At 70.3% G+C, this 57,532-nt stretch carries 49 protein-coding genes, 2 pseudogenes and 1 riboswitch; of the genes and pseudogenes, 40 read left to right on the top strand and 11 right to left on the bottom strand.

Annotated features, from left to right (window positions below; translation table 11 throughout):
• Positions 1–223 precede the first annotated feature (223 nt).
• Both ACIOEW_RS25780 and ACIOEW_RS25775 read left to right on the top strand, forming a co-directional pair.
• Positions 224–1,996 carry a tannase/feruloyl esterase family alpha/beta hydrolase gene (locus tag ACIOEW_RS25780; RefSeq protein ID WP_401966264.1) on the top strand — a complete coding sequence of 591 codons (1,773 nt, stop codon included), beginning with the start codon at positions 224–226 and terminating at the stop codon, positions 1,994–1,996.
• A 179-nt stretch (positions 1,997–2,175) separates the two neighbouring features.
• Positions 2,176–2,598: a hypothetical protein gene (locus ACIOEW_RS25775; protein ID WP_401966261.1), complete on the top strand. Its 423-nt coding sequence runs from the start codon at positions 2,176–2,178 to the stop codon at positions 2,596–2,598.
• Here the strand turns inward: ACIOEW_RS25775 and ACIOEW_RS25770 are convergent.
• Positions 2,577–3,362 carry a helix-turn-helix domain-containing protein gene (locus ACIOEW_RS25770; RefSeq protein WP_401966259.1) on the bottom strand — a complete coding sequence of 262 codons (786 nt, stop codon included), beginning with the start codon at positions 3,360–3,362 and terminating at the stop codon, positions 2,577–2,579. The genes ACIOEW_RS25775 and ACIOEW_RS25770 overlap by 22 nt on opposite strands.
• 264 nt (positions 3,363–3,626) lie before the next feature.
• Here ACIOEW_RS25770 and ACIOEW_RS25765 point away from each other — a divergent pair, with 264 nt between their 5' ends.
• Positions 3,627–4,511 (top strand): DUF4157 domain-containing protein, encoded by an 885-nt coding sequence (locus tag ACIOEW_RS25765; RefSeq protein WP_401966258.1) that lies wholly within the window; start codon positions 3,627–3,629, stop codon positions 4,509–4,511.
• Positions 4,512–4,575: 64 nt separating this feature from the next.
• On the opposite strand, the gene ACIOEW_RS25760 is transcribed toward ACIOEW_RS25765, so the two are convergent.
• On the bottom strand, positions 4,576–5,922 hold the full coding sequence (locus ACIOEW_RS25760) for a hypothetical protein (protein WP_401966256.1): 1,347 nt from the start codon (positions 5,920–5,922) through the stop codon (positions 4,576–4,578).
• A 219-nt stretch (positions 5,923–6,141) separates the two neighbouring features.
• On the opposite strand from ACIOEW_RS25760, the gene ACIOEW_RS25755 reads away from it, so the two are divergent.
• The 6 genes from ACIOEW_RS25755 (at position 6,142) to ACIOEW_RS25730 (ending at position 14,208) form a co-directional block, all read left to right on the top strand.
• Positions 6,142–6,768 carry a response regulator transcription factor gene (locus tag ACIOEW_RS25755; protein ID WP_362544877.1) on the top strand — a complete coding sequence of 209 codons (627 nt, stop codon included), beginning with the start codon at positions 6,142–6,144 and terminating at the stop codon, positions 6,766–6,768.
• Between the two features lie 282 nt (positions 6,769–7,050).
• Positions 7,051–9,129 (top strand): HYR domain-containing protein, encoded by a 2,079-nt coding sequence (locus ACIOEW_RS25750; protein ID WP_401966255.1) that lies wholly within the window; start codon positions 7,051–7,053, stop codon positions 9,127–9,129.
• Positions 9,130–9,175: 46 nt separating this feature from the next.
• A complete protein-coding gene (locus ACIOEW_RS25745; RefSeq protein ID WP_401966253.1) occupies positions 9,176–9,937 on the top strand; it encodes a Pvc16 family protein in 762 nt (253 codons plus the stop codon).
• Positions 9,934–12,000: an ATP-binding protein gene (locus ACIOEW_RS25740; protein ID WP_401966250.1), complete on the top strand. Its 2,067-nt coding sequence runs from the start codon at positions 9,934–9,936 to the stop codon at positions 11,998–12,000. The genes ACIOEW_RS25745 and ACIOEW_RS25740 overlap by 4 nt, the downstream gene beginning before the upstream one ends.
• A gap of 139 nt (positions 12,001–12,139) precedes the next feature.
• Positions 12,140–12,934 (top strand): alpha/beta fold hydrolase, encoded by a 795-nt coding sequence (locus tag ACIOEW_RS25735; RefSeq protein WP_401966247.1) that lies wholly within the window; start codon positions 12,140–12,142, stop codon positions 12,932–12,934.
• Positions 12,931–14,208 (top strand): cytochrome P450, encoded by a 1,278-nt coding sequence (locus ACIOEW_RS25730; protein WP_401966244.1) that lies wholly within the window; start codon positions 12,931–12,933, stop codon positions 14,206–14,208. Before ACIOEW_RS25735 ends, ACIOEW_RS25730 begins: the two co-directional genes overlap by 4 nt.
• A gap of 104 nt (positions 14,209–14,312) precedes the next feature.
• Here ACIOEW_RS25730 and ACIOEW_RS25725 read toward each other — a convergent pair whose 3' ends face one another.
• Both ACIOEW_RS25725 and ACIOEW_RS25720 read right to left on the bottom strand, forming a co-directional pair.
• Positions 14,313–14,867 (bottom strand): M23 family metallopeptidase, encoded by a 555-nt coding sequence (locus tag ACIOEW_RS25725; RefSeq protein WP_362544481.1) that lies wholly within the window; start codon positions 14,865–14,867, stop codon positions 14,313–14,315.
• 157 nt (positions 14,868–15,024) lie between these two features.
• Positions 15,025–15,225 (bottom strand): annotated as a pseudogene (locus tag ACIOEW_RS25720) (hypothetical protein); the annotation flags it as partial.
• A gap of 16 nt (positions 15,226–15,241) precedes the next feature.
• Here ACIOEW_RS25720 and ACIOEW_RS25715 point away from each other — a divergent pair.
• The gene (locus tag ACIOEW_RS25715; protein WP_401966241.1) at positions 15,242–15,682 is read left to right on the top strand and encodes a transposase; all 441 of its coding nucleotides are present in this window, start codon (positions 15,242–15,244) and stop codon (positions 15,680–15,682) included.
• On the opposite strand, the gene ACIOEW_RS25710 is transcribed toward ACIOEW_RS25715, so the two are convergent.
• Together ACIOEW_RS25710 and ACIOEW_RS25705 are read right to left on the bottom strand one after the other, a co-directional pair.
• Positions 15,642–16,991 (bottom strand): HEAT repeat domain-containing protein, encoded by a 1,350-nt coding sequence (locus ACIOEW_RS25710; protein WP_401966238.1) that lies wholly within the window; start codon positions 16,989–16,991, stop codon positions 15,642–15,644. The genes ACIOEW_RS25715 and ACIOEW_RS25710 overlap by 41 nt on opposite strands.
• 218 nt (positions 16,992–17,209) lie before the next feature.
• Positions 17,210–20,599, bottom strand: coding sequence for a hypothetical protein (locus ACIOEW_RS25705; RefSeq protein WP_401966235.1), 3,390 nt, complete (start codon positions 20,597–20,599; stop codon positions 17,210–17,212).
• 276 nt (positions 20,600–20,875) lie between these two features.
• Between ACIOEW_RS25705 and ACIOEW_RS25700 the strand changes: the two genes are divergently transcribed.
• The 13 genes from ACIOEW_RS25700 to ACIOEW_RS25640 all read left to right on the top strand — a co-directional run bounded on the left by ACIOEW_RS25700 (position 20,876) and on the right by ACIOEW_RS25640 (position 33,135).
• Positions 20,876–22,402, top strand: a complete 1,527-nt coding sequence (locus tag ACIOEW_RS25700) for a phage tail sheath family protein (protein WP_401966233.1) — start codon at positions 20,876–20,878, stop codon at positions 22,400–22,402.
• Positions 22,403–22,474: 72 nt separating this feature from the next.
• A complete protein-coding gene (locus ACIOEW_RS25695; RefSeq protein WP_148016754.1) occupies positions 22,475–22,918 on the top strand; it encodes a phage tail protein in 444 nt (147 codons plus the stop codon).
• Positions 22,918–23,361, top strand: a complete 444-nt coding sequence (locus ACIOEW_RS25690; protein ID WP_362544493.1) for a hypothetical protein — start codon at positions 22,918–22,920, stop codon at positions 23,359–23,361. Before ACIOEW_RS25695 ends, ACIOEW_RS25690 begins: the two co-directional genes overlap by 1 nt.
• The gene (locus tag ACIOEW_RS25685) at positions 23,358–23,501 is read left to right on the top strand and encodes a DUF6760 family protein (RefSeq protein ID WP_187284983.1); all 144 of its coding nucleotides are present in this window, start codon (positions 23,358–23,360) and stop codon (positions 23,499–23,501) included. Before ACIOEW_RS25690 ends, ACIOEW_RS25685 begins: the two co-directional genes overlap by 4 nt.
• 28 nt (positions 23,502–23,529) lie before the next feature.
• Entirely contained in the window at positions 23,530–25,275 is a 1,746-nt protein-coding gene (locus tag ACIOEW_RS25680) for a hypothetical protein (protein WP_401966228.1), read from the top strand.
• A gap of 43 nt (positions 25,276–25,318) precedes the next feature.
• On the top strand, positions 25,319–25,756 hold the full coding sequence (locus tag ACIOEW_RS25675) for a phage tail protein (RefSeq protein ID WP_351002529.1): 438 nt from the start codon (positions 25,319–25,321) through the stop codon (positions 25,754–25,756).
• Between the two features lie 5 nt (positions 25,757–25,761).
• Positions 25,762–26,565: a peptidase M23 gene (locus ACIOEW_RS25670; RefSeq protein ID WP_362544499.1), complete on the top strand. Its 804-nt coding sequence runs from the start codon at positions 25,762–25,764 to the stop codon at positions 26,563–26,565.
• Entirely contained in the window at positions 26,562–28,463 is a 1,902-nt protein-coding gene (locus ACIOEW_RS25665; protein ID WP_401966225.1) for a VgrG-related protein, read from the top strand. Before ACIOEW_RS25670 ends, ACIOEW_RS25665 begins: the two co-directional genes overlap by 4 nt.
• A gap of 33 nt (positions 28,464–28,496) precedes the next feature.
• Positions 28,497–28,778, top strand: a complete 282-nt coding sequence (locus tag ACIOEW_RS25660) for a PAAR domain-containing protein (protein ID WP_362544506.1) — start codon at positions 28,497–28,499, stop codon at positions 28,776–28,778.
• Between the two features lie 6 nt (positions 28,779–28,784).
• Positions 28,785–29,219 (top strand): GPW/gp25 family protein, encoded by a 435-nt coding sequence (locus tag ACIOEW_RS25655; protein WP_351002525.1) that lies wholly within the window; start codon positions 28,785–28,787, stop codon positions 29,217–29,219.
• On the top strand, positions 29,216–31,198 hold the full coding sequence (locus tag ACIOEW_RS25650; protein ID WP_362544509.1) for a putative baseplate assembly protein: 1,983 nt from the start codon (positions 29,216–29,218) through the stop codon (positions 31,196–31,198). The genes ACIOEW_RS25655 and ACIOEW_RS25650 overlap by 4 nt, the downstream gene beginning before the upstream one ends.
• 198 nt (positions 31,199–31,396) lie before the next feature.
• On the top strand, positions 31,397–31,963 hold the full coding sequence (locus ACIOEW_RS25645) for a phage tail protein (RefSeq protein ID WP_401966221.1): 567 nt from the start codon (positions 31,397–31,399) through the stop codon (positions 31,961–31,963).
• Between the two features lie 647 nt (positions 31,964–32,610).
• Positions 32,611–33,135, top strand: coding sequence for an NADase-type glycan-binding domain-containing protein (locus ACIOEW_RS25640; RefSeq protein ID WP_362544514.1), 525 nt, complete (start codon positions 32,611–32,613; stop codon positions 33,133–33,135).
• Between the two features lie 137 nt (positions 33,136–33,272).
• Here ACIOEW_RS25640 and ACIOEW_RS25635 read toward each other — a convergent pair whose 3' ends face one another.
• Positions 33,273–33,503 carry a hypothetical protein gene (locus ACIOEW_RS25635; RefSeq protein WP_362544516.1) on the bottom strand — a complete coding sequence of 77 codons (231 nt, stop codon included), beginning with the start codon at positions 33,501–33,503 and terminating at the stop codon, positions 33,273–33,275.
• Complete coding sequence (locus ACIOEW_RS25630) at positions 33,500–34,708, bottom strand: four-carbon acid sugar kinase family protein (RefSeq protein WP_401966217.1); 1,209 nt, start codon at positions 34,706–34,708, stop codon at positions 33,500–33,502. Before ACIOEW_RS25630 ends, ACIOEW_RS25635 begins: the two co-directional genes overlap by 4 nt.
• Positions 34,709–35,064: 356 nt before the next feature.
• On the opposite strand from ACIOEW_RS25630, the gene ACIOEW_RS25625 reads away from it, so the two are divergent.
• The 4 genes from ACIOEW_RS25625 (at position 35,065) to ACIOEW_RS25610 (ending at position 38,980) form a co-directional block, all read left to right on the top strand.
• On the top strand, positions 35,065–35,517 hold the full coding sequence (locus ACIOEW_RS25625) for an NAD(P)H-dependent oxidoreductase (RefSeq protein WP_362544522.1): 453 nt from the start codon (positions 35,065–35,067) through the stop codon (positions 35,515–35,517).
• 202 nt (positions 35,518–35,719) lie between these two features.
• Positions 35,720–36,808 carry a sugar ABC transporter substrate-binding protein gene (locus ACIOEW_RS25620; protein ID WP_401966215.1) on the top strand — a complete coding sequence of 363 codons (1,089 nt, stop codon included), beginning with the start codon at positions 35,720–35,722 and terminating at the stop codon, positions 36,806–36,808.
• 100 nt (positions 36,809–36,908) lie between these two features.
• A complete protein-coding gene (locus ACIOEW_RS25615) occupies positions 36,909–37,688 on the top strand; it encodes an ATP-binding cassette domain-containing protein (RefSeq protein WP_362544528.1) in 780 nt (259 codons plus the stop codon).
• Positions 37,685–38,980 carry an ABC transporter permease subunit gene (locus ACIOEW_RS25610; protein WP_362544531.1) on the top strand — a complete coding sequence of 432 codons (1,296 nt, stop codon included), beginning with the start codon at positions 37,685–37,687 and terminating at the stop codon, positions 38,978–38,980. The genes ACIOEW_RS25615 and ACIOEW_RS25610 overlap by 4 nt, the downstream gene beginning before the upstream one ends.
• Before the next feature lie 55 nt (positions 38,981–39,035).
• Here ACIOEW_RS25610 and ACIOEW_RS25605 read toward each other — a convergent pair whose 3' ends face one another.
• Positions 39,036–39,161, bottom strand: a complete 126-nt coding sequence (locus tag ACIOEW_RS25605; protein WP_401966212.1) for a hypothetical protein — start codon at positions 39,159–39,161, stop codon at positions 39,036–39,038.
• Between the two features lie 226 nt (positions 39,162–39,387).
• Positions 39,388–39,500, top strand: a riboswitch (SAM riboswitch).
• Between the two features lie 39 nt (positions 39,501–39,539).
• Between ACIOEW_RS25605 and ACIOEW_RS25600 the strand changes: the two genes are divergently transcribed.
• From ACIOEW_RS25600 to ACIOEW_RS25575, 6 genes are all read left to right on the top strand, one after another.
• Entirely contained in the window at positions 39,540–39,656 is a 117-nt protein-coding gene (locus tag ACIOEW_RS25600; protein ID WP_326740437.1) for a putative leader peptide, read from the top strand.
• Between the two features lie 73 nt (positions 39,657–39,729).
• Positions 39,730–40,959: an LLM class flavin-dependent oxidoreductase gene (locus ACIOEW_RS25595; protein ID WP_401966208.1), complete on the top strand. Its 1,230-nt coding sequence runs from the start codon at positions 39,730–39,732 to the stop codon at positions 40,957–40,959.
• Between the two features lie 18 nt (positions 40,960–40,977).
• Entirely contained in the window at positions 40,978–42,381 is a 1,404-nt protein-coding gene (locus tag ACIOEW_RS25590) for an NtaA/DmoA family FMN-dependent monooxygenase (protein ID WP_401966206.1), read from the top strand.
• The gene (locus ACIOEW_RS25585) at positions 42,378–43,481 is read left to right on the top strand and encodes an LLM class flavin-dependent oxidoreductase (protein WP_362544540.1); all 1,104 of its coding nucleotides are present in this window, start codon (positions 42,378–42,380) and stop codon (positions 43,479–43,481) included. The genes ACIOEW_RS25590 and ACIOEW_RS25585 overlap by 4 nt, the downstream gene beginning before the upstream one ends.
• Before the next feature lie 14 nt (positions 43,482–43,495).
• Complete coding sequence (locus ACIOEW_RS25580; RefSeq protein WP_401966204.1) at positions 43,496–44,623, top strand: LLM class flavin-dependent oxidoreductase; 1,128 nt, start codon at positions 43,496–43,498, stop codon at positions 44,621–44,623.
• Between the two features lie 174 nt (positions 44,624–44,797).
• Positions 44,798–46,249, top strand: a complete 1,452-nt coding sequence (locus ACIOEW_RS25575) for a hypothetical protein (protein ID WP_401966202.1) — start codon at positions 44,798–44,800, stop codon at positions 46,247–46,249.
• Between the two features lie 45 nt (positions 46,250–46,294).
• Here the strand turns inward: ACIOEW_RS25575 and ACIOEW_RS25570 are convergent, their stop codons facing one another.
• Positions 46,295–47,236 (bottom strand): LysR family transcriptional regulator, encoded by a 942-nt coding sequence (locus ACIOEW_RS25570; RefSeq protein WP_362544549.1) that lies wholly within the window; start codon positions 47,234–47,236, stop codon positions 46,295–46,297.
• A 96-nt stretch (positions 47,237–47,332) separates the two neighbouring features.
• On the opposite strand from ACIOEW_RS25570, the gene mdlC reads away from it, so the two are divergent.
• From mdlC to ACIOEW_RS25555, 3 genes are read left to right on the top strand one after another with little or no spacing between them, the layout of a single operon-like run.
• Positions 47,333–48,913 (top strand): benzoylformate decarboxylase, encoded by a 1,581-nt coding sequence (gene mdlC, locus ACIOEW_RS25565; RefSeq protein ID WP_401966200.1) that lies wholly within the window; start codon positions 47,333–47,335, stop codon positions 48,911–48,913.
• A gap of 42 nt (positions 48,914–48,955) precedes the next feature.
• On the top strand, positions 48,956–50,410 hold the full coding sequence (locus ACIOEW_RS25560; RefSeq protein ID WP_401966198.1) for a benzaldehyde dehydrogenase: 1,455 nt from the start codon (positions 48,956–48,958) through the stop codon (positions 50,408–50,410).
• A 34-nt stretch (positions 50,411–50,444) separates the two neighbouring features.
• Positions 50,445–51,689 (top strand): aromatic acid/H+ symport family MFS transporter, encoded by a 1,245-nt coding sequence (locus ACIOEW_RS25555; protein ID WP_362544557.1) that lies wholly within the window; start codon positions 50,445–50,447, stop codon positions 51,687–51,689.
• 121 nt (positions 51,690–51,810) lie between these two features.
• On the opposite strand, the gene ACIOEW_RS25550 is transcribed toward ACIOEW_RS25555, so the two are convergent.
• Positions 51,811–52,743: an aminoglycoside phosphotransferase family protein gene (locus tag ACIOEW_RS25550; RefSeq protein ID WP_401966197.1), complete on the bottom strand. Its 933-nt coding sequence runs from the start codon at positions 52,741–52,743 to the stop codon at positions 51,811–51,813.
• Positions 52,744–52,912: 169 nt separating this feature from the next.
• Here ACIOEW_RS25550 and ACIOEW_RS25545 point away from each other — a divergent pair, with 169 nt between their 5' ends.
• The 4 genes and pseudogenes from ACIOEW_RS25545 to ACIOEW_RS25530 form a co-directional block, all read left to right on the top strand.
• Positions 52,913–54,310, top strand: a complete 1,398-nt coding sequence (locus tag ACIOEW_RS25545) for a hypothetical protein (protein ID WP_401966194.1) — start codon at positions 52,913–52,915, stop codon at positions 54,308–54,310.
• 141 nt (positions 54,311–54,451) lie between these two features.
• Positions 54,452–55,705, top strand: a complete 1,254-nt coding sequence (locus ACIOEW_RS25540; protein ID WP_401966193.1) for an AAA family ATPase — start codon at positions 54,452–54,454, stop codon at positions 55,703–55,705.
• A complete protein-coding gene (locus ACIOEW_RS25535; RefSeq protein WP_401966192.1) occupies positions 55,702–56,943 on the top strand; it encodes a VWA-like domain-containing protein in 1,242 nt (413 codons plus the stop codon). Before ACIOEW_RS25540 ends, ACIOEW_RS25535 begins: the two co-directional genes overlap by 4 nt.
• A 123-nt stretch (positions 56,944–57,066) precedes the next feature.
• Positions 57,067–57,168, top strand: a pseudogene (locus ACIOEW_RS25530) (IS481 family transposase); the annotation flags it as partial.
• Between the last annotated feature and the right edge of the window lie 364 nt (positions 57,169–57,532).

The following is a 57,532-nucleotide window of genomic DNA, read 5'->3' as shown; positions in this document are numbered from 1 at the left end:
ACGTAAACTTACGCCAACAGGATTGTCAACAATCTCGTTGCCAAGCCTTGCGCCGAGATCCACACCGGGCTACGTTCCTCGCCGTAGAGCCGCTTCGGAGCCGTACGGCGGCGGCGCCCCACGCATCGAGGCGCGTCCGCCCCTCCCTCCGCCCCTCCTGTACGCACCCACAAGACCGGCTGACGGGCACGAGTCCCGGGCCGCGATCGAACGGAGTCCGGGTATGCCCATACCCTCACGCTGGTTCCGACGGAAACCGGCTGCCGTACTGGCCACCCTCGCCGCCGTCCTCGCACTTGCCGGCGGGACGGGCATGGCGCTCGCCGACAGCACGACCGACAACGGTTCGGACACCGCCCCGGCCTCGGCCGCTGCCCTGGCGACGACCGCCGCATCCTCCGGCACCGCACCCGCCCTGCCCTGTTCCGGCATCGCCGCACTCGATCTGGCAGCCGACGTACCCGGCGTGCCCTTCGAGATCAGCTCGGCGACGGAGCTGGCCGCAGGCAGCAGCACGCTCGGGAACTGGGCAGCCTGCTACGTCAAGGGTGTGATCGCCCCGCAGATCCACTTCGAACTCCGACTGCCCGAGAGCGGCTGGCAGTCCGACTACCTTCAGGTCGGCTGCGGCGGCCTCTGCGGAAACGTGAGCACGGGCAGCGCCCCTGCCTCCAGCGGCTGTGTTCCGCTGACCACCGGAGCCTTCGCCGTCGCCTCCAGCGACGAGGGGCACTCCCAGGGCGGCGGCCTGTTCTCCACCGACCCCACCCTGCGCGCCGACTTCGGATACAAGTCCGACCACCAGCTCGCGCAGGCGGCCAAGGCGATCATCAAGAAGTACTACGGGCAGGCTGCCACCCACTCCTACTTCGACGGCTGCTCGCAGGGCGGCCACCAGGCGCTGACCGAGGCGCAGCGCTACCCGGACGACTTCGACGGGATCATCGCCGGAGCCCCCGCCAACAACTTCACCGCCCTCAACACCTTCTCGCACGCGTGGACGGCCCAGTCCGTGTACCTCGACGGCGGCCCCGCCACGCTCACCATCGCAGACCTGGCACCGCTGCACGAGGCGGTCCTCAAGGGCTGCGCCGCCACCGACGGAACCATCGCGGACCCGCTGGGCTGCACCTGGGATCCGGCCGCCCTCGCATGCCGGTCCGGACAGACCTCCAGGGCCGCGGACTTCTGCCTGACCGCTGACCAGGTCACCACACTCCACCGGATCTACTCCGGCCCCACCGACAAGCACGGCAAGCTGCTCTACCCCGGCTACCAGCTCCGCGGTTCCGAACTCAACTGGGCCGGGGTCATCGTGCCGGCCCAGGCCACCGGCACCAGCGGAGACATCAACTTCGTCAGGGAGACCCTGCGCTACCAGGTCTTCGACAGCCCGCAACCCACTCTGACCTACCGGGACATCGAGTTCACCGAGGCCTACTACAGGAAGATCGTCCGGCCCAACGAGGGCATGTACGACGCCACCGACCCGGACCTCAAGGCGTTCAAGGCAGCCGGCGGCAAGCTGATCCTCTGGCACGGGCTGGGTGACCAGCACATCCCCGCCGTCGGCACCATGGCGTACTACAAGGCCGTGCAGAAGGTCATGGGCGGCACAGCGGCGACGGCGAGCTTCGCCCGGCTGTTCCTCCTCCCGGGTGTCGCGCACTGCGGCGGCGGACAGGGCCCGAGCGACTTCGACGCGCTGACCGCCGTCGTCGACTGGGTCACGAAGGGCGACGCCCCCGACAGTCTGACGACCACGTCGACGGACGGTGCCGGCAAGGTCACGGCCACCCGCCCCGTCTACCCCTTCCCGTACGTCGCCGAGAACACCACCGGGGGCCCGGACGACGAGGCCGGCAGCTACACCCCCGTCCGGTCCGCCGCTGAGGCGGGCCTGACGCTGAACTGGCTCGGTTCCTTCCGCTCCGGCTACGAGACCGTAGGCAACTGGGTCAACGGCAAGTGGGTCGTCACCAGGGGCAAGGCCTGACCGGGTGACGTGATCACGGCCGACGAGTGACGTCGGACGGTGCGGCCCCTGCTCCCGCCCGGGGGCGCACCGTACGCCCGGCTGCCCCACCACCGCCCATTCCCGGCAGGGAATTGCCGGTACGCCGTGCCGGGCGCAGGATCTCGTCCGAAGCGATCCACCGGGCAAGGAGTTCACACGTGACCGAGACCGACCCTCAGGACCTGGCCAACCGCTACATCGCCCAGTGGGTGGTGCCGGATGCCGCCCAACGCCGTGCGGCCATCGAGCAGCTGTGGGCCGAGGACGGTACCCACTTCCTCCAACCACCCTTGGAGATACGGGAGATCGCCACAGGACTCGGATTCGGCCGATCGACCCTGCAGGCCCGGGGTTTCGACGCCTTCGAGGCCCGGGTGGCGCGCAGTCACGAGGAGTTCGTCAAGGAAGCGGGGCTCACCTTCCGCTCCCGCGCCGATGCCGTACGTCTGCACGACATGGTCAAGTTCTCCTGGGAGACGGTGTCCGCCGGCACCGGCGAGGTGGTCGGTGGCGGACTGGAGATCCTGGTGCTCGACGAGGACGGGCGGATCAAGTCCGACTACATGTTCCCGGGGGCCTGACCCGGCGGCGGCCCGGCCGGGACCTTCGGCCGGGCCGCCGCCGAGAGGGCCTCGGCCGTCTCCTGGTCGGCGGGCAGGAACGCCTCCAGTTTCAGCTCGGCGAGCGTCACGTCGACGGCGGTGGCGAAGGTCGTCACCGTCGTCATCAGGCGCAAATCCCCGAACGACGAACACAGTTGGAGTGGGACCGCGAATCCGAGCTGCCCGGCGGACGGCTCCAGGCCGGGCACGTACCCGGTGAGTTCGTCCCGCAGTTCCTCCAGGTGACCGAGGCCGGCGAGGATGTGGCGCGCCCATTCGGAGAGGTTGCGGATGCGAGGGGCCAGCCCGTCGGGGTGGAGCGCGAGACGGTAGACGTTCCTGCCGGGGCCGACCAGTTCAGGAGCCGCGCCCTCGGTGATCAGGTCGAAGGCTGAGTTCGCTGCGATCAGGTCACCGGCCCGGTCCACGACGAGGGCGGGGTAGGGCAGATGGCCGCGCAGAATGCGGTCGATCGCCGCCCTCACCGGGGCCAGTTCCGGATCGTCGAGCGAACTCTCCGGGTATGCGGGCGCGTACCCGGCCGCCAGCAGCAGCTCGTTGCGCTCGCGCAGCGGCAGCTCCAGTGACTCCGCCAGCCGTACGACCATGGGCCGGCCAGGGGCGGACCTGCCGGATTCGATGAAGCTGAGGTGGCGCTGGGTGGTTCCCGCCCGGAGCGCCAGGTCGAGCTGGCTGAGACGGAGGCGGGTTCGGCGGTCGCGTAACGCGCGGGGGAAGTCCACGGGCCCGTTGTACCGGTGCCGGAGGATTCAGGTCCATTCCCCCGAGGGAATGATCCTGGCGCCTGCCCTGTGCCTCGGCTACGCGGACGGCGGCCGTTCGTACTGTCCGGCTGCCCCAAAAGGCAGCTCCGGATGCCCCGGGCCCGCCGGGGGCGGGCTGGACGAGGCAGGGAATCCGGCGTGAAGGTGGAGAACCGGTAGGAGGGCAGGGCGCTGCGGTTGTGCGCGGTACGCGCCCACGACGGTGCGGTCAGGGAGACGGTGATGAACGCACAGGACCACGGCCACGAGCACGAACACGACCCCGAAAGGGACCACCACCCCACGCCGCGCGAGAGCGAGCACGACCACGAGCGGAGGCAGGGGGAGCACCTGCACGGTGAGGTCTCCGTGGCGCAGCGTTCCCCGGACGCCCGCGACGATCGGGGAGCTGACACCCACCACCTCTTCCGGGCAGCGGCCACGGGCCGGGCGGACGTGGTCGGAACGGCCGGAATGGGCGTGCTCCAGCGGAGCATCGGCAACGCAGCCCTCGGCCCGATGATCCAGCGCGCCAGGGCCGGTACGCCGGAACAGTCCGAGGACGAGCCCCGCTCGCCGGTCCACGACGTCATCTCCTCCGGCGGAGGCACCCCGCTGGACACCGAGACCCGCACGGATCTCGAGGGCCGGATGGGCGCGGACTTCTCCGACGTGCGCATCCACAACGACTCCTCCGCGCACGAGTCGGCCAAGGGCGTCGGCGCACACGCGTACACCGTGGGGAACAACGTGGTCTTCCAGCGTGACGCGTACGACCCGTCGTCACCCCAGGGCCGCACGACACTGGCCCATGAGCTGACCCATGTGATCCAGCAGCGCAGCGGACCGGTGGAGGGCACGGAGGCCCCCGGAGGCATCCGGGTCAGCGACCCCTCGGACCGCTTCGAACGGGAAGCCGTGACGAACGCGGACCGGGTGCTTTCGGACCCGGCGCCCGCCCCGGCCGCCGCCTCGGCCTCGCCGTCGGCCGCCACCGCCGCCCCCGCCGCCGTCCAGCGGGCGGCGACGGAGGACGAGGACGAGCAGCCGGCCGATGTGCAGGGATCGTTCGTCCAACGGGCGCAGGAGAAGAGCCCCGAGGAGGAGGAAGAGGCTCCACCGGCCTGAGACGCTTCCTCCGTCGCGTGCGTGCCGGTCCGGCCGATGGCCCGGCACGCACCCCTGGTTCTGGTCAGCCCGCGGAGTCGGGGCGCATCGTGCCGCCGAGGAACAGCGACTCGGAGCATCGCGAGGGTGTGCGGGCGCCCACCGGCTTGCCGACCTTCCGGCAGTCGATGGTCATGGTGACCTTCCCGCCCGCCGGTACGAGGATCGGCGTCACGAAGTGGTAGTCGGAGTCACGGAAGTTCTCCAGCCCGAGACTCAGCGCACTCGTGTTCTCACCGGCCGAGATGACGACGGTTCCGGCGTCACCCTGCGGGTTCTGCACGACGATGTCGGTCAGCTGGAACGTGTGGCCCTTCGGTACCTGGAGAGCGGTCGAGGAGTTCGAACCGCCGCCCACCGAGTCCCTGACCCGGACCTGCGCACTCGTCGGAGTGGCCGCCCCGTCGCCCGCCCCGGCACTCGCCTCCGCCTCCGCGGTGGGGCTCGGCGTGGGCTTCGACGCGCCGGCGCCCGCGTCGGCCCCGGCGGCGTCACCGGCCCCGGCATCGGCGCCCGTCCCCGCCGTATCGCCCTGGCTCGGCGCCTTGCTCTTGTCCGCCGCTGCCGCGGAACGTACCGCCTCGGGCGTGACCGCTTCCCGCGCCGCGGACTTCACGGCCGGACGCAGCAGCGCGTACCAGATCCCGGCCAGGGCGATCAGCAGCACGGCCGCCGTGATGAGCGCCCGGGGCAGCCAGCGCGGCAGGAGGGGTTCCTGCTGGTAGGAGCCGTCGACGAGGACCGGTGCCACCGGCTCCTGGCCCTCGGCCACCTGGGTGGCGGCGAAGACCTGGAAAGGATGCGTCACCGGCGTACCGCGCCACATCCGCTTCGCGGGCCGCACCCGCAGCCTGCCGAACTCCGCATGGCCGGGCGCCACCTGGAGCTCGGCGACGTCGAAGGCGACGCGCGCGCGCTCGGTCCCCGGCTGGGCGCCCAGCCGCACCGTGACCGGTGTGTTGCCCCGGTTGTCGACGGCGAGCTGGTGCCGTCCACGGCGAGAGCCGTGCGAGCTGCGCGGGACCAGCTCGGCCGTCGTCTCGGTGAACGGCAGCACGGTCACCCGGCCCTCCGGCACCACTGTCCCGCCCTGCTCACCGGTGGGTACCACCCGTACCCCGAACGGTGTCTCACCCGCCGGCACGGTCGCATCCCGAGGCGGGCGCAGCATGAGCGACACGGTCCGGGAGTCACCCGGGTACAGCGACAGAACCGCCGGCTCCACCGCCGACCAGGCGGCGCACGCACCGACCACCTCGAAGCGGTACTCCTCGACCGTCGCACCGGAGTTGCGGACCTGTAGGGGGACAGCCGTCTCCTCGCCCGGTGCGGCGCTGACGGACGATGCGTCGAGACTTGCCGTGAGACTCATAGGCGGACCGTAGAGTCGTCCCACACGACGGACACCGGCCTCGAAGGAACACTTTCGGGCAGATCCAGTGCCCCTGACACCCTTTTAGTTTCCTTGTCAGTAAACAAGGGAATCTCTTGACCGCCTCATAACCAATGAGACGGACGACAACGGCTGCGGGGCGTGTGCACGTTGTGGCCTTCCAGCTGTTGCCCAAGGGGGAGCATCGGCATGGAACGCATGGAACGTACGACGGTGGCGTTACGGGCTCAGGATCCGATCTCGCAAGCAGGTGTGGCCAGCCAGTTAAGGGCCCGCCCCGAGGTCAACGTCATGGAGTGGGCCGAGGACGAGACCGCACCTCAGGTCGTCGTCATGGTCGTGGACACGGTCGACGAGGACGTGCTCAGGATGCTGCGCCACATCCAGCGCACCAGCGACTCACGCACCGTCCTGGTCACCACGGACATCGATGAGCAGAAGCTGGTGAGTGCGGCGGAGTGCGGGGTCGTCGGGGTGATCAGGCGGGCGGAGTCGACGCCCGAACACCTGGTGCACGTCATAGAGACGGTGGCGCGGGGCGAGGGCCACCTGCCCTCCGACCTGCTGGGGCGGCTCCTCGCAGAGGTGGGGCGGCTCCAGGGGCAGGTGCTCGGGCCGCGTGGGCTGCACTTCACCGGTCTCGCGGCACGCGAGGTGGACGTGCTGCGGCTGGTGGCCGAGGGGTACGACACGGCGGACATCGCCACGAAACTGGCCTACTCCGAACGCACGATCAAGAACGTGCTGCATTCGGTGATGACCCGGCTCCAACTGCGGAATCGGTCCCACGCGGTGGCGTACGTCATGCGCCAGGGCCTGATCTGACGACTCACCCGGTCCTCACCCGGTTCTCGGCCGCCCCTTCCCGGCCCGGACCGCGGTGGGGGCCGGGTGTGTTCTTCATCGGGGCCGCGGGTGTGCTGTTCGCCGGCACCGCGGGTGTGCTGTTGTCCAGGGCTGCGCGGGTGCTGTAGTCCGGGGCTGCCCCAAAGGGCAGTTCCGGCTTCCCGGGGAAGTGGCTCGTCTCCCACTGCGGAAGCCGAGTGCCTGCGAGATCGTGTGGGCGCTGTTCTTCGGTGGGAGGTCCGGGTGCGGGGGAGAGATTCGGTGCGGTGGATTCAGCCGGCGAAACAGTCACGCGGACTCACGGGTGTGCGCCGTTCGGCGGTGCTCGTTCTGCTGTTGCTGGCCGCAGGCCTCGCCCCCGCTTCGGCAGGGACGGGCGTGGCCACGGCCGTTCCGGTTCCGCCCGAGCCGTGGGTCACCCCGGCGAGCCTGCACGAGGTGCTCGACCCGGGCGGGTCGACGGGGGTGGACAAGTCGGTGCGTACACCGGCCATTCCGCCGAAGCCGGAGGTCATTCTGCTGGTGGACGGTACGAAGAGTATGGCCGAGCCCATCGACGACGTGCAGAAGTACCTCCCCGCCATCACCGGAAAGATCCTGGCCGAGCAGCCCGACTCGCGCTTCGCCGTCGCCACGTTCGGCGATCAGGAGGGCGACCCCAACGCCGGATTCGAGGTGCTCCAGGAGCTGACGGATGACGTCGGCAAGGTGCAGACAGGCGTCAACGGGCTGAAGACGGTGCTGGGAGGAAGCAGCCGTGGCCCCTCCGAGGACTGGATCAACGGGCTGTGGGAGATAGCCAACGGGGCTGGGGGCAAGACCGTCTTCCGCGAGGGTTCCAACCCGGTCGTCGTACTGGTGAGTGACGCCTCCAGCCACGCACCCAGCAACCACCACACCATCGACGACACGATCTTCGACCTTCAGGACAAGGGCGTCCGGGTGATCGGCGTCGATGTGGACAGCAAGATCGGCGACGGCCTCAACGGCAACGGGGACGCCCACAATCCTGACAACCCGGAGTACGTCGAGCATCCGCCGACCATTGAGGGGCAGGCGACGCGCATCATCGAGGCGACCCAGGGGCGTCTGCTGGAGGGAATCCAGCCTGACGCGGTCGCCCAGGCCATCATGGACGGTTTCGATAACCTCCCCACATCCGTCGGCTACCGGCTCGACAACTGCGACCCCCACCTCACGGTCGCCCTCGACCCACCCACACGGCAGCTGACCAGCGGCGAGACCGCACACTTCGCGGAGACCATCGACGTCTCGGCGGACGCGCCGCAGGGCACCGCCCTCACCTGCACCGTGCAGTTCCTGCTCGGCACCCAGGCACCGGGGACGGACACCATCGGGCCCGCCGCGGCGGCCGACCCCGACTTCCAGCAGCAGATCAGCATCGACGTGAACGACACCGACGCCCCCGTCGTCACGGTGGACGACCGCATAGCCAGGTCGGAGACCGACGAAGGAGCACGCATCAGCTATACGGCGACGGCGACAGACGCCCAGGACGGTGAGCTGCCCGTCACGTGCACGCCCGCGTCCGGATCGGTCTTCCACATCGGAATGACCACGGTCACCTGCTCGGCCACGGACGCGGCGGGCAACACCGGCACGGACACCGCTCGCTTCGAGGTGCTGAAACCACCGCCACCGCCGGAGCCCCCGTCACCGCCGCCGCCCTCGTCGGAGGTCGCGGTCAGGGTCGACGTCAGCCCTGACCGTACGTACATCACCCGCCCCGCCGGCGCCCGCTTCACCGTCACCAACGCCGGCCCGGACACCGCCAGGGGAGTCGTCATCGGCGCGACCTGGCCGGCCCCGTCCGCCCCCAAGGACCGGAGCCTGCAGACCCTCACCCGCTGCACGGCGGCCAAGCCGTGCACGATCCCGGCGGGCGGCCGGATCGAGGTGACCCAGACGGCGACGTACCGTGCGGCCATCACCGGGGACGTACGGGCCACCGTGCGCGGCACGGTCCCGGACCGCCGCACGGCCAACAACAAGGACACGGACCGGCTGCGCGTACTGAAGCCCTCCCTCACCGTCACCCCGCAGGTCGCCAAGCCGGGGCAGCCGGTACTGGCCCGCGGCAGGGACTATCCGCCCGGCGAGACCGTGAACCTCACCTGGAACAGAGGGATCACGGGCGACCGATCGGGGGTCAGGGTGGGCCGCGACGGCACGTTCGAGGTGCAGATGCTGGTGCTGCGCAAGGACAGCCTCGGTCCGCGTGTCCTGCGGGCCACCATCCCGGATCTTCCCCGCCTCCCGAAACCGGTCCTGGTGGTCCAACGCAACCTCCAGCCACCGGACTTCAAGGGGCGGACGTGAGAGCGGCGGACGTGGGAGGGGCAGGCGTGAGAGGGACGGACTCCGGATGATCCACGAGGTGGATGACGTACTGCGCTCCCTGATCAGGGCGGAGGTGCTCGAAGGCGGCCAGATCGCGGTGGTCTTCGACGCGCCGACCCGGGAATGGGCGGCCAAGGTGAACGCCCCGATGGTCAACCTCTACCTCTACGACATCCGCGAGGACATGCGGCGCCGCGAGCGCGGACTCCACAACGAGTACGACGAGCGGGGCACCGTCGTCGCGCGACGCCGCCCGCCCCGCTACTTCAAGCTGTCGTACCTGATCACGGCATGGACGAAGCGTCCGGAGGACGAGCACCGGCTGCTGTCCTCCCTGCTCGCCTGCCTGCTGGCGTACGAGGCCCTGCCCCAGGAACGCCTGACGGGCACCCTTGCCGAGATAGGGGCCGCCGTACCGATGTCGATCGCGCTGCCGCCGCCGGAGGACCGGTCCTTCGCGGACGTGTGGAGTGCACTGGGCGGCGAGTTGAAGCCCTCGCTGGACCTGGTGGTCAGCGTCCCCGTGACCGCCTCGCCGACGTACACGGCGGGCCCGCCGGTGGGTGAGGAAGGGCTCCGGGCGCACTTCGGGGACGTACCGCCGCCCTCGGAACCGCAGAGCGCCCCGATGCCAGGACGCGGCAGCCTCCCGGTGTACGGAAGCCGCCCCGGCCGACCGGCATCCGAGGACGCACCCGCCTCCACGGAGCCCCGCCGGGGCCTCTCCCTCCGGATCACCGAGAACCGACGCACCCACGACGGCCGTACGGAGGGCAGCACCGCATGACACCTCCTGGCCACCCCGCCGAGGATCCGGACCTGCGCCACCTGCTCGCCCGCGCGGTGGACGTCGAGCAGCGCATCCGCCATGCGGTCGAGGCCCGGCAGCGCACGGACCCGGACCCGGAGGACGCGTTCCGGGGGCTCTACCTCACGGACGAGAACATCGCGCGGCTGCTGGACGAGGACGGGGCACGGTGCTTCCCGGAACCGGTGCGGGGGGACGCCGCCCTCGTGGACGGAAAAACTCCCACCCGACTCACCTCTCTGCAGGCCGACTTCGGGCTCACCGGGCTCGACATCGAGATCCTGCTCATCGCGCTCGTGCCGGATCTGGACGACCGCTTCGAGGCCTTCTACGGCTACCTCAACGACGACGTGACCCGCCGCCGCCCGTCGATCGGCCTGGCGCTCGGCCTGTGCGGGCTGTCACCTGCCGACGCGGTGGCGCGGGGCCGGCTGGCAGCGCGCGCCCCGCTCCGTCACGCGGGGCTGCTCCTGGCCGAGGACCTCGACCGCCCGTTCCTGAGCCGCGCACTGCGCGTCCCGGACCGGGTCACCGCCCACCTCCTGGGCGACGACACGAGGGACCCCCGCCTCGCCGACCTGCTGGCCCCCTGGCACGCGGTGGCGGGCGTGGGCGATCCGGCCCCGCTGGCCCGGGTCCTGGCCGAAGGACTCCCGCTGGCCTACTTGAGCGAGGACCAGGGCGGGGCGGGCACGGCCCTCGCCGCATCGGCGCTCACCCTCGCGGGCCTGGGCGTCCTGGGCCTGGACCTGGCCCGCCTGGCGGAGGACCCCGCGCCGGCCGACGCGGTACGTTCCCTGGTGCGCGAGGCGCGCCTGACGCACGCCGGCCTGGTCTGCGCCCCACTGGACGCACTGTCCCGCGAACATCCGCACCTGCTCCGGCTCCTCACGGCCACGCCCGTACCCACGGTCATGGTGGGCAGGGCCCCGTGGGACGCCTCCTGGTCGACGATCCCGCCGCTGCTCCTGCACGCCCCGAGGGTGGAGCCGTCGGCACGCGCCGCGCTGTGGAGCGACGCGTACGAGCACGCGACATCGACCCTCCACCCGCCCACCATCGACCCGGACCACCTCCTCGCCCCCTTCCTCCTCACCCCGGAACAGGTCACCGGTGCGGCCCGCAGCGCGGCCCAGACGGCGCAGCTGGACGGCGGAGCACTCACTCCCGACCACGTACGCCGGGGCGCCCGCGCCCAGAACGCGGCCGGCCTCGACCGCCTGGCCCGCCGCATCGAACCAGCGGTCACCTGGCACGACCTGGTCCTCCCACCCGACGCCCACGCCCAGCTCCGCGAACTCACCGCCCGCGCGCGCCACCGCGACCGGGTCCTGGGGGAGTGGGGCATGCGCCCGGGAGGAGGCCGGGGCCGAGGCGTATCAGCGCTCTTCGCCGGCGATTCCGGCACAGGCAAGACCATGTCGGCGGAGGTGATCGCGGCCGACCTCGGCCTGGACCTCTACACGGTCGACCTGGCCACGGTCATCGACAAATACGTGGGCGAGACCGAGAAGAACCTGGAACGCATCTTCACGGAAGCGGCAGGGGTCAACGGAGTCCTGCTCTTCGACGAGGCGGACGCGATCTTCGGCAAACGCTCGGACGTGAAGGACGCGCACGACCGCTACGCGAACGTGGAGAGCGCCTACCTGCTCCAGCGCATGGAGTCCTTCGACGGCCTGGCCATCCTCGCCACCAACCTCCGCGCCAACCTCGACGACGCCTTCACCCGCCGCCTGGACCTGGTCGTCGACTTCCCGGTCCCGGACCCTGAACAACGCCTGGTGCTGTGGGAGCGCTGCCTGGGCCCGGTGCTTCCGCGCGGCACGGACCTCGACCTCGTGTTCTGCGCCGAGAACTTCGAGCTGGCGGGCGGCAACATCCGCTCCATCGCGGTGACGGCGGCGTACCTGGCGGCGGACTCCGGTGGCGCGGTGACCATGTCGACTCTGATCCACGCGATCCAGCGGGAGTACCAGAAGCTGGGCCGGCTGACGCTGGCTTCGGAGTTCGGGCCGTATCTGGGGCTGGTTCAGGGGTGAGCGGCGAGGACCGAACAGCGGTTCCTCGGCCGCCTGAGGAATCCCCCGTGTGCGCCCTTGCGCGGGTCGATGGTTGCCGTCACCGTGGGCGGGCGGGCGTTGATGGCCAGATCATCGCCGCACTGTGACGGGAGCCGGTGTGAGCGCATTCTCTGTTCCGCCTCATGTTCTGCATGGCGACGGCCCGCACAAGGTGTTCGCGGTACACGGCTGGCTCGCTGACCGTTCCGCGTATGACCCGGTGCTGCCGGACCTCGACTTCGGTTCGTTCCAGTACGCGATGGTGGACCTGCGGGGATACGGCGAGGCCAGGGACGTGGACGGGGCGTACACGACGGCCGAGGGGGCCGATGACGTGCTCGCGCTGGCCGACCGGCTCGGCTGGGACCGCTTCTCGCTGATCGGTCACTCGATGGGCGGCTCCGTCATCCAGCGGACGCTGTCCGCCGCGCCGCAGCGGGTGCGCAGAATCGTCGGGGTGTCGCCCGTCCCCGCTTCCGGTCTGCCTCTGCCGCCCGAGCAGTGGGAGCTGTTCGCCGGGGCAGCGCAGAACCCGGACAACCGGCGGGCCATCCTCGACATCACCACCGGAGGCCGACGCCCGGCGGCCTGGCTGGACCGCATGGTGCGTCGCTCGGTCGAGTGCAGCGATGCGAAGGCGTTCCGCGCCTGGTTGGACTCCTGGGCGGGCGAGGGCTTCCACGAACGGATCGAGGGCTCGCCGGTGCCGGCCCTGGCGGTGGTCGGGGCGCTGGACCCGGCGCTTTCCGCCGACGTGCAACGGGCCACCTGGATGCGCTGGTTTCCGCGCGCCGAACTGGTGGAGCTGCCCTCGTGCGGCCACTATGCGATGGACGAGGCTCCGCTCGACCTGATCCGGGTGGTGGAGGACTTCCTGCGGGCCGACGACGAGGGCGGCGAGGCGACGGCGTGAGCGGACCCGCCTCCCCGGCACCCGTACCGGACGTCTTCGACCCGCGCCAGTACGCGCTGGGCATCCCGCACGAGCGCTACCGCCGCCTGCGTGACCACCACCCCGTGGCATGGCAGCAGGAGCCCGAGGTGCTCGGCTGGCCGGCGGGCCCGGGCTTCTGGGCGGTCACCCGGCACGAGGACGTGGCCCGGGTCCTGAAGGACTCCTCCAAGTACTCCTCGTATCTGGGCGCCACCCAGATCCGCGACCCGGACCCGGCCGACCTGCCGTTCATCCGGCGCATGATGCTCAACCAGGACCCACCGCACCACCGGCGGCTGCGCACGCTCGTCAGCCGCGCCTTCACCCCGAAGCGCGTGGACCGCTTCGAAACGGTCGTACGCGAACGCGCCCGCTCCCTGCTCACCCGCGCGGTCGCCGAGGCGCGGGCCGGCGACGGAACCTGTGACCTGGTCACCCAGGTCACCGACGACTACGCCCTGCTCAACCTCGCCGACCTGCTTGGCGTTCCGGACACCGATCGCGCGCTCCTCCTCCACTGGACCCAACGCGTCATCGGCTACCAGGACCCGGACGAGGCGGGGACGCCGGCATTCGGCCCGGACGGCAAGCCGGTCAATCCACGTTCCCCGGCGGCACTGCGCGACATGTTCGAGTACGCGCACGCCCTGGCGGCCCACAAGCGCGCAAACCCCGCGGACGACGTGATGACGGCTCTCGCCACCGACCCTGAACTGACCGCGCCGGAACTGGAGATGTTCTTCTTCCTGCTGGTGGTGGCGGGCAACGACACGGTACGCAGCGCGGCCCCGGGCGGCCTGCACCTCCTGGTTCAGAACCCTGAGGCGTACGAGCGCCTGCGCAGGGGCGAGGTGGAGCTGACCACGGCCGTGGACGAACTCCTCCGCCGCCACCCACCGGTCCTGTCCTTCCGCCGCACCGCGACCCAGGACACGGAACTGGCGGGCACGCGCATCCGCACGGGCGACAAGGTGGTCGTCTTCCACGCCTCGGCCAACCACGACGAACGCGTCTTCCCCGCCCCGTTCGCCCTGGACCTCGCCCGCTCCCCGAACCCGCACATCTCGTTCGGCGACGGCCCGCATGTCTGCCTGGGTGCGCACTTCGCGCGCCTGCAACTACGTTCGCTGTACGAGGAGGCGTGCCGCGTACTCCCTGCCGGGCCACTCGGGCCCGCGGGGCCGCCACGCCGCCTGGTTTCGAACTTCATCAACGGTCTGAAGTCGCTGCCTGTGCGCGTGGCTGACGCGTGACGCCGACTGTCCTCACGGCTGTGGTGTGTGCTGGCGGACGCGAGGACCGGCTGCTGGTCCGCGGCACCATTGCCTCACCACGTGCCGCAAGGGCAGATGGTTTGTCAGGCCCGGGTGTTGACGCTTACCGGCGCGGTTCCGGTGGAGGGCGTCCAGCCCTGGAGCGTGGCCGGAATTCCGACACGGGTGTTGCAGTCGATCACTTGGAAGTGCAGGTGCGGCCCGTTGGCGGCGCCGGTGCTGCCTGACCAGCCGATGATCCGGCCCTGTGGAACCCAGTCACCGGTGTTGTAGATCGCCTTGTTGAGGTGCACGTAGTGGGTGCACTGGCCGTTGGAGTGCCGGATGATGACCTCGATGCCGTTCTGCCAGTAGACGGACCAGTCCGACACGAGAACGGTCCCGCCCTGCGCGGCGGACACCTCGTAGTTCGCCGGAAGCCCCAAGTCCCAGGCGTATTCGTTGTACGGGCCGGTGTGCGAGTACGTCCCCTCCGGCCCCTGGGTTACCGTGTAGGCCTCACCTGCCGGGTAGGGGAGTTCGTAGTAGTAGTCGACAGCAGCGGCAGGGCCGGCCCCGAGCAGACCCGTCGCCACTGCGATCAGCGCGGCGCTCGCGGTGGCGGCCAGGCGGCGTAACACCCTTCTTGAACTGAGCACGATGCGTTCTCCCGTTCGGGGGCTGGATGCGGATCAGATGAGAGTGTCATCAACTAGCTTTCATGAACAGGGAGTTGGCGTCGTGAAGGTGAGAGTAGTTCGCGCCCCTGGCGACGAGCTGTGGTGCCCTTCGTGCATATGACTGATCGTTTCAGAATCAGGTTCTCGTGACCGGACGCTGTCTGCCGTCGAGTCGCTGAAGGACCTGCGTGAACTCGTCGTTTTCGACCAGCCCGATCAGTACTTGGGTCATGTTGCTGATGCCGGGATCGCGGACGATGAGCCCGTCTGATACCCAGAAGTAGCGACCCCTCAAAGCTTCCCCGCTTGCCTCCCACCTCTTCATCACAAGCTCGACCTGGGGGCCGCTGGAGATGGACGACTGCGCCGTTGACGGCTCGCACATCCGCACTCTCAGCAAGCACCACGTCATCGTCGACCAGCACGGCACACCACTCGCGGTGTCACTGACCGGCGGCAACCGGCACGACGTCACCCAGCTCGTGCCGCTTGTTGATGCCATCCCGCGTGCGTGGCCTGAGCGGTCGCCCACACCAACGTCCACGGCGCCTGTTCGCCGACCGAGCTACGACTTTGGCAAGTACCGGCGACTCCTCCGGGCCCGCGGGATAACTTCGAAGATCGCCCGCCGTGGTGCCCCACACGGCTCTGGCTTGGGGAAGACCCGGTGGGTCGTAGAGCGCGGGCGGGTTGCAGAGCAGACCGACGGCGTGCAGCAGCACCTGGGCCGCGAAACCGTAGCGAACGTGGCGACTACGGTACCGATTCCTCGCCGGCATGATTTCGAGAAGTGAAGAAATGTGCTGAGCCTTGCGCCTTCCTAAAAGGAGGACCCCAGTGACTGAGGGTGAGCTTGTAGTACTCCTGCACGTTCCCGTACATGTCCGTGCATGTAGCCGCAGCAATGGAAAACCTTGTTCGTTTGTCGGGAATGTTCGGTATGGCGATGCAAATGTCATCTTGCTCATTGACTGAAAATTCATAGGAGGTCGAAATCTCGTTCGATGAATCACCTCCTACTTCAACATTCAGAATCGATAGTTTGCCTGTTGCGTAAAATGTAACACTACTGGATGCTGGGTATCGGGTAAGATCGGAAAGCCAGGTTGTGGATGCTTTGGAATTATTCCCGGGGTCGTACAGGTCCTGCATACGTGATCCATGCAGAGGTAGTGGAAGGCCAGGCAGGAAGCCCACCAACTCAGCCAGAACATCGTCAGATGTCTCCACCTCTCCCAGGTGCTTCAGGGCGCGGGAAGACTGTCCCAGGCTAAGCTTCTTGATCTGAATGACTGCTGCTCGGCGGACGGAGGCTTCGAGGTCCGTGGTGGCCTGGAGCAGATGAGGTAGGCCCTCACTCCCCCATGCAGAGAGGGCGTGCGCGCATGCGATGCGAACAGATGAGTCGGAATCGTCACGAATGGATCTACCGAGTTGTTCCACGGTATTTTGTGACTCTGTGTGCCAATTCGCCAGACTGTGAGCTGCAGCGGCTCGTGCACTTGCCGAGATGTCGGATTGCAAGATGTGCAAGAGAGGATTGACCATATGTGGTGTTCCTCGAGTGCGGGACGCTTCGGCCGCCCAATTGCGAACTTTTGCGCTCGGATCTTTGAATGCTTGGAGCAACAAGCGTTCCGTGTCACCCCGAAGCAACGTGAACAGTGCCGCGTGCGCTTCGTAGCGATCGTCCTCCTGATCGCCCTCCCGTGAGATTCGGGTGAGAGCAGGCGTGCAATTCATGCAATCCATATCAGATACTGCACGCATGGCGTTGCGCCGCACATACGGAACATGATCAGAAATCAGGTCGGCCACCAGGCGGCAGCTATTCATGCCTGGTGAATTGGATAGAATCTTGAGTGCCAACAATCGGGCCCGGGGATTTGCATCCGCCAGGAAGGGAGCGATGTGTGCTTCCTGTACCGTGAACCCCTTCCGGAAAAAAAGCTCCAGAAGTGTGACTCTGGCAGGATCATCGACAGTGTGCAATGTTTCCAGCAGATCATGGAGTGAGGAGACCGAGGCCAACATTTCTGCACCAGCGCGACGAATGCTGGGATCTGCGGTGTCGTTCATCGCTGCCACCGAAATTTCGATCACTGCCGCACTTTCGAGGCCAGCGGAATCTGCCGCTATGGCGAGGGCTGTGCGCTTCTCTCTGCGGTCTCCCGTGCGAAGTGTGGCCAGTACCGCATCTGAAAGATCGCTCCGTGCGCACACCTCGGTGAGCTCCTCTCGTGTCTGCGAAGCCGAGTGTCGCGCAAGTGAGCGCAGTAGGTCCATGGTGGATCGCCGGGGTTCACTGGCAGCATAGGAGTTCATAGGTCGCCCCTGGCGGTTACTCTACGCAACACTGAGGGATCGTTGAGCATGTCAATTCCCACATCATTGAACATGAACTGATTTGCGTTCTTCGCAGATGTCAACTTTCCGCTCAGCGGGCCGATTATGAGATCATAGGGCCAGCTTACTTCGCCGCCCAGCTCCTTCTCCTTGGATCGGAACTCTTTCCATGTCATGGATATTTCCTCTCCACCCTTATCGGCCGGATATCGCACCGGGATCGATGTTTCTTTGTCCTTAAAAATAAGGGTGTAAAAGGTGGTTTTTAGGTTAAAGATCGGCTCGATAAGCCCATTGTTCTCAACAGTGCCCAAGGGGACGGCGAACTCTGTTACTCCCCAACGGTCCTCCCCTGGTCGGCTGTAGGTCTGTGCCACTTCGATTGCGGGGGTCTCGGCCCGGAAGGTATAGAAACCCGTGCCAAATTCACCGTGCCCGCGCGGTTCGACTGCGGTACCGTCGGCAAAATTGTCAGCAACTCGTTCACTGGAACCGTGGTAGAAGTCGACGTTCTCTGGGAGTTCCTGTGTCGGCGGGACGGGGCCCGGCGGTGCAAGAGGGACAGTGCCATCTCCCACCGAGTCATTCGGGGCGATTTTCGCTCGGAACTTCAAGCTGTTCTGATTCTGGTCAGACTCGGCCTTCTGGAATGTGATAGTTAGGCGAATGTTGCCGGCCAACTGGGGCCGATACTGCTGTTCGAGCCTTCCGGCCAATTCGGTCTTTTCTCGTATAACTTCCGTGTGCCCTTGTTTTTTGGATGGCTCCTCGACTCTTCGAATGACGGACTGAATGATGTCGCCATGTCGTGCCGCCGCCGGGCCGGGAGTCCTGGTGGGTGATTCTCCGTCGTTCTTGCCATTTGGCGACGCAGTCCCCTTGCCGGGCCTTTTCCGCAGCGCTTTGCCCTTCTTGGCGATGAAGTCGACGATCTTGTCGATCGCGCGGCCGACGGGCTTGCCCACCGCGTGGAACACGCTCTTGACCTTGTTGGCCAGGCCACCGATTCCCAGCAACGACGCCAGGAATCCGATCAGCAGCGGAACGCTCGCCGCCAGTGCTGCCTCGACCATCTTCGGGACGCCCGCCGAGCCGCCGTTGGCTATCGCCACCACTGCGTCCAGCACCGAATTGACGAACTCCACGATCTGGGCGCCCTGGTTCACGATGAACGTGACGATGTCGATGATTCCCTTGACCGCGCGGACGAACGCGGAGGCCGGGTTGAGCAGGGAGAGGATCCACGTGACGCCCGCGATGATGACCGTCGGGATCAGGTAGCTCGTCAGCTTCTCCAGGATCGTGGCCTTGAGGTCGCCCGCCTCTTCCTGGATTTCCTTGACCGCGCCCGCCGGGCCCTCGCTTGCGATGCTCTTCGCGACCGGGACCGATGTCTCGACGGCCGCCATCGCCTCGTCCGGGACGCCCTTGCGGGTGACGCGGGCCTTGATGTTGTCCCAGGTCAGGCCCAGTAGTGAGCCGATGAGCTGGATGATGCCCTTCATGTCGAACTTCTGGGGGAGTTCGAGGCCCGCCTTGACCGCGGTGCCGAGCAGCCAGGAGACGACGCCTGTTTTGAGGTGTTCGGCGATGTTCGTGATGAAGAGGTTGAGGCCCGCGCCTACCGCCTTGACCAGGTTGCCCAGGAAGCCGATGGGGTCCTTGATGATCTTCATGATCGCGCCGGCGGCCTTGGCAAGGATGCCGAGGAGGAGGTTCTTCAGTTCGTTGATCGTCTTGATGACGCCGACGATCGCGTCCTTCGCCTTGTCGATCAGGCCCTTGTTGGCCTCCTGGAGCTTCTTGATCTCCTCGTCGACCTTGTTCAGGGCTGCCGTGTACTTGGATGCGAGGTCCTGAACCAGTTGCTCCGACTTCTCGTTGACAGTGGCTTCAAGGTCGTCGAACTTGCCTGCGAAGTCCTTCGCCGCCTCCTCGCCGAACTGGCGTAGATCCGCGGGGAGTTTGTCGACCTCGGCCTTGAGCTCGGTGCGGCCTTTGGCGATGCGGGCCTTCGCCTTGCCCAGTTCTGCGCCGATGAGGTCGGCGACCGAGGAGATCACCGTCTGCATCTGGGCGACGTAGAGCTTGCGGGCCTCCTGGTAGAGGTCGTTCGCCGCCTTCGGGAGGCCGGCGAACTTGTCCTTCACCCAGCGCGCCTTGCCCGTGAAGCCCGAGTAGCGCTTGTCCTTGTACTTCTTCATCCGGCGCTTGTGATCAGCCGTGAACGCGTCCCGGGCCGACTTCTCGCCTGCGGTGAAGGCCTTGTCAACCTTCTTGTCCAGGTCGGAGAGCGTGGTCTCGACGTCCTTCTTCGTGCCGTCGTAGACCTTCTGGAGCTTGGCTGTTACCTCGGCGCGCTTCTTCTCATCTTTTGATTTTGTTTCGCCCTTGCCGCCGTCCACCTGCTGGCCGGCCTTGCCGCGCGTCGCTGTGAGGGCGGTCATGGCGGCGGCGCCGGAGGCCGCCGCGCCTGCCTTGGCGGTGTTGAGCTGCTGGTTCTCGGCGGACCTGCCCTTCGCGGGGGCCTTCTCGGAGTCCGTTTCGGCTGTCTTCTTCGCCGACAGGGCCTCGTTGAACTCCGGTTCGTTGCTCTTGGCCAGCTGGTCCTCGGTGACCTCGGCGTCCGCCATCTCCTTGTCGTTGGCGGCCGGGCCCTCGGAGAAGTCCGTGACGGCGGCGGGTTGTTTGTCCGGGATCGCGTCCGCTGCCGAGGGGGCGCCCGGGTTGCCCGGGGGCTGGTCCGGGGTGAGGGGGGTGACCGGCTTGTCCTTGGCGGCCGAGGTGTCCGGTGGGGCCTTCGTCGCCGTGTCGATGTCCTTGGCCGACGACTCCTTGCCGTCCGTGACCTTGCCGTCGACCTCCTCCTTGACCTTGTCAGCCTTGCCGGACTTGGAGAACTTGTCGGCCTCGTCGAGGTTCTTCGGCGCCTGCGCGTCGATCGCCTTGTTCACCGCGTCGACGAAAGCCTTCTTGTCGAACTCGCCGGGCTTCGCCGCGTTCATCTTCTCGGCGTTGGCCGCCTTGCCCTGAGCTTCCTTGTCGTCGGGGGGTGCGACCGCCGCGTCCTGGGAGGCCTTGGACTCCGCAGCCGCAGGCGGGTGGGCGGCGATCCGGGTCTTCTTCGCCGCCACGGCCGCCTTCATGCTGCGGAAGCCGGGGGCCTGGGCCGGAGCGGGTTTGACCGGGGCCGTGTAGCGCTGGGCCACCAGGCGGGACACCGCCGCGTTGCCGGCAGCCCGTTGCAGGCGCTGGATGGCCCGGCGGTCCGGGGCCGGGGCGGATGGCGAGGGGGCCTGGTCCGTGCGGGGGGCGGCGTCGGGGTGGGTCGGTGCGGTGGGGGTCTTCTCCGGAACCGCCTTCATCCGGCCCTCCCGCCAGCCACAGATTCGCCCGGACGTGGTGTGTCAGGTTGCCGCGCGCCCACCGGGCGGGTGGAGCGCGTGCGGGCCGCGGCCGGGGCACGTCCGCGCGGTGCGTGAGGCGCTTCCGGATTGCCTCTTCGGGCAGCCGCCCGTGCACGGCGGGGCGGCCGAGTATCCGTTCCCGGTGATCGCGCGAGTGGCGAGAATTGCCCGCGTTCCCCGGTCCTGGAACGGGGGCGAGGAACACGTCGAGGAGCGCGTCAAGGAGAGGCTCATATGCCGTCGTACCTGTCCCCGGGCGTCTACGTCGAAGAGGTCGAGTCCGGGTCCCGGCCGATCGAAGGGGTGGGCACCTCGGTTGCCGCCTTCGTCGGCTTCGCCCAGCGGGGGCCGTTCGACGAGCCCACTCTCATCACGAACTGGAGCCAGTTCGTCAGCACCTTCGGCGACTTCGTCGACGGTACGTACCTCGCCTCCTCCGTCTACGGCTTCTTCGCCAACGGGGGCGGCATCTGCTACGTCGTGCGCATTGCCGAGGGAGCCGACATCGGTGCCGGGGAGTTGGCCGCCGGGTCCGAGGTCCAGGTCGGGCCGTACGCCGTCAAGCCCCGGCCGGGCGTGGCCGGTGAGATCAGCGTGGAGGTCGCGGAGGCCGAGGGTGACGACCCGCCCTCCGACGTCTTCCAGCTGATCGTGAAGCGGGACGGACAGGTCGCGGAGACCTACCCGTCCGTGACCACGAAGCGCAGCAAGGAGAACGTCGCCACCCGCGTCAACGCGAAGTCCGAGCTCATCGAGATACGGGAGACGGGGCGCGGCGCCGCCCCCGCCAGGCCCGATGTCCAGTCGGTCGCGCTTGCTCCCGCCGCCCCCGTGGCGGGCGGCGCCGGTTCGCTCGCACCCGATGTGTACGTCGGTGACGCCGACCGCCGCACGGGGCTCGGCGGGCTCGAAGCCGTGGACGAGGTCACGATGGTCGCCGTGCCCGACCTGATGGGCGCGTACGAACGAGGACTGCTCGACCTGGAGTCCGTCATCGCCGTGCAGCAAGCACTCATCAGCCACTGCGAGTTGATGGGTGACCGCATCGCCATTCTCGACCCGCCGCCAGGACTCTCGCCGCAGCAGGTCCGGGGCTGGCGCACGGAGCGGGCCAACTTCGACTCCAAGTACGCCACGCTCTACTACCCCTGGATCAGCGTCGCCGACCCCGCCTCCGGCCGCGCCACCCTTGTACCGCCGAGCGGACACATCGCGGGAATCTGGGCGCGCAACGACGACACGCGCGGGGTGCACAAGGCGCCGGCCAACGAGGTGGTGCGCGGGGCCGTGGCGCTGCAGACGCAGCTCACCAAGGGTGAGCACGATCTGCTGAACCCGATCGGGCTGAACTGCATCCGGTCCTTTCCCGGGCGCGGCATCCGGGTCTGGGGTGCACGGACGCTGGCCTCCGACCAGGCCTGGCGCTACCTCAACGTCCGGCGGCTCTTCAACTACCTGGAGGAGTCGATCCTCGCCGGCACGCAGTGGGTCGTCTTCGAGCCGAACGACGATGCGCTGTGGGCGCGTATCAGGCGTACGGTCTCGGCGTTCCTGGTGAACGAGTGGCGCAAGGGCTCCCTGTTCGGGCTCACACCTGACGAGGCGTTCTACGTGAAGTGCGACCGCGAGACCAACCCGCCCGAGAGCGTCGACGCGGGCCAGGTCATCTGCGAGATCGGCGTCGCACCCGTCAAGCCGGCGGAGTTCGTGGTGTTCCGGCTCTCCCAGCTGACCGGCGGCACCGGGGGTGTCGACGAGTGAGCGGGGCGCAGGCAGTGCCCGTACTCCGACCAGTGACCCGCCCGTCCTCCCACCTGGCGTAAGGAGCCTGTTGTGCCGCTTCCCGATCTTGACAGTTCCGTCGGGCATTCCTTCGGCCTGGAGTTCGACAGCGTCATCATCAAGCAGATCACCGAGGTCAGTGGTCTGAAGATGGAGCAGGACGTCATCGAGCTGAAGCAGAACACCGCCGACGGCAAGTACGCCATCAAGAAGCTGCCCGGCCGGCCCAAGGCCGGTGAGGTCACCGTCACCCGCGGCCTCACGGAGGACAACAGCTTCGAACGCTGGATCAAGGACTCCCGGTTCGGCCGCATGATGAGCGCCCGGCGCAACGGAGCGGTCATCGTCTACGACTACGAGGGCCTGCCCATCAAGCGGTACAAGCTGATCAACGCCTGGCCGAAGTCCCTGGAGATCGGCACCCTCAAGGCCGGTGACACCTCGGTACTCACGGAGAAACTGTCGATCACGTACGAGAGCATGGAGCTCGACTGATGCGGCGCACGGTCCAGTTCCAGACTCCTCCAGGGGAGCCGGCGGAGCGGGAGAGCGCCGGGCGGCGCGAGCCGCTGCGTACGGAGTTCGCCTTCGACCTGCCCCGCGGGTACGTCGACGAGTCGGGCACCGTGCACCGCTCCGGCGTGATGCGGCTCGCGACCGCCCGCGACGAACTCGTGCCGCTGCGCGACGACCGGGTGCGGGAGAACTCCGCGTACCTGTCGGTCGTCCTGATCTCCCGGGTCGTGACCCGGATCGGGACGGTCGAGGACATCCACCCGGGTGTCATCGAGGATCTCTTCGCGTCCGACCTGGCGTTCCTCCAGGACTTCTACCGACGGATCAACGCGGAGGGGCACACCCGTGCCGCCGTCTCGTGTCCGTCCTGCAAGGAGGAGTTCGCGGTGGATCTCGCCGGCGGTCGCCTGGGGGAATCGTGACGTACGCGGCCGACCTGCTCTACGAGGAAGTCGCGTACCTCGCCTACCACTTCCACTGGCCGCTGGACGACCTGCTGGACCTGGAACATCCGGAACGACTGAAGTTCGTCGCACAGATCGCTCGCCTCAACGGGCAGTAGCGAGGAGCGCAGGGAGGGCGGAGAGTTCATGGGGCTGATGTCCTGGCTGCGCGGCGGTCGTTCCACCGATGGTGACCCGGCCCCCGTCGCTGCGCACGCTTCGCGGCCGGACCGTGAGGGCCGTGTCGACGTGAGCCGCCTGACGCCTGTGCAGCGGTCCGTGACCGGGCAGGACCTCGTGATCGACCCCGGTGGCTTCCAGGCGGCGCTGACCACGCGGCAGGAGACGGCACTCGGTACGCCCCTGGGGCATCTGGTCAGCCCGGACGCACCGGCCGGGCTGGTGCACGGTGTTGCCCTCGCGGCTCCGGGGAGCCCTGCTCCCGCCGCTCAGCGGGCCGTCGAGATGCCGCTGCGCCTGCGGGGCGAGCCCACCCCGGTGGCAGTCCAGCGCGCTTACGGGGAGAGGGCGCCGGCTCTGACGTCCGCCGCGGGTGCGTCGGACGAAGCCGGGCTGCCCGTAAGGCAGTTGGTCGGAGAGCAGCCGCTCGTACAGCGAACGGAGACGGCCGGGCAGGCCGAGGCGTGGCCGGAGGAGAACACGGACGCGAGCACGGATTCGGGTGCGGAGGCATTGCCGGGTCGGCGTCCGGGTGCGGGGCCGGCGGCGGTACAGCGCACCGTTGCCTCCCCCTCGGCGCAGCCACTTCGACGCACGCCCGGACTCGGGGCGCCGCTGCCCGGTCTGCCGCCGACCGCTCAGCGTCAGGCCGATCGGGCGCCGGACGCTCAGCCATCCGCACCCCGGCCTCCGGTGGTTCAGAGAGAGTCCGCCTCGGCGGAGTCGGCAGACGAGCCGTTCGCGGCGACGGGTGGTGGAACGCCCGCGGCTCCGGAGGTGCAGGCACCGTCCGACGGGACCGGAGCGGCCGAGCCCGTCGCCCCGCTGCTCGGTGATTCCCCCTTGGCCGGTGCGGCCGGTGCGGTGCCCGGGGGAGAGGCGGACGGGGAGGGCGTGGCCGCCGCGCCCCAGGCCTCCACTGTGCCCGTCCAGAGCTCCGCTGTGCCCGTCCAGCGCTCCGCGACCGCTTCGGGCGGGCCCGCGCCCGTACCTCCGCCCGCCGTCGGCCCGACCGCACCCCTTCTCGGGGAGCGGCCGCTGTCCCTCCGGGCCGTCACCGATCCAGGCGACCCCGGCCCTGCGGCCGGGGCGTCGGTCGTTCAGCGCTCCTCCGAGGGAGACGGGGGGAAGCCGACGGCAACGTCCTCCGGCCCGCCCTCCGCCGTGCCCGTGCGGTGGACCGTCCCGGGTCCGGGAGCACCTTCCGGTCCGCCGGCGGCACTCCTGCAGCGGGAGGTGCCGCGCGTGCAGCGGCAGACGGGCGGGGCGCCGCCCGTACCCACATCGGTGGCCGGCCGGGCCGGCGGCCGGGCCGCCTATCCGACCGCCGGGTCCGTCGCAGTCGCGGCAGGGGTGGCCCAGCGCATGGCCGACGGGAGCGTCGTCTTCGGGGCCGTGCCCCTGCGCGGCACGTCACGGCCGGTCATCCAGCGGGACGCGGAGATCGCCGAGGAACCACCACCGCTGCCGGAACCAGAGCCTCCGCCCGTCACGGAACCGGAGTCGCCATCCAGCACCGAGGCGGGTGCCGGTCCGGAGGCCTCGCCCGGAGCCGACGCGGCGGCCCGCGCCGGGTCACCCGCGGGACAGGGCGCACCGCCCGTGACGGACGAGCTGGTCCGGGCGCTCTACGGGCCGCTCAGCCGGCTCCTCAAGGCGGATCTCCGGCTCGAACGCGAACGCGCCGGATTCCACATCAACACCCGCCACTGACGCCCCACCCCGCAACCGAGTCACCGATCGAGAGGCATGTGCCATGGCCACCGCCCCGGACGACGACCCCGCCGTCAGCGTCTGCTTCGTCGTGACGATCGACGACATCGAACTCGGGTCGTTCAACACCTGTGACGGGCTGGGTTGCGAAGTGGTCCTGGAGACCCGGGAGGAGGGCGGCAACAACGGGCATCTCTGGCAGCTCCCGACCCGGCTGAAGTACTCCAATGTCAAGCTGTCCCGCCCGCTCACCCGGGAGACGGAGAAGGTGGCGCGCTGGTTCGCCACCATGACGACCGGGTTCAGCCGCAAGACGGCGCACATCGAGGCGCGGACCGGGGACGGGCGGAAGGTGGCCCAGTGGGGGCTGCTGGAGGTGGTGCCCGTGCGCTGGACCGGCCCCTCGTTCACTCCCGAGTCGCCCAAGGTCGCGATGGAGACGATCGAGATCGCCCACCACGGCTACGTGATGGAGGGCTGAGCGGCGTGAGCGGCGCGGGACCCATCGCCTTCAGTGCCGCCGGTACGTCCGGAGTGGCGTCCGCGGCGAAGGGCGGCTCGGCCAGGCCCAAGCTGGAACACGCCTACCTGGAGCTGCGGACGCCGCCCACCGGGGGCGGGCTCACGCCCGGCGGACCGTGCGGACGGATCGACTTCCAGTTCAATCCCAAGGAGCTGAGCCTGACCAAGGCCGCCTCCTGGAAGCGGACCCCGGCCAAGGGGGCGAAGAGCTCGGGGCCTCCGGAGTACCAGGGGTCGCAGCCCAGCAAGCTCACCGTCGAGATGTTCTTCGACGCCAGTGACACCCAGGACACCCGGGTGGTGACCTCGGTGGAGCAGTTGTTCGCCTGCTGTGTGCCGACGAGCGAGACCCGGCAGCAGCAGCGGTCGTCACCGCCGTGGGTGGTGTTCCACTGGGGCGGGCTCACCGGGTTTCCCGGATACGTGAGCCAAGTCGCCGCGAAATACACCCTGTTCACGACCTCAGGGGTGCCGATCCGGGCCGTCTGCCAGGTCACGATGGAGGAGATCAGCGGGGAGACGCCCGGCCAGAACCCGACATCGGGCGCCCTGGCGGCCCGGCGCGTGCACCGGGTGGCCTCCGGGGACTCGCTGCCCTCGCTCGCCCACCGGGAGTACGGGGACGCCGGTGCCTGGCGGGTGATCGCCGAAGCGAACCGTATCGACGACCCGCTGCGGCTCGCGCCGGGGACACAGCTGCTGCTGCCCGCCCTCGACGAGCTGAGCAGGCTCGGCGGCAACGACACGGGCCGGGGGCAGGGCCGATGACCCAACAGGGCGTCACCACCGCGCTCGTGGTGGAGTTCAACGGCACACCGCTCCCCGCGAAGTTCGTCAACACCCTGGTCGAGGGATACGTCGACGACAGCCGTACGCTCCCCGACCTGTTCCTGCTGCGGTTCCGGGACGCCGACCGTGTCCTGCTTGAACAGACCGGTCTGAGGATCGGCAGCGAGGCCCGGCTGCTGGCCCGTGCGGGCGGCGACACGGCTCCGAAGCCGCTGCTCGAAGGAGTGGTCACGGCACTTGAGGTGGAACTCGACGAGACCGGCACGTTCACCGTCGTACGCGGTCTCGACGAGTCGCACCGGCTGCTGCGGGGGCGGCGGGTCGCCAGCTACCAGAACATGACGCTCGCCGACATCTGCGGCCAGGTCGCCCAGCGCGCCGGACTGAAGCCCGGAACGGTGGACGTGGCCGGACCCGTGATCGAGCACATCGCCCAGCCCAACGTCACCGACTGGGAGTTCGTGCGCGGGCTCGCCGAGGAGGCCGGTGCGCAGGCGTACGTACGCGACGGGCAACTGCACATCACCCGCCCCGCCGAGGCGAGCGGGGCGCCGGACGGATCCGCGCGCGCCGAACGCGACCCCCTCGTCCTCGAACTGGGCGACAACCTGTTGCGCTGCCGGGCCGGGGTGTCGGCCGCCGAGCAGGTGTCCGAGGTCGAAGTACGCGGCTGGGACGTCGGGGCGAAGCAGCCGGTGGTGGGCAGGGCCCCGGCCGGTACGTCGTCGACGCTGGAACTCGGGGTGACGGCGGCCGAGGTGTCCGCCCCCTTCGGCGAGGCACGGTTCGTGGTCACGGACGCGGCGTACGGGGCGCAGGCTCAGGTGGACCGGGCGGCGAAGGCGCTGGCGGAGCGGATCGCCGGGTCGTTCGCGGAACTGGAAGCGGTGATCCGGGGCAACCCGGAGGTCAGGGCGGGCAGCGCGGTGGCGCTGAACGCGGTGGGCGCACCGTTCGAGGGCCGGTACACCGTCACGTCCTCGCGGCACGTCTTCGACGCCGTACGCGGCTACGAGACCTGGATCACCGTGTCGGGGCAGCAGGAACGCTCGCTGCTCGGGCTCACCGGAGGGGGCGGACAGGACGCGGCCGGGGGAGGGGGACGATGTGCCGGACTGGTCAACGGGACGGTGACGGACACCCAGGATCCGGAGGGGTCGGGCCGGGTGAAGGTGCGCTTCCCCTGGCTGTCGGACGAGTACGCGAGCGACTGGGCGCGCACGGCGCAGTCAGGCGGGACGGGCGGCGGCGAGGCCTTCATCCCGGAGGTCGGGGACGAGGTGCTGGTCGGCTTCGAGCACGGGCACCTGGACCGGCCCTACGTGCTGGCCGGGCTGTACAACGGGCAGGACCGGCCCGGCGGGGGAGGTGACGGGGGTGCCCCGGCCTCCGGAGGAACTCCCGGTGACGGCGGTGACCTAGTCGATCCCACCACCGGCGCGGTGAACCGTCGCGCCTTCGCGTCCAAGAGCGGAAACCAGCTCGAACTGCTGGACGCGGCGAACGGCCCGCAGGGAGTCAGGCTCCGCACCGGCGACGGAAAGCTCACGATCGACCTGGACCGCCGGGGCACGGCCGTCGTCATCAACAGCGACGGCAGCGTGACCATCGAGGCCAGGGAACGGGTCTCCGTCAAGGCGGACAAGGGGGTTGTCCTGGACTCCGGAGGCGGCGCGCTGGAACTCAGCGGCGACAGCGTCACCGTGACGTCCCGCAACGGGGTCGCACTCGACGGCGGGAACGGCAAGGTAGCGCTCTCCACCGGCGGCGCGGTGGAGGTCCAGGGCGCCCAGGTCACGGTCGACGGCACCCAGCGCACGGACGTCAGAAGCGGGGGGTCGGTGGCCGTCAACGCGCCGATGATCACGCTCAACTGACGTACCGCAATCAGGGGAACAGGAGTACACCGCATGCCGCCAGCAGCAGCCGCACGGGTCACCGACCCCACCGGACACCCCGGCACGGTCGGTCCGCCGGGAGTGCCGGCGGTCCTGATCGGCGGGAAGCCCGCTGCCACGGTGGGCACCTCCCACCAGTGCGCGTCGCCCGCGGCCCACCCGCCGTCCACGATCGCACCGCCCGGCAGCACCACCGTGCGGATCGGCGGCAGCCCCGCCGCCCGCGTGGGCGACCGGAGCGGCTGCGGGTCGCCGGTCGTGTCGGGGTGCCCCACCGTACTGATCGGAGGCTGAGCCGGGATGGGACAGCAGTTCATCGGAGCCGGCTGGGCGTTCCCGCCCCGCACCGACGCCACCGGGTCCATCGCGCTGGTGCGCGGAGAGCGGGAGCTGGAGGAGTCGATCCGGCTGATCCTGGCGACATCCCCCGGCGAGCGGCCGATGCGGCCCGAGTTCGGCTGCGCCGTCAACGACTACGTGTTCGCCCCCGCCGACGCGGGGACGGCAGGACAGCTCGCGTACGAGGTGCGACTCGCGCTGGAGCGCTGGGAGCCGCGGATCGAGGTCGCCGAAGTCACCGTGCGGTTCGACGAGGCGGACAACGGGGTCCTCTACATCGACATCGGCTACTCGGTGCGCGGCTCCAACGACCCCCGCAACCTCGTCTTCCCGTTCTACGTGATTCCGCAGCACCCGCAGGAGACGAGCCACGACGACGAGGAGGCAGGCGCGTGACGCTGCCCAGTCCCCATCTTGACGACCGCCGCTTCCAGGGCCTGGTGGACGAGGCCAAACGCCGGGTCCAGCAGCGCTGCCCTGAGTGGACCGACCACAACGTGTCGGACCCGGGCGTCACCCTCATCGAGGCGTTCGCCACCATGGTCGACCAGCTCGTCTACCGCGTGAACCGGGTGCCGGAGAAGAGCTATCTCACCTTCCTCGACCTGATCGGCGTCCGGCTGCACCCGCCCACAGCCGCCCGCACGGACGTGACGTTCCGGCTCTCCGCACCACGGCCCGACCCGGTCGTGGTGCGGGCCGGGACGGAGGTCGCCACCGTGCGTACGGAGACGGAGGAAGCCGTCGTCTTCACCACAGCCGGGCAACTGACGATCACCCCCTGTGCCTTCGCGCATCTCGCCACCCGGCCGGTGTCGGGGGAGGCGGCGGACCGTACGGAGGAGCTGGCGATCGGCCGGGACGTGACGTGCTTCGGGGCGACCCCGGCGCCCGGCGACTGCCTCTACGTCGGCCTGTCGGCCGCGGTGCCTGCCGGAGTCGTCGTCCTGCGATTGGACTGCAAGGTCGAGGGTGTCGGCGTCGATCCGCTGCGTCCGCCGCTGGTCTGGGAGGCCTGGGACGGCACCGCCTGGACGGCCTGCGAGGTGGAGAAGGACGACACCGGAGGCTTCAACCGCTCCGGCGAGCTGATCCTCCATCTGCCGGGGACGCACACCCCGACGGCCGTCGTGCGGCGCACCGGGGGCTGGCTGCGCTGCCGGCTGATCGAGGCGGAGCCCGGCCGGCCGACCTACCTGGCGCCGCCCGTCGTCCGCCGGATCACCGCCTTCACCATCGGCGCGACGGTGGCCGCAGAGCATGCCGAGACCGTCGCCGACGAGGTGCTCGGCGCGGCGGAGGGAGTGCCCGGCCAGGCGTTCGCGCTGGCCCGCCCGCCCGTGGTGCCGGGCGACTTCGTGGTCGAGGTGGCCGACCCCGCGAGCGGCCCGGAACCGGAGTACACCCGGTGGACCAGGGTCGACGACTTCGCGCACTCCGGGCCCGAGGACCGCCACATCACCCTCGACCCGAACTCCGGCCGGGTCGAGTTCGGTCCGGCCGTGCGGGAACGGGACGGCTCCGTACGCCACTACGGCGCGGTCCCCGATAAGGGCGCCACCGTCCGGGTGCGTTCCTACCGAACGGGCGGCGGGCTGCGCGGCAATGTCGCCAGGTCGACACTGAAGGTCCTGCGCAGCGCGCTCCCTTATGTGGCACGGGTGGAGAACCGCCGGCCGGCCCTCGGCGGCGTCGACGGCGAAAGCGTCGACAACGCCCGGGTGCGCGGACCGATGACGCTGCGCACCCTGCACCGTGCCGTCGTTCCGCACGACTACGAACTCCTCGCCCGCGAGATCGCCCCGGACGCGGCACGTGTGCACTGCATCCGGGCAGGTGAGGCCGGGGACGGGAGCGCGGACGACGACGGTTCCGCCCACGGGGTGCGGCTGCTCGTCGTTCCGGCCGGTCGCAGCGACGAGCAGGGCAGGATCGAGTTCGACGAACTCATCCCCCCCGCGCACACGCTGCGCCTCATCGCCGGGCACCTGGAGGCCCGCCGCCCGATCGGGGCCCGGCTCGTGGTCGAGCCGCCGTTCTACCAGGGCGTCACCGTCGTCGCCTCGGTGCAGGCCGAACGCGGGGCGGTCGTGGAGCGCGTACGGGAGGCCGCGCTGGCCGCGCTGTACGGGTACTTCAACGCGCTGTCCGGCGGGCCGGGCGGGCAGGGCTGGCCCTTCGGGCGGCCGGTCCAGTCGGGCGAGGCGTTCGCCGTGCTCCAGCGGGTGGCGGGGGTGGACCTCGTGGAGGACGTTCGGCTCTACCGCGCCGATCCGGTCACCGGCGAACGCACAGACGCCACCGCCAAGATCCCACTGGACCGGCACGCGCTGGTCTTCAGCTACGAGCATCAGCTCCGGGTGAGGGGAGCGTAGGACCTCTCATTCGGATCACGCGCTCGCGGGCTCCGGCACGCCCCCGCGAGGTCCCGGCTTCGCTCGACCAGGGGGACCCCCTCCGGCGTTGTCGTCGGTCGACAACGCTCCGCAGCGAGTCCCTCCTCCGCCTCGCAACCGCACGCACCGGACCCCGCTCCCTCATCCGGCCTGATCCGAACGAAAGGCCCTGGACCCATGCGCACCGGCGTCACCGGACTCCCGACCCCGCACCCCCTGATCGACCAACTGCCCGCCGTCTACCTGGAGCAGGACTTCCTCCGGCGCTTCCTCGCCGCGCTCGACGACGTGCTCGCCCCTGTGCTGCTCGCCATCGACAACCTGCCCGCCCACCTGGACCCCCGCAGCGCCCCCGAGGACTTCCTGGCCTGGCTGGCCCAGTGGGTCGCGGTGGAGCCGCACGAGGACAGTCCCGTCGAGCGGCGCCGCGAGACGGTACGGGGGGCGGTCGCCGGGCATGCCCGGCGCGGCACGGCGTACGGACTGGCCGACGCGGTGCGGCTGGAGACGGGCGCGGAGCCGGAGATCACCGAGAGCGGCGGAACGGCCTGGTCGACCGTGTCGCAGACCGCGCTGCCGGGCCGGGCACGCCCCTCGGTGACGATCCGGGTCCGGGAACGGGTGGGGCGCACGATCGACCGGGTGCGGCTGGAGGAGCTCATCGGGACCGAGGTCCCGGCTCATGTGGTGTACACGCTGGAGATCCTGCCTCCGGCCGGGGACGTGGGGGGCGGTGCGCAGTGATCTGCGAGACGTGTGGTCACCGGAATGCGCCGGGGCGGGAGTTCTGCGCGTCCTGCGAGGCGTTCCTGGCATGGGAACCGGAAGGGGCGGGCCCGGCCGAAGCGGAGCCGCGGGCGGCCGGTCGGCCGGAGCCCACGGCGGCGGCCCCCGGCCGGGAGCCTGTTCTGCCCATCACTCCGCCCGCGGTTCCGGCGCCCGGCCCCGTACGCATGCCCACCGCATCGCCGTCCGGACCGCCCTCCGGACCGCCCTCTGCACCGCCCTCCGCACCGCCCACCGCACCGGCTTCCCCACCGCGACCGGCGTCGGCTCCACCTCCGCAGCCGGCGGCTCCCCGGCGCCCCGGGGATGCTCCGGACGGGCCCGCCCCCGGGCCCGAGGCATGGCCGCCAGGCCCGGAACCCAGCACCCCCGCCTCGCCGGGACCGGTGGCTGGCGTTCCCGTGGTGTGCCCCAACTGCCGTGCGGAGAACGCGCCGGAACGCACACTCTGTATCCGGTGCGCCCTGCTCCTCGACCCGGGGCCGCCCCCCGGCCTCCGCCCGCCGTGGTGGCGGCGGATCCTTCGCCGGCGGCCCGGGAGGACCCACGCCGCCGGTACGCGGCCACGACGCGGACGGCGCAGACCGAGGTTCGCGCTGCCGGTCGTGCTGCTTCTGCTGGCGGTCGGAATCTGGTTCGCGCTGCCGCACCTGTCCGGCCTGCTCGGCTTCGCCAAGGAGGAGACGGGGGCCCCGGAGGCGGTTCCGCCGTCCTCGTCCCGGAGTTCCAGCGCGGCGTCGGGACATCCGGCGGCTGCGGCCTTCGACGGGTTCAACAACCGGTACTGGGCTCCGCGGGAGAGCGGTGACGGCGTGGGCGAGTACCTGGAATGCTCGTTCACGCAGCCGGTCCGGCTGCTGAAGATGGTGGTGTTCTCCGGGACCTCGGCGCGGAAGGACGAATTTCTCACACAGGCCAGGCCGGCGCGGATCACCGTGGTCCTGACCTCGAAGGACGGTAAGGAGAGCAGCCGGACCATCCGGCTGGCGGATCAGTCGGGCCAGCAGACCTTCGACGTACGGGGATCGGACACGGTCGGTGCCCGGCTCATGGTCGAATCCGCGTACGGCTCCGGCAAGGGCCGCCGGGTGGCGGTCGCGGAGGTCGAGTTCTTCGGCCACCGGTCCTGACGCTCCGGCGTCCGACCGATGGTGAGGTTCCCGGTTCGGGCCCCGTCGGCCGGGCCGGTGCTTCAGCGGGAGACGCTGAGCGCCGGCCGTGTCGACCAACGTCGCCAGTTGGGATGCGAGGGCTCCGGCGTCGGGCCTCAGCGAGCCCTCGAAGGCGGCGGAGCCGATCGTGCGTACGCCGCCCGGCCGACAGCATCGACCGGGCGTGGGACCAGACCGGTGCCGGCGAAGCAGTCCGCACGGGCGAGGACGTGTGCGTCACCGATGACGACGACAGGCACGGTGCGTCCTGGGTCGGCACACGCCTTGAGAACGGTCTCCGGGCCGATGCCGCAGGGGTCGCCCATGGTGAGGGCGATCGGAGTCATGCGTGGTGTCCTCGGCCGGGGGCGGGCCGGCCGACGGGTTGCCGGACCAGATGACACAGCCGCAGGAGCATCCCGTCGTCGCCGAAGCCGCCCGCCTTGATCAGGACGGGGAGGGAGGGCAGGCCGAGCGGGGTTCCGCGGGCGACGCCGGGTTCGGGCTCGTCGAGCAGGTCGATCCCGTCGATGCCGAGGGCCCGGAGCACGGTGGCGGCCGTCTCTCCGCCGGTGACGACGAGTGCGTCGACCAGACGTTCCTCGGTCAGTGTCCGTACTGCTGCGGCCAGGGAACGGGCGAACACGCGCGCGGTGTGCGGTGCGTGACGTTCATCGGGTGTCTGCACCGTGAGGACGGGAGCCGCCAGCGCGCGTATCGCTTGCACCGCCGCGGCCGGATCGTCGCCGATGGTGATCCCCTGGACGTCCGACCGGACGCGGAGCGCGGCCAGCTGCCGCCGGGTCGCCGGGTTGGCGCTGCCGACGACCACAAGCGGTCGGCGGGCCGGCGTGAGCGCGGGGGCAACCGGTCCGTCGCCGCGCGCGCACCGCCGGGCCAGCGCGGCCGCCAGCCCCGGGGAGCCGACCCACAGGACGTCGTCGAGGTGCGGGACCGCTGCGACCAGGCGGTCGAGGTCGCCGTCCGTCGCGGCGGAGCAGACGATCAGAGCGCCACGGCCGATCGGACCGGGCAGTTCGGCTGCCCGGTCCGGCCCGACCGGAACGGCATCCGGGAACAACGTCCTCAGGTCCGAACACCGCACCGGATGAACGGGGTCGCGGGCGAAGTCGCTCTCGTGGACCGGCATGCCCCGCACGTGCTGGACGCCCTCGACCGTCACCCTGCCCTCCGCGGGGAAGGCGGGGGCGATGACGACGGCCCGCCGCCGCGATCCCGCCCACGCGGCCCGGACCTCCGCCGCGACATGTCCGCGCAGGGTCGAGTCCACCGTCTTCAACAGGAGCGCGGAGGCGGCGAACCGGCGGGCGGCCCGGCCCGTACGTGCGGCGGCGGATTCCTGGTCCAGCAGCCGGGTCCCGAGGTCGACCGCGGTCACACCCGTGACGGGCGGGAGCTCCGTCGCGAGGCCGGACAGCAGGATCCGTGCCTCGTGACCGGTCCTGCGGAACGGGGCTGCCCCGTCCCCGGCACTGGTGAGGTCATCCGCCAGGATGCCTATGCCCTGCCGGACGTCCTTGGCGGATGTCATGCCGCACCTCTCCGTCGAACCGTTCATGTGTGAATGAATCAATAGTCGACGACATCAAGAACGCAGGACAAACGATCCCGACGGCACCGGCTACCACCTCCTCAGCCGCCGTCCGCCCGAGCAGGACGAGCGGCTTCGCCGGCTGACGTCCTGGCTGCGGAGCCGTACGGAAGAGCTCGACACCGGTCATGACCGGACACACCTGCGGCAGGACCCCGCCCGGAAGTGAGGCGTGTCCGTCGCCCGCGGCCGCGCGGGGGCGTCAGGAGGGCCCGCGCGGCCGGTGTCGCGGTGACCGAGACGCGTGAGCGCGCCTCGCTTGCGGCCGCGCTGCGGGCGCGGCAGGGTTCCGGGGTGTGGCCACTCTCCTGATCGTGCATCACACGCCCTCGCCCAACTGCCAGGCGCTGTTCGAAGCCGTCGTCTCCGGTGCGACGACCGACGAGATCGAGGGCGTCCGGGTCGAGCGGCGCGCGGCGCTTGCCGCGACGGCCTCCGACGTGCTCGCCGCCGACGGCATTCTGCTCGGAACACCGGCGAACCTCGGCTACATGTCCGGCGCCCTCAAACACTTCTTCGACCAGGTCTACTACCCCTGCCTGGACGCGACGCGTGGCCGTCCCTTCGGGTACTACGTGCACGGCGGGAACGACGTCACCGGGGCCGTGCGGGCCATCGAGTCGATCACGACAGGCCTGGGATGGCGCCGCGCGACCGATGCCGTGACGGTCACGGGAGAACCCGCCAAGGCCGACATCGAGGCGTGCTGGGAGCTTGGGGCGACCCTCGCCGCCGGCCTGGCCGACTGACCCGCCGGGCCTCTACTGCCCGGCGGAGGGCCGGGCTGACCGCCCGGCCCTCCGCCGCCCCCTGGCGGGGCCCGATGGCTCCGCCGCCCTACCCGCTTGCCGGTCCAGAGGTTGCCGCTAATGTCGATATGTAGGCCAAAAGTGTGTTTCGTTTCCGCGCTCTCCCGGTGGAGGGACGGCGCCGTACGAGAAGGAGCCTCCCATGACCAGCACACTGCGGAGCGCGATAGCCCTGGCCGGAGCGGCAGCCCTGTCACTGGGAGCGGTGGCGACCAGCGGTGCGGCGCAGCCGGGAGCAGGCCGCCAGGCCGACGAGGTCAAGATCGGCTTGCTGCTGCCGGAGAGCAAGACCACGCGGTACGAGAAGTTCGACCGGCCGTACATCGAGGACAAGATCAAGGAACTGGCACCCGGCGCCCAGATCGACTACTACAACGCCGCCGAAAGCGCGACCACCCAGCAGCAGCAGGTGAACACCGCCCTCGCCAAGGGCGACCAGGTGCTCATCCTGGACGCCGTGGACGCCAAGTCGATCCAGTCCTCCGTGCAGAAGGCACGGGACGCGGGCGTGAAGGTCGTGGCCTACGACCGGCTCGCACAGGGCCCCGTCGACGCCTACGTCTCGTACGACAACCACAAGGTCGGCGAGCTGCAGGGCAAGGCACTGCTCGCCGCGCTGGGTGACAAGGCCGACAGCGGCGAAATCGTCATGCAGAACGGCTCGCCGACCGACCCGAACGCTGCCGAGTTCAAGGCAGGCGCCCACTCCGTCCTCGACGGCAAGGTGAAGATCGGCAAGGAGTACGACACCCCGAACTGGGACCCGAACAACGCCAACCAGCAGATGGCCGGCGCCATCAGCGCACTCGGCAAGGACAAGATCGTCGGCGTGTACTCGGCGAACGACGGCCTGGCCGCCGGCATCGCCACCGCCCTCAAGGCGGCAGGCATCAACGTGCCCCTGACCGGCCAGGACGCCCAGCTCGACGCGATCCAGCGGATCCTCGCGGGAACGCAGACCATCACCATCGAGAAGCCGTACAAGCCGGAGGCGGACACCGCGGCAGCGATGGCGGTCGACCTCGCCCAGGGCAAGGACATTCCCAAGTCCCTCACGCCGACCACCGTCACCAGTGGCAGCGGCGAGAAGGTCCCGGCCAAGCTGCTGACACCGGTCGTGGTCGACAAGGACAACATCAACGACACCGTCGTCAAGGACGGCCTGTACTCCGTCGAGGAGATCTGTACCCCGGCCTACGCCGACGCCTGTGAGAAGACCGGCCTCCAGTAGCCCTGTGTCGTAGGACTCCGGACGAACGCAACCGCGCGTTCGTCCGGCGGGGGACGAGACCGTCAGCCCGTACGGACGGGCAGCGGAGGAGGCGGTTCCTTTGCCGCAAGAACCTGTGCTCACTCTGCGGGGGATCTCCAAACGCTTCGGCGCCGTCCAGGCGTTGTCGGGCTTCGACCTGGAGGTCCACCCCGGCGAGGTGGTCGCGCTCGTCGGCGACAACGGCGCCGGGAAGTCGACCGCGGTCAAGGCCATCGCGGGAGTCAACCCGCCGGACGAGGGCGTCATCGAATGGCAGGGCCGCAAGGTCGCCATCGGCCGCCCGCACGACGCCCAGAACCTCGGCATCGCGACCGTCTACCAGGACCTGGCCCTGTGCGACAACCTCGACGTGGTCGGCAATCTCTTCCTCGGCCGCGAACTGCGCCGCTTCGGCGTGCTCGACGAGGTCCGCATGGACCAGCGCTCGCGCGAACTGCTCGACACGCTGTCCATCCGCATCCCGAGCGTCCGCATCCCCGTCGCCTCGCTCTCCGGCGGACAGCGCCAGACGGTGGCGATAGCCCGATCGCTGATCGGCGAGCCGAAGGTCGTCATCCTGGACGAGCCCACCGCGGCCCTGGGCGTGGAGCAGACGGCCGAGGTCCTGGACCTGGTCGAGCGGCTCCGCGACCGCGGCCTCGGGACCATCCTGGTCAGCCACAACATGGTGGACGTGATGGCGGTCGCGGACCGGATCGCCGTGATGCGCCTCGGCCGCAACAACGGCTTCTTCGACCGGCGCTCCACCACCACCGAGGAGATCATCTCCGCCATCACCGGGGCCTCCGACAGTGCGGTCACCCGGCGCCAGGCCCGTAAGCGGGAGGAGGAGCGATGACCCGGGACCCCGCACGCGACGACTCCCAGCAACCCGGCCGCGACGACTTTCAGCAACCCGCACACGACGCCATGCCCGCCGTCGACACCCGTCTGCTCGTCCGCGAGGAGGGTATCCGCGGGTACGCCGGGGAGTTCTGGCGCAAGATGCGCAGCGGGGAGCTGGGCTCCCTTCCCGTCGTCATCGCCGTGATCATCATCTGGACGGTGTTCGGCAGTCTGAACAGCACGTTCCTCTCGGCCCAGAACCTCTCCGACCTCAGCCAGCAGATCGTCGGCACCGGCATGATCGCCGTCGGCATCGTCTTCGTGCTGCTCCTCGGCGAGATCGACCTGTCCGTCGGGTCCGTCAGCGGTCTGTGCGCCGCGATCTTCGCCGTACTCAATGTCCTGAACGGGATGAACGAGTGGCTGGCGCTCCTCGTCGCCGTTCTGGGCGGAGCCGCCGTCGGCCTCATCCAGGGCTTCTTCTTCGCGAAGGTCGGCGTGCCCGCGTTCGTCGTCACCCTGGCGGGCAACCTCGCCTGGAACGGGCTGATGCTCCAGGTGCTCGGTTCCAGCGGCACGGTCAACATCCCCGGCGACAGCATCGTCGCCGAGATCTACTCGACGATCTACCACAGCCCGGCCGCCGCCTACGTGACCGCGGCCGTCGGGGTCGGACTCTTCCTGGCCGCCTCCCTCCTGGACGCCGCACGCCGCAGAGCGGCCCGGGTGCCGTCCCGGCCGGTCGCCGAGATCGTGCTGCGTACGATCGTCATCGCAGCCATCGCCTTCGTCACCGCGTACATCCTCAACCGGTACCAGGGCCTCCCGCTGGCTCTCCTGATCTTCCTGATCGTGCTGGTGGTACTGGACTTCGTGCTCCGCCGCACCACGTACGGCCGGAAGGTCTTCGCCGTCGGCGGCAACTCCGAGGGCGCGCGACGGGCCGGTATCAGTGTGCCGTTCGTCCGGATGTCGGTCTTCTCGATCGCCGGCGCCATGGCGGCGATCGGAGGTCTGTTCCTCGCCGGGCAGATCCAGTCCGCGAGCCAGACCTCGGGCGGCGGCAACCTCCTGATGAACGTCATCGCCGCGGCCGTCATCGGCGGCACGAGCCTGTTCGGCGGGCGCGGTTCGGTCTGGTCGGCCCTGCTCGGCGCCCTGGTGATCGGATCCATCCAGTCCGGGATGAACATCATGGGTGTGAGCAACGCCGTCCAGTTCATGATCACGGGATCCGTCCTGCTGGCCGCCGTGGTCGTCGACTCCGTCTCCCGCAGGAGCCAGAAGGCCGCAGGACGCGCGTGATCCGTACGCGGACGGGACGGCCGACAGGTCCACGGACGCGCGGCATCCCCTCCGGTCAGTCCGCGGCGCAGGCAGGGCGCCCGCCGTCCGCCGTGACGTCCTCGGCGTGGAGGTGATCGGCCAGGGCGCCGGAGATCGTAAGGGCGTCGAACCGGCCGGAGTCCGGCGGTCCGATCAGCAACTCCCTTAAGTTCACGCAGCGGCAATGAACCGGTCCGCGCCCGCCCCCTGAGCGCGCCGCGCCCGGTTGTCGCAGGTGACCGCCGGTTCCAGGGCGCCTGTTGGAGGGAGCACAGGGAGCGGCCGCGCTGTTCCGGGCCATGACAGTGCGAGCGTGACCGATGTGAGCACGGCCATGATCTGCAGGGCATTGCGTGGCGCTTCCCGCACGCGTAGCGTTCCGGGCAGGTCACGAGTGTCAGCGTCAAGCCCTGGCTTGCTGACCGGCAACCCTCCTGCGCGGCGGGGTGCTCCAGGTGACGACCAGGCGGGGCCCGTCCGGGTTCCGCAAGCGCGAGGCCCCCGGGCCCGCCCAGCCGGAAGAGCGGAGGCGACGGTCATGCCACCGGTGTCCCGCCCGTTCGTCAGGGTGCTCGCCCCGCGGCGACGCGTCCACCTCTACTCACGGCCGCACATCGACCTCCAGCGCGTGGCCGGCGCGCTCTGTTGTTCCTGACCCGTTCCCGCGACGCCGAACCTCCCGACGAGGCCCGGCGATCACCCACGGTCGATCAGGAAGGCACCCTTTCGTGTCCGCATCGTCATTGCCGCACCCTGCCCTGCCCACCTCGCTCCTCCACCTCGCCGTCGCGCTGAACGGCGCGGGCTGGCACCCGGCCGCATGGCGCGAGCCGGAGGCCCGGCCCGGGGAACTGCTCACCGCCGCGTACTGGACCGACACCGTCCAGGAGGCCGAACGCGGCCTGCTCGACTTCGTGACGATCGAGGACGCGCTCGGGCTCCAGTCCTCGCGCTTCACGGAGCCCGACGGCCGCACCGACCAGGAGCGCGGGCGCCTCGACGCGGTGCTCATCGCCGCCCGCGTGGCACCGTTGACCCGGCACATCGGGCTGGTCCCCACCGTGATCGCCACACACACGGAGCCGTTCCACATCTCCAAGGCGATCGCCACCCTCGACTACGTGAGTACCGGCCGGGCCGGTCTGCGCATCCAGGTGTCGGCCCGGAGTCACGAAGCCGCCCACTTCGGCCGCCGTACGTTCCCGCACTTCCGTGTCGAGGACCTGGACACCCCGCCCGTCCGCGCGCTGATCGCCGAACTCTTCGAGGAGGCCGGCGACTACGTCGAGGCGGTACGCCGCCTGTGGGACAGCTGGGAGGACGGCGCGGAGATCCGGGACGACGCCACAGGCCGATTCATCGACCGCGACAAGCTGCACTACATCGACTTCGAGGGCCGGAACTTCAGCGTCAAGGGCCCCTCGATCACACCCCGGCCCCCGCAGGGGCAGCCGGTCGTCAGCGCCCTGGCGCACCAGAGCGTTCCCTTCCAACTGGTGGCCCGTTCCACGGACATCGGGTACATCACCCCGCACGACACCGGTCAGGCCCGCACCATCATCGAGGAGATCCGCGCCGAACAGGCGGTGGCGGGACGGGCGGCGGAACCCCTGCACATCTTCGGGGACCTCGTGGTGTTCCTCGACGACGACCCCGCGGCCGCGGCGGCCCGCCGCGATCGTCTCGACGACCTCGCCGGGCACCCGTACAGCAGTGACGCGAAGGTGTTCACCGGCACGCCCGCCCAACTGGCGGACCTGCTCCTGGACTGGCAGCAGGCCGGGCTCTCCGGCTTCCGGCTGCGCCCCGCCGTGATCGGCCACGACCTCCCGGCGATCACCCGCGGACTCGTGCCCGAACTGCAGCGCCGTGGTGCCTTCCGGAGCGCCTACGAGGCCGACACCCTGCGCGGGCTGCTCGGACTCTCCCGCCCCGTCAACCGCTACGCCACCGTCTGAGCCGGAAGGACCACCGACATGAGCATCAGCAACGCCGCCGGCGCCAGCACCGGCAAGCCCCTCAAGCAGATTCACCTCGCCGCCCACTTCCCGGGCGTCAACAACACCACCGTGTGGAGCGACCCCGAGGCCGGCAGCCACGTCGAGTTCAGCTCGTTCGCGCACTTCGCCCGCACCGCCGAACGCGCCAAGTTCGACTTCCTCTTCCTCGCCGAGGGGCTCCGGCTTCGCGAACAGGGCGGGAAGATATACGACTTGGATGTCGTGGGGCGCCCCGACACCTTCACCGTGCTGTCCGCTCTGGCCGCCGTCACCGAACATCTCGGTCTCACCGGCACGATCAACTCCACGTTCAACGAGCCCTATGAGGTGGCCCGCCAGTTCGCCAGCCTCGATCACCTCTCGGACGGGCGCGCGGCGTGGAACGTCGTCACCTCCTGGGACGCGTTCACCGGCGAGAACTTCCGCCGCGGCGGATTCCTCCCGCAGGAGGAGCGGTACTCCCGTGCCAAGGAGTTCCTCGCCACGGCCAACGAACTGTTCGACTCGTGGCGCGGTGACGAGATCGTCGCCGATCAGCGGACCGGCACGTTCCTGCGGGACGCCCAGGCCGGAGCTTTCGTACACAAGGGGCAGCACTTCGACATCGAGGGGCATTTCAACGTCCCGCGCAGCCCGCAGGGCCGCCCGGTGATCTTCCAGGCCGGCGACTCCGACGAAGGACGCGAGTTCGCGGCGGAGGGCGCCGACGCGATCTTCAGCCGCTACAGCACCCTCAAGGAGGGCCAGGCGTTCTACACGGACGTCAAGGGCCGCCTCGCCCGCCACGGCCGCACCCACGACCAGCTGCTGATCCTGCCCGCCGCGACCTTCGTCCTCGGTGACACGGACGCCGAGGCACAGGAACTGGCCCGCGAGGTACGCCGACAGCAGGTCAGCGGCGCCACCGCGATCAAGCACCTCGAGTTCGTCTGGAACCGCGACCTTTCCTCGTACGACCCCGAAGGGCCGCTCCCCGACATCGATCCGGACCTCGGCGAGCACACCGTCGCCCGCGGCCGCGCCCAGGTACGCATGTACCGTGACCCGCTGGCCGTCGCCCGGGAGTGGCGGGAGCTCGCGGCCGCGAAGAACTGGTCGATCCGCGACCTGGTCATCGAGACCGGCAACCGCCAGGCCTTCGTCGGCTCGGCGGCCACCGTCGCCGGGACCATCAACGACTTCGTCCAGGCCGACGCCGCCGACGGGTTCATCCTCGTCCCGCACATCACCCCCGGCGGTCTGGACGTCTTCGCCGACACCGTGGTCCCGCTCCTCCAGGAGCGTGGTGTGTTCCGTAAGGAGTACGAGGGCACGACCCTGCGCGACCACCTCGGCCTGGACCGTCCCGACGACGCCGCGGCCGAGCGGGCGGCGTCATGAAGTTCCTGGCCATCACCCTCATCGTCCACGCCCCGGACCCGGTGACCGGCGTCCTCAAGCCGACCACCGAACGCTTCCGTGAGGTGATCGACAACGCGCTGCTGGCCGAGGAGCTCGGCTTCGACGGATTCGGCGTCGGCGAGCGGCACGAGCGGCCGTTCATCTCCTCCTCGCCGCCCGTCGTGCTCAGCCATATCGCCGCGCACACCTCCCGCATCCGGCTGTTCACCGCCGTCACCACCCTCAGCCTGCTCGACCCGGTGCGCGCGTACGAGGACTACGCCACACTCGACCACCTGTCCGGAGGACGCCTCGACCTCATCATCGGCAAGGGAAACGGGACGGCACAGCGCGAGCTGTTCCACGTCGCGCCCGTGGAGCAGTGGGACCGCAACGCCGAGAGCTACGAGCTGTTCCGGCGGCTCTGGCGCCGGGACAAGGTGACAGCCACACCGCGCTTCCGCCCGGAGCTGACCGAGGCGGAGGTGTGGCCGAGACCGTTCCAGCGGCCCGTCCGGGTGTGGCACGGCAGCGCCACGAGCCGGAAGTCGGTCGACCTCGCCGCACGCTACGGCGACCCGCTCTTCTCGGCGAACGTCACCCACGCGATCGAACCGTACGCCGAACTGATCCGCCATTACCGGGAGCGCTGGGAGCACTACGGGCACGACCCGGCACAGGCGGTGGTCGGTGCGGGGACGGCCGGTTTCCACACGGCCCGGACCTCGCAGGAGGCCGTCGCCGCCTACCGGCCGGTGTTCGAGGGGAACCTCGTGTTCCAGAAGAAGCTGGGCGTCGATCCGGTGTTCCCCACCCTGGAGGACTTCGTCGAGCGCAGCTCGGCACTGATCGGCAGCCCCCAGCAGATCATCGAGAAGGTGCACCGCTACCACGAGCAGTTCGGACACACCGTCCTGCACCTGCAAGCGGAGGCCGGCGGCCTCACCGACACCCAGCACCGGGACTCGCTCGAACTCTTCCAGTCCGACGTTGCCCCGGTGCTGCGACGCGACATCCCCGACCCGCCGTTCGCGTGGGCCCCGGTCCTTGTCCGGCCCGCTCCGGCGCCGGCGTCCGCACTCGTTCCGACGAGCCACTGAGGAGGACTCCGGCCATGTCCCGCATCCCACTCGGGGTCCTCGACCTCATACCGATTCCGTCCGGTTCCACGGCCACCGACGCGCTGCGCAACACCATCGACCTGGCCCGCCGGACCGAAGGGTCCGGCTACGCCCGCTACTGGTTCGCCGAGCACCACCTCAACCCCGGCGTGGCCGGCGCCTCACCCGCCGTCGTGCTCGCCCTGACCGCCTCGGCGACCTCGACGATCAGGATCGGCTCCGGGGCCGTGCAACTGGGCCACCGCACCGCCCTGTCCACCGTCGCGGAGTTCGGCCTCATCGACGCCCTCCATCCCGGGCGGCTCGACCTGGGCCTCGGCCGATCGGGCGGACGTCCTCCCGAGCGCAAGAGCGGGCCCGCACCGGCCACGATCCCGGTGGTCGACGGACGCGCCCCGAACGGACTGCGGATCCCCGCCCGGTTCTCATTCGAGCACCTGCTGGGCTCACCCCGGATCGCGCTCCAGCAGCAGCTCCTGCACCAGCCCGGTGCACGGGCGCAGGACTGCGGCGAGCAGATCGACGACATCCTCGCGCTCCTGCGCGGGACGTACCGTTCGGCCGACGGCATCGAGGCGCACGCAGTTCCGGGTGAGGGCGCCGACGTGCAGGTGTGGATCCTGGGCAGCAGCGGCGGACAGAGCGCGGACGTCGCAGGTCGCAACGGTGTGCGCTTCGCCGCGAACTACCACGTCAGTCCGGCGACCGTACTGGAGGCGGCCGAGGGCTACCGCGCCGCGTTCCGGCCCTCCGAGGAGCTGGAGAAGCCGTACGTCAGCGTCTCGGCCGACGTCGTCGTCGCCGAGGACGACGCGGCCGCACGCGAACTGGCCACGGGGTACGGCCCCTGGGTCCGCAGCATCCGGACGGCCGAGGGCGCCATCGAGTTCCCCACCCCGGAACAGGCCCGCGCCCACCCGTGGAACGACGCGGACCGCACACTCGTCGCCGACCGCGTCGACACCCAGTTCGTCGGATCACCCGGACGCGTCGCCGATGACCTCGAACGCCTCCAGGAGGCCACGGGCGCCGACGAGTTGCTGATCACCACCATCACCCATCGCCATACCGACCGGGTGCGCTCCTACGAACTGCTTGCCGAGGAGTGGCAGCGCCGATGAGGTGAGGGAGCGCGGCGACGGGCCGGGGGAGGGAAGCCGAAGGGCAAGCGTCCCTGATCAGCCAACGTTGATCACCTTGTGCCCGGCCGCCGCGCAGACAGGGCGAACGTTGCCCGATGCGGCACCAAGGGCCGTACGGCGATTCCTGGCGCCCGGCCCTTAGGATTCGGCCGTATGACCGACCGCTTCCTCGAACTTCTGCGCACCCGCACCGAACTGGCCGATGCGGCCGCATTCCCCTTCAACTTCGACGTGAGCCGGGCGGATCACGTAGAGGACGTGCACCTGGCGTCCGGTGCGCAGTTGGTGCCGATCGCAGGTGACGACACCGGCGGCACGTTCTTTCTCTCGGGGGGAACGGCTGTCCTGTACGCCTCGTCCGAAGGGGACGCCGTGCTGATCGCCGACAGCGTGGGCGAGGCACTGGAGATGCAGATCCGGCTGCCCGAGTGGTGCGAGAACCTCACCGCCGAGCTGGACGAGGAAGCGATGCGCGCCGCTGTGCGCGCGTCCGACAACGAGGCGCGTGAGGAGTACGCGCCCGAACTGGACGCACAGCGGGCGGCGTTGATCACCGGTCTGGGCCTTCCGGAGCGGCCGCTGACCGAACTCTTCGCGATGACGGAGTCGGCCGCCGGGCGCACCGAGCCGGACCACCTCCTGCTCAACTCCGCGGAGCTGTGCGCGTACCGGCTGGACGAGTCCTACCGTATGTGCCTGCGTGACGTCGTCCTCGGACCGGGGCGGGAGGAGCTGGAGCGGATGCGCGCCGGCGATCTCGGCGCACGGGAGGAGGCGGCGGCGGACCCCGTGCTGCGGGCCGGGGCGCTGAGGGCGGCACAGTTCGACCGCCGCGACGGCGATCTGCCGCTGCTGCGGCTGCTGTTGGAGGCCGAATGCGCCGTGCGGACCGAGCGGTTCGAGGAGCGGCAGCTGGCCGCGGTGCTGGTTGCCGCGTACGGGCAGGACGAGGACGTCGCCCTGCTCAGGTCGGCCACGTCCGGGCTGTTCACCGACCGGGTCGGAGCCGTCGAGTGGGCCGGAGCCGAGGAGGCGCGGCGGCACGGACGGGACATCGGGGCCGAGAGCGAGTTCACCTGGGTCGAACTCGCCCACCGGCAGGGCCGGGTCGAGCACGCCCGGGTCGCACTCATCCGCATGCTGGACGACACGGGCCCGGACGCGGGCCGGCTCCGGAAGCTGAGCCGCGCGCTGGAGAGCATCGGCGATCACGCACAGGCGGCCCGCGCCCAGTTCAACCTGCTCTCGCTCCAGGACTCGGCACGCGACCGCGCCTCGGAGGCGTACGTCCTCGCCCGCCTGGAGCGCGGCAAGGGCGACCTCGCGGCAGCCGGGCGGGCGCTGGAGAGGGCGCGCACGGCAGTCGGCCTCGGCGGTCCCGCACCCGACGAGGACGTGGCCGGATGGCACCGGCGAGGACTCGGCCGGCTGATCACGGAACAGCACCTGGAGCTGACACTTGCCGCGGCCGCGACCGGCGACGCGGCGCTCGCCCGCACGACGATGGCGCACGGAAAGGTCCTGCTGAAGACGATCGGAAAGGAGTCGGCGAAGGCGCTCAGCCCACTCTCCACACGGGCGAAATGGGCCGTGGCCGGGCTGTGACACATCGGGCTGTGACGCGCCGGGCCCCGATCCGCCGGACACGCCTCAGCGGCTGCCGTCGCTCCACGGCGGCAGTTGGGCCGGGCTCACCTGCTCGCCCAGGACCTCGGACATGAAGCGGACGAGCCATCGCTGTGCGGGGCTGCGCGACGACTCGAGCCGGGCGTAGAGGGCCACCTCGATCGGCTCCGTCTCGAACGGAAGCCGCACCAGGCGCACTCGGTGGGAAGCGGTGAACACCTCACCGACGTACTCGGGCACGATCGCGATCAGGTCCGTCTGCTCCAGGACGTACGGGAGTATGGACAGCCGGGTCACCTCCAGCGCCACCCGGTCCAACAGACCGTGCGACGCCAGGACCGCCCTCGGCGTGATGTGACCGCTGGGGCCGAACACCGTCGCATGGTGCTCCGCGGCGAGGTCCGTGAGTGAGATGGACTCTCCCTGGACGCGGGGGTGGCCGGCGGAGACCATGCCGACGTATCGCTCGCGGAAGAGCGGGATCCGCACGATCTGCTGCGGTGACAGCACCGGGGTGGCCACGAACGCGTCGAGGTCACCGCGGCGCAGCTGGCCCTCGGCCTCGGCCACGTCGAGCGGCCGGATCGTGAAGGACACCCCGGGTGCGCGCCTGCGTGCCGTCGCAAGGAGCCGGGGGAGGAGCGTCGCCTCGCCGAGGTCGGTGAGAGCGACGGTGAAGCGGCCGGGCATGCTCCCCGGATCGAAGTCCTCGGCCTGGCGCGCCGCGCCGTCGATCTCCGCGAGAGCGCGCCGCAGCGGTTCGTAGAGCCGGCGCGCGTCCGCGGTCGGGGCCAGCCCGCGCCCGGTGCGGCGGAAGAGCTCGTCGCCGAAGTGCCGGCGCAGCTTGCCCAGGCTGTAGCTGACCGTGGGCTGGGTGACGTGGAGGGTGTCGGCGGTCGCCGTGACGCTGCCGGTCTCGTACAGCAGCACGAAGACACGGGCCAGGTTGAGATCGAACTCCTTCATATAGATGGACTCTATATCGCAGCACGGAAACATCTATTGGTGCTCATGTCGCGGCCTCCCTAGCGTGTCGCACATCACCACCGGAAAGGAACGTCCGTGCCCTCCGTGCGCCGCATCTCCCATGAACTCCTGGAACGCCAGGGCCTCACCACGGTCTTCGGTAACCCGGGCTCCAACGAACTGCCCTTTCTGGCAGGCCTCCCCGAACAGTTCCGCTATGTCCTCGGGCTGCACGAGGGTGCCGTCGTCGGCATGGCCGACGGGTACGCCCAGGCGACAGGACGCCCGGTCCTCGTCAACCTGCACGCCGCCTCCGGCTCGGGGAACGCGATGGGTGCGCTCACCAACGCCGTGGCCTCCCGGACCCCGCTCGTAGTCGTGGCGGGCCAGCAGGTACGGCCCGCGGTGGGCCCGGAGGCCAACCTGGCCAGCGTCGACGCGCCGGCACTCATGAAGCCCCTCGTCGGCTGGGCCGCGGAACCGGCGTGCGCTCAGGACGTACCGCGCGCACTCGCCCAGGCGGTCTTCGAAGCCGAACTCCAGCGGCGGCCGACCTATCTCTCCGTCCCCTACGACGACTGGACCGCCGAAGCCGACGAGAACAGCCTCGCGGTGCTCGACCGGCGGGTCCACCGCGCCTCGACGCCCAGCGAGGAGCAGGGACGCCGCCTCGTCGACCAGGTCACCGCGGCCCGGCGTCCGGCGCTCGTCCTGGGCGGCGACATCGACTCCGCCGGCCTCCTCGACGACGCCGTCCGGCTGGCCGAACGCCTGGGCGGACCGGTGTGGGCGGCCCCCTCGCTCTTCCGGCTGCCCTTCCCCAACCGGCACCCGCTGTTCCGCGGGGTGCTGCCCGCCGGAATCGCCCCCGTCTCCGAGGCCTTCGAGGGCCACGACCTGGTACTCGTGCTCGGGGCGCCGGTGTTCCGCTACCACGAGTACCTGCCCGGCCGGTACCTGCCCGAAGGAACCCGGCTCGTCCAGGTCACCGACGACGCCTCGGCCGCCGCACGGGCGCCCATGGGGGAGGCCCTCGTCGCCGCGCCCGGAGCCGTCATCGACCTGCTGCTGAAAGCGCTCGACGCTCCGGCCACGCCCGCGGGCGCCTACCGGCCCGCGCCCGAGCCGCGCACCGGCGACGGGACGAAGCTGCACCCCGAGGAGGTGTTCGCCGCGCTGCGTGACGAGCAGCCCGAGGACACCGCGTACGTGGTCGAGTCGACTTCGACGAACTCCTCGTGGTGGCGCCAGATGGACCTGCGGCGCACGGGCTCCTACTACTTCCCGGCCGCCGGCGGGCTCGGCTTCGGCCTGCCCGGCGCGGTCGGGGTCGCGATGGCCCAGCCCGGCCGTCCCGTCGTCGGCGTCATCGGCGACGGGTCCGCCAACTACGGCATCACCGCCCTGTGGACCGCCGCCCAGCACCGGATCCCGCTGACCATCGTGCTGCTGCGCAACGGGACGTACGGCGCACTGCGGTGGTTCGGCGACCTGCTCGGCGTACCGGACGCCCCCGGCCTGGACATCCCGGGCCTGGACTTCACCCGGATCGCGGAGGGCTACGGCGTCCGGGCCCGCCACGTCCACGGCGCCGAGGAACTGCGCGCCGTTCTCGCCGAGAACCCGGAAGGACCGCGACTCATCCAGGTGGACACGGCGCTGACCACCCCCGCGTGACGCATGTGCGTATCACCCTCTCGTGAGAAGGAAGGCAGAAGCATGACAGTTCTGGACAACGGCGTCTGGAGCGGGAGGTTCCTCAGCGACGGCTGGCAGGACTCCTCTTCCGCGTATCCCGTGCTCGAACCGGCCACCGGACAACAGCTCGGCGTCGTCGGGGCAGCCACCGCCGACGACGTACGCAGGGCGGCGACCCGCGCCGCCGGGGCCCAGCGTGAATGGGCGGCGACCTCGCCGCAGCAGCGGGCGGCCGTCCTGCGCCGCGCGGGCGAGATATTCCGGGAGTGCGCCGACGAGGTCGGGGAGTGGCTGGTGCGGGAGGCCGGCTCCGTGCGGGCCAAGGCAAGGTTCGAGATCGAGCTCGCCGTGGGCGAATGCTTCGAGTGCGCCGGGCTGCCGACCCACCCCCAGGGCGAGGTGCTCACCTCCGAGGACGCCCGCTGGTCGTTCGCCCGTCGCCGCCCGGCGGGTGTCGTGAGCGTCATCGCCCCCTTCAACTTCCCGCTGATCCTGGGCCTGCGCTCGGTGGCACCCGCACTCGCCCTGGGCAACGCGGTGCTGCTCAAGCCGGACCCGCGCACCGCGGTGAGCGGCGGGGTCGTCATCGCGCGCGTCTTCGAGGAGGCCGGGCTGCCCGCGGGCGTGCTGCATCTGCTGCCCGGTGATGCCTCGGTCGGTCAGGCGGTCGTCGAGGCCCCGGAGGTCAGGGTCGTCTCCTTCACCGGCTCCACCCCGGTCGGACGTGCCATCGGTGAGCGCGCCGGGCGCCTGCTCAAGCGGGCCCACCTCGAACTGGGCGGAAACAACGCGCTGGTGGTCCTGCCCGGCGCCGATGTGGCGAAGGCGGCCTCCGCCGGCGCGTTCGGGTCCTACCTCCATCAGGGCCAGATCTGCATGACGACCGGCCGCCACATCGTGCACGAGTCGTTGCTGGAGGAGTACACCGCCGTCCTCGCCGCGAAGGCCAAGGCGCTTCCGGTAGGTGACCCCGCCCTGGAGGACGTGGCGCTCGGGCCGATCATCGACCGACGTCAGCTGGAACGGGTCCACGGCATCGTCACCGACAGCGTGGCAGCGGGCGCGCGCCTCGCCGCGGGCGGTGAGATCGCCGGAGCCGGATATCTCGCCACCGTACTGACCGGACTGACGCCGGACATGCCGGCCTGGCGTGAGGAGATCTTCGGCCCCGTGGCGCCCGTCATGGGCTTCTCGGACCTCGATGACGCCGCTCGGATCGTCAACGACTGCGAGTACGGGCTGTCCGTCGGCATCCTCGGGGACGTGGGCACGGCGATGAAGCTCGCCGACCGGATCGAATCCGGCAAGATCCACATCAACGAACAGACCGTCGGCGACGAACCCAACGCACCCTTCGGCGGGGTCAAGGCCTCCGGCACGGGGTCCCGGTTCGGTGGCGCCGCAGCGAACATCGAGGCCTTCACCGAGGGCCAGTGGGTCACCGTCCGCCCCGACATCGCCGACTACCCGTTCTGACTCCGGTCTCCTGACCTCGCTGAGGGGAATCCCCATGACATCCGTCATTTCGTCCGAAGCGCCGGACCGGGCCGGCAGAAGCAGCGCCTGGACGGTGGTCCTTTGCTGGATCACGGTCATGCTCGAGGGCTACGACCTAGTGGTCCTGGGCGCCATCATCCCGACCCTGCTCAAGACCCACCACCTCGGCATGACGGCGGGCGACGCGACCACCATCGCGACGCTCTCGCTCGTCGGCGTCGCCATCGGCGCGGTCTCCGTCGGCCCGCTCGCCGACCGGCTGGGGCGCCGCCGCCTGCTCATCGGCTCGGTGGTGCTGTTCTCGGTCTTCACCCTCGTCGTGCCGCTCGCCGACTCCGTAGGGATGTTCGCCGCGCTCCGTCTCATCGCCGGCCTGGGCCTGGGTGCCTGTATGCCGGTGTCTCTCACGATCATGGCCGAGCACATGCCTGCCGACCGCAGGGCGCGGGCCAGCACACTGACGATGACCGGCTATCACACCGGCGCGGTGATCACCTCGCTGCTGGCGCTCCAGGTCACCGACAACTGGAAGGTGCTCTTCTACATACTCGGCATCGCCGGCCTCGGTGTCGCCGTCATCCAGTGGTTCCGCCTCCCGGAGTCCGAGGCGTTCGTCCGGACCAGGGAGAAGGCCGGGCAGCGCGTCCCGTTCACCGAACTGCTGAAGCCCGCGTACCTGCGCGCGGGCATCGGGATCTGGGTGGCCTCCTTCATGGGCCTGCTGCTGGTCTACGGCCTCAACACCTGGCTGCCGAAGCTCATGAACGATGCCGGCTACCCCGTCCCCGCGGCCGTCACCCAACTCCTCGTGCTCAATGTCGGCGGTGTGGCCGGCCTGATCGTCGGCGGACTCGTCGCCGACCGGCGGGGCATCAAGGGCACCACTCTCGGCTGGTTCGGCGCGGCCGTGCTCATGCTGGCGTGCCTGAGCGTCAAGATGGACAGCGACCTCCTGCTCAACGTCGTCATCTTCTTCACCGGAGTGTTCGTCTTCTCGGCCCAGGTCCTGGTCTACGCCTACGTGACGAACTTCTACCCGGCAGACATCCGGAGCACCGCGCTCGGCTCCGCATCGGGCATCGGCCGCATCGGCTCGATCGTCGGCCCGTCGATAACCGGCGCCCTGGTCGCGTCCGGGATAGGCCATCCGTGGGGGTTCTACTTCTTCGCGGCGGTTGCGGTCCTCGGCTTCGTGGCGGTGCTGACCCTGCCACGTACCGCGCGCAGCCCCCGGGAGGAGTTGGGCACCGCCGCCTGACACATCCGGGACGAGACTCCGCCGTTCTGCGGCGGCACGGGCCTTCCGGGTTCCGTGCCGCCGCAGGATGGTGTCGTACGCGCCCCACGGCGGCCGCGGACATGCCGTGCGGTCAGGGCGGTCAGGTGACGTTCGTGAGCAACTCCGCCAATCTGTCCGCGAATTCGGTGAGCCAATCGCGTTGGGGGCCGCTGCGGGCTCTGCGGAACCCGTGCCGACGACCCCAGAACGCGGCTTGAACCGCATGAAGTTGTGCCCAGCGGCGGGTGCGCTCGCGGTCGAGCTCCGCGGCTTCCGTGAAGACGTCGAGTGTGCGGTTGGCGGCCCTGCGCAGGTCCTCCGCCCCGAGAAGTGACACCGCCCGGGACTTGAGCAGGGTGCCGCCGTCGTATGCGGGGTCCCCCACGTAGCCCTTGGGATCGACGGCCAGCCACGGCTCACGGCCGGCGCGCAGGATGTTCCTGGCGTGCAGGTCGCCGTGGATGAGGAAGTCCGGCTGGCTGCCACCCAGTTCGTGCGCCGTCGCCACGGCGGCGTCCAGCACATGGCGCGACAGCGAGTGGCGCAACTCCACGGCGTCCTTGCGCACCTGCTCCTCCCAGGCCCCGGCCTGCTCGCGCAGCCGGGGCAGACCGGGCGGGGCCGGCACGGCCAGCCTGCGGCTGATCAGCCCGGCCACCCGCACGACTTCGTCGTCGTCCTCGACCTCTCCGAGGTGCGACGTCCCCACCCGCTCCAGCAGCATCGCGAAGCGCTCACCGTCGCGCTCGTGCAGGCGTACGGCTCCGCGTCCGTCCCACGCCGCGAACGCGTCCGGCTCATGTACGTTGCCGGGGTGCGGGAACGACACCTTCAGTACGGCGTCGGCCGCGCCCCGCCGTCGCACCGGGACGACGAGGCCGACGCCTCCGTACATGACCTCGCCGTCCGGAACGCACTCCCAGCGACCGCACAACTCGTCGACGACGGAAGGCAGTCCGGCGATCCAGGCCGCTCCGGGCGCACCTTCACGCCCCACGGTGCCGCGCGCGAACGCCTCGGGGATCTCGACCATTCAGGCACCCTATGCGCTCGCCCCGCGCAGTGGCTGCCGCGGGCATCGAGGTGGGGAAGGGCCGGTCGAAAACACCTGGCGGGCACGAGGGCGGGCCGCTAGGCTGCCTCGCGATGACAACACACACTGCTCACAGATCGGGGGACCCGTCCGCGCAAGGTGAGTGCTGATGCTCACTGAGAACGCGAATCGGGACCCTTTCCTCTCCTTCTGGCTGCGCGTGCGCGAGTTCGCCGTGCCGCCCTCCATGATCCAGACCGCGACCGCCCGCCGCCGTGCCGGTGACTGGGCGGGGGCATGCGCTGCCGCGGGCATCGATGTCGATCTCCGACTGCGCTCGCTGGCTCGTACCCACGGCCGGGAACTCGCCGCCCGGGTACGGGCCGATCTGCGCCACCTGGTGCCGGATCTGTTGCGCTGGCACCTGCCGAGAATCGCTCCGCACGGGCTGCTGCGCCCGGGGCTGACGATCGCCCTGGCCCGGTACGACGCCGTGGATCCGGGCGCCCCTGATCACCCCGTGCACCTCGTGGTACGGACCCCGCCCGCCTGGGCCGACGCCGGCCAGCGGATCAGCCTCGCCCTGTGGGACGGAACCCGCTCCGAGGCGGGCGCCCGCCTCCATCCGCATCCCCGGCCCAGCCGGCGCTTCCGCCTGGACCTGCATCGCCACCTGTGGGACGCGCGCAGGACGGGCGAACTGCTCATCCGGTCCGGCGCCGAACGCCTGCCCGCCGAGGCGATGGACCCCGCCGTGTCGGACCGGGTGCCGCCGGGCCGCCGCTGTGCCCCTGGACGATGGGCTGCCGAGGCGGCCCTGCTGCTGGCGGCCGAGGGGCGGGCCGGCGGTACCTTCGTCGTGCGGTTCGGGGGCCGGCACCGGCTGCTCCTCGGACTGGACGCGGACGGCGACGGCCCGCCCGCACTGCGGATCGCGGAGGCGTCCGCGGATGCTGCCGGTTACGTGCTGCCGGTCCTTCCCGACGCCGCGATCTGGGCGCTGCCCGACCTGGAGCTCATCCGTAGCGGAGGGTTCGAGGCCGGCCGGCTGCACCCGCTGGTCGTCCAGGCGTTGATCCCGGAACATGTGCCGGCCGGACCCCCACCGACTCCCGACGCGGCCGGACAGCCGCGCCTCGTGGAATGCCGTGGAGCACGGCACCGGATCGGCCTGGTCGACGGGGCGCTCGCCCCACTCGACCACGACCCGGCCGAGCTCCGCCGCGAGGAACTCCTGGCCGCCCTGACCGGCACACCGATGCCTTGCCTCCAGGCCGTCGACGAGGCCCACCGCCGCCCGGACTGCCTCACGGGCGTACGTGAACGCCTGGACCACGGCGACATCGAAGGTGCGCTGGCCGTCGTCGAAGGCCTGCTGGGCCCCGGTGCGATCCTGCGCAGCGGCCCTCTGAGGGACGAGCTGGAGACCGCGGCGCTGCGGCGGATCGCCTACGGACTGTACCGGGCGGACCTCGCCGGGTCCGGGGCCCGCCACCCCCGTCCGGAATTCCGGCGCTCCCGGGACCGCCACCCGTACCGGCGCCCGTTTCACGCAACCTTCCGCTGACCCCGAAGGCCCGCGCACACGCAACCTTCCGCTGACTGCGAAGGCCCCCGCACCACGCGACCTTCCGCTGATCCGGGGGCCTTCGTCCCCGCGCTCGAAGCTCTGTTCACACTCGTACCGAGACCCCTCAGGTGACCACTCATGCCCACACGCACCCTGCCCGCCCCCACCCACGACCGGGCCCCGGTCTCCCAACTGGACGTCGCCGGCGAGCTGATGGCCCTCCTGTGCGACACCACCACCGAACCCCGCCCCGACACCCAGCTGGAGGCCCTCACCCTGGCCGTGGCCGCCGACCTGCCGGTACTCCTGTGGGGCGAGCCGGGGATCGGCAAGAGCGCCGCCCTCACCCAGCTGGCCGAGTCGCTGGAACTCCCGCTGACCACGGTCATCGCCAGCGTCCACGAGCCGTCCGACTTCTCGGGGCTGCCCATCGTCGGTGACGATCCCGCGGAGCAGGGTGTTCCGATGGCACCGCCGGACTGGGCGGTGCGCCTGGTGCGGGCAGGCCGCGGGCTGCTGTTCCTCGACGAACTGTCCACCGCCCCGCCCGCCGTGCAGGCCGCCCTGCTCCGTCTCGTACTGGAGCGCCGGATCGGCTCGCTCCGGCTCCCGCCCGGCGTACGCATCGTTGCCGCCGCCAACCCCCGTTCGTCGGCGGCGGACGGCTGGGAGCTCAGCCCGCCTCTGGCCAACCGGTTCGTGCACCTTCAGTGGGTCCACGACCACGACGTCGTGGTCCGCGGGCTCGGTGGCACGTGGCCGCGGGCGACCCTGCCGCGGCTCGCCCCCGAGAGGCTCGCGGAGGCTGTGGACTTCGCCCGCCGGGCGGTGTGCGGACTGCTCTCGGCGCGTCCCGCACTCGTCCACCGGCTGCCCAGCGGGGAGACGCGCCGGGGCGGGGCCTGGCCCTCGCCACGGAGCTGGGAGATGACGCTGCGTCTGATCGCCTTCGCGACCGCGGCCGACGCCTCGCGCGACGTGCTGTCCCTGCTGGTGAGGGGCGCGGTGGGCGACGGTCCGGGACTGGAGCTGCTGGCGAGCCTGGATCGGATGGACCTGCCGGATCCGGAGTCGTTGCTTGCCGACCCGGCCGGTGCCGACCTGCCCGAGCGGGGGGATCTGCGGCAGGCCGTGCTGGACGGCGTGGTGGCGGCGGTCCGTCGGAGTCCGGAGAAGTCCCGTTGGGACGCGGCGTGGGCTCTCCTGGTCCGGGCGCTGGAGACCGGGGCCCCGGATCTGGTCGTCGTCCCCGCGACGACACTCGCCACGCTCAGGCAGCAGGACTGGGACGTACCGGAGTCGATCGAGGCACTCGCCGGAGCGGTATCGCTCTCCCGGCGCGCCGAGCAGGCGGCGGCCCGCGCCACGGCCGCCACCAAGGCCCGCCGGTGACGCCGGGCGAACCGGGGGCACTGGACCTCGACAAGCTCTTCGCCGCCCGGCTGCAGGCGGCCCGGGCCCGGCCCTACCTGGCGACGGCGCTGTTCGCCCTGCACACCGTGGAGTCGCGGCGGGTGCCGACGATGGCCGTCGACCTGCACTGGCGGTGCTACGTCTCGCCGGGCTTCGTGGACCGGACACCGGTGGAGGAAATCGCCGGCGTATGGGTGCACGAGGTGTCGCACCTCCTGCGCGACCACCACGGGCGCAGCGACAGGTTCGCGCGGGAGCACGGGCTGACCGGTCCGGCGGAGCGGCTGCGGATGAACATCGCGGCCGACTGCGAGATCAATGACGACGTGTTCGGGGACGGTCTGGTCCAGCCGTCAGGTGCTGTCGAGCCCCGGGACCTGGACCTGCCCGAGGGGAAGCTCATGGAGGACTACCTGCGTCAGTTCCGGCTCGGGCCGCGTACGCAGGGCCTGGCCTGGCTGGACTGCGGCAGCGGTGCGGACGGGCTGGAACGGGAGTGGGACCTGGGGCCGGAGGGTGCCCACGGCCTCAGCGCGCAGGAACGGGACGCGGTGCGCTTCCGGGTGGCCCAGGGCATCATCGGCCGGCCGGGCAGCGCCTCGAAGGGTTGGCAGAGATGGGCGCAGGAGGCATTCCATCCGCCCCAGCCATGGCGGCAGTTGCTGGGAGCCGCGGTCCGTTCGGCGGTGTCGGGGCCGGGGGCGGGCGAGGACTACACGTACGGCCGCCCTGCCCGACGCTCGGCCGGGGTGCCCGGTGTCGTACTGCCCAGTCTGCGGCGCAGACCTCCCCGGGTGGCGGTGGTCGTCGACACGTCCGGCTCGGTCAGCGACACCGAACTGGGCAGTGCGTTGCTGGAGGTCGCCGCCATCTCCCGTGCCGTGGGCGGCCGGCGGGACCTGGTCACCGTGCTCTCGTGCGACGCGGCGACCCGGGTCGTGCACCCGCTGTGCCGTGCCGAGGGAATCCCGCTGGTCGGCGGCGGGGGCACGGACCTGCGCTCGGGCTTCACCAGGGCGCTCAGGTCGCAGCCCCGGCCCGATGTCATCGTGGCCCTCACCGACGGACAGACACCCTGGCCGAGCACACCGCCGCCGTGCCGGACGGTCGTGGGTCTCTTCGACCGGCCTCGCGCGGGGGGCTGGGACGAGGACGATCCCGACTACGTTCCGGATGAACCGCCCGTGTGGGCGCGCACGGTGGTCATCGGGACGTGAGCCCTAGGTGTTCTGTCGACGGAGGTTGGTGACAGCTATCACGGCGGGCGGATCTTGAACGAGTGAGGGCCTTCCGGGTTCGGTGTGGATTGCGACATCTACACGAACGATCAGAAGGCCCTCATGCCCCACCGCAATGCACCCCTGACCGAGGCCGGGCGTCTGCGTCTGGCCCGCTGCGTCGTCGTCGACGACTGGACCCTGCGCCGGGCCGCCGAGCGCTTCCTGTCCCGCATCCGGCGTCTGGGCTCGACGCGGGGGAAGCGGTGTCCGATCCGTAAGAAGAGTTCTTCCAGCCCGTGTTCCCACTCGGAGGCAGGCGCGTCATCGATCACGCGTGCGATGACTGTCCCCGCCGCTGTCACTACACACGGCGTGGTCATCCGTTCGCGGGACAGGCCGGGCGAACCCGCCCCTCACCCGGCACCATCCAGCTAAAAATCCCCACGCTCAAGCCGTTGACCAGGACATACACCGAAGTCTGGCTGGAGTACTAGTACTGCAACGGTCTTTGGTGTGACTGGTGGCCAGGTTGGTCGTTGGGCTGGTTATGGGTGGGGATCTCAGTGATGTGAAGCGGTGGGCGGCG

Source organism: Streptomyces sp. NPDC087901 (genome assembly GCF_044742205.1).
Lineage (GTDB): Bacteria > Actinomycetota > Actinomycetes > Streptomycetales > Streptomycetaceae > Streptomyces.
Note: the sequence above shows the minus strand (reverse complement) of the source record. Positions and strands in the feature narration are given on the sequence as shown.

Bases quoted from the DNA above. Each gene is read 5' to 3' on its own strand.
- ACIOEW_RS25780 (WP_401966264.1), top strand. From the start codon at position 224: ATGCCCATACCCTCACGCTGGTTCCGACGGAAACCGGCTGCCGTACTG.
- ACIOEW_RS25765 (WP_401966258.1), top strand. From the start codon at position 3,627: ATGAACGCACAGGACCACGGCCACGAGCACGAACACGACCCCGAAAGG.
- ACIOEW_RS25760 (WP_401966256.1), bottom strand. From the start codon at position 5,922: ATGAGTCTCACGGCAAGTCTCGACGCATCGTCCGTCAGCGCCGCACCG.
- ACIOEW_RS25755 (WP_362544877.1), top strand. From the start codon at position 6,142: ATGGAACGTACGACGGTGGCGTTACGGGCTCAGGATCCGATCTCGCAA.
- ACIOEW_RS25745 (WP_401966253.1), top strand. From the start codon at position 9,176: ATGATCCACGAGGTGGATGACGTACTGCGCTCCCTGATCAGGGCGGAG.
- ACIOEW_RS25740 (WP_401966250.1), top strand. From the start codon at position 9,934: ATGACACCTCCTGGCCACCCCGCCGAGGATCCGGACCTGCGCCACCTG.
- ACIOEW_RS25715 (WP_401966241.1), top strand. From the start codon at position 15,242: ATGGACGACTGCGCCGTTGACGGCTCGCACATCCGCACTCTCAGCAAG.
- ACIOEW_RS25705 (WP_401966235.1), bottom strand. From the start codon at position 20,599: ATGAAGGCGGTTCCGGAGAAGACCCCCACCGCACCGACCCACCCCGAC.
- ACIOEW_RS25700 (WP_401966233.1), top strand. From the start codon at position 20,876: ATGCCGTCGTACCTGTCCCCGGGCGTCTACGTCGAAGAGGTCGAGTCC.
- ACIOEW_RS25690 (WP_362544493.1), top strand. From the start codon at position 22,918: ATGCGGCGCACGGTCCAGTTCCAGACTCCTCCAGGGGAGCCGGCGGAG.
- ACIOEW_RS25680 (WP_401966228.1), top strand. From the start codon at position 23,530: ATGGGGCTGATGTCCTGGCTGCGCGGCGGTCGTTCCACCGATGGTGAC.
- ACIOEW_RS25675 (WP_351002529.1), top strand. From the start codon at position 25,319: ATGGCCACCGCCCCGGACGACGACCCCGCCGTCAGCGTCTGCTTCGTC.
- ACIOEW_RS25665 (WP_401966225.1), top strand. From the start codon at position 26,562: ATGACCCAACAGGGCGTCACCACCGCGCTCGTGGTGGAGTTCAACGGC.
- ACIOEW_RS25660 (WP_362544506.1), top strand. From the start codon at position 28,497: ATGCCGCCAGCAGCAGCCGCACGGGTCACCGACCCCACCGGACACCCC.
- ACIOEW_RS25655 (WP_351002525.1), top strand. From the start codon at position 28,785: ATGGGACAGCAGTTCATCGGAGCCGGCTGGGCGTTCCCGCCCCGCACC.
- ACIOEW_RS25645 (WP_401966221.1), top strand. From the start codon at position 31,397: ATGCGCACCGGCGTCACCGGACTCCCGACCCCGCACCCCCTGATCGAC.
- ACIOEW_RS25635 (WP_362544516.1), bottom strand. From the start codon at position 33,503: ATGACTCCGATCGCCCTCACCATGGGCGACCCCTGCGGCATCGGCCCG.
- ACIOEW_RS25630 (WP_401966217.1), bottom strand. From the start codon at position 34,708: ATGACATCCGCCAAGGACGTCCGGCAGGGCATAGGCATCCTGGCGGAT.
- ACIOEW_RS25620 (WP_401966215.1), top strand. From the start codon at position 35,720: ATGACCAGCACACTGCGGAGCGCGATAGCCCTGGCCGGAGCGGCAGCC.
- ACIOEW_RS25610 (WP_362544531.1), top strand. From the start codon at position 37,685: ATGACCCGGGACCCCGCACGCGACGACTCCCAGCAACCCGGCCGCGAC.
- ACIOEW_RS25600 (WP_326740437.1), top strand. From the start codon at position 39,540: ATGCCACCGGTGTCCCGCCCGTTCGTCAGGGTGCTCGCCCCGCGGCGA.
- ACIOEW_RS25590 (WP_401966206.1), top strand. From the start codon at position 40,978: ATGAGCATCAGCAACGCCGCCGGCGCCAGCACCGGCAAGCCCCTCAAG.
- ACIOEW_RS25585 (WP_362544540.1), top strand. From the start codon at position 42,378: ATGAAGTTCCTGGCCATCACCCTCATCGTCCACGCCCCGGACCCGGTG.
- ACIOEW_RS25580 (WP_401966204.1), top strand. From the start codon at position 43,496: ATGTCCCGCATCCCACTCGGGGTCCTCGACCTCATACCGATTCCGTCC.
- ACIOEW_RS25575 (WP_401966202.1), top strand. From the start codon at position 44,798: ATGACCGACCGCTTCCTCGAACTTCTGCGCACCCGCACCGAACTGGCC.
- ACIOEW_RS25570 (WP_362544549.1), bottom strand. From the start codon at position 47,236: ATGAAGGAGTTCGATCTCAACCTGGCCCGTGTCTTCGTGCTGCTGTAC.
- ACIOEW_RS25560 (WP_401966198.1), top strand. From the start codon at position 48,956: ATGACAGTTCTGGACAACGGCGTCTGGAGCGGGAGGTTCCTCAGCGAC.
- ACIOEW_RS25555 (WP_362544557.1), top strand. From the start codon at position 50,445: ATGACATCCGTCATTTCGTCCGAAGCGCCGGACCGGGCCGGCAGAAGC.
- ACIOEW_RS25550 (WP_401966197.1), bottom strand. From the start codon at position 52,743: ATGGTCGAGATCCCCGAGGCGTTCGCGCGCGGCACCGTGGGGCGTGAA.
- ACIOEW_RS25545 (WP_401966194.1), top strand. From the start codon at position 52,913: ATGCTCACTGAGAACGCGAATCGGGACCCTTTCCTCTCCTTCTGGCTG.
- ACIOEW_RS25540 (WP_401966193.1), top strand. From the start codon at position 54,452: ATGCCCACACGCACCCTGCCCGCCCCCACCCACGACCGGGCCCCGGTC.